This is a genomic window from Microbaculum marinisediminis, from assembly GCF_025397915.1.
GTDB lineage: Bacteria > Pseudomonadota > Alphaproteobacteria > Rhizobiales > Tepidamorphaceae > Microbaculum > Microbaculum marinisediminis.
In genome coordinates, this window is record NZ_JALIDZ010000001.1 from 55,864 (window position 1) to 111,018 (window position 55,155).

Below are 55,155 nucleotides of genomic sequence, written 5' to 3' on the forward strand. Positions count from 1 at the left end.
AGATCGTCGGGCGGCGCACACGCGGCGACGCGTTTCCCGGGGTCACCGAGGCGATCGCCGACTTCGCTCTCAATGTCGCCTTCGTGCACGGACCGGCGATCATGGACTGGCAGGACGTCGATCTCGGCGCGGCCGAGGTCCGCGGGCTCGTCGACGGCCAGCAGACCAACGCCGGACACGGGCGCAACGTCCTCGGCCATCCGCTGAACGCGCTCGCCTGGCTGGCCAACGCGCTGGCCCTGCGCGGGAATGGCTTGAGGCCCGGCGACTGGGTGTCCACGGGCACCTGCCTGGGCGTCGTGCCGGCGGCGGCCGGGACGACGGTCTCGGGCGACTACGGACCGCTCGGACGGGTCGCGGTCACGTTCGAGGGGTAAGCGCGGGGCCGAGGCATAAGCGCGGGGCAAACGCCGGCGCGCCATCGTCAGGCCTGCGCGCCACCGCCGGGCGACAACAACCAGGGCGTGGATATCGCGCCCTTTCGCCCTTGGGTCGTGCTGCGAAACACGTTTATAGTCAAACTCATGCAAGAAAATCTCTCGAAATCAATGCCTTCACCATCCATGCCGTCCCTCGCCTACACGCCTGAGATCGCCCGCGAGACCGCCGCGCTCTACGAGCGTGTCGCCACCGTGATCCCGCCGATCGAGTGGCCCTTCCACGCGCCCTATATCAAGGCGATCAACGACCTGAAGCGCGAGCGCGGGGCGGTGATCCTGGCGCACAACTACATGACGCCGGAGATCTTCCATTGCGTCGCCGATGTCGCCGGCGACTCGCTGCAGCTCGCCATCGAGGCGACGAAGGCCGACGCCGACATCATCGTCCAGTGCGGCGTGCACTTCATGGCCGAGACGTCGAAGCTGCTCAATCCCGAGAAGACGGTGCTGATCCCCGACCTGCGCGCCGGCTGCTCACTCGCCTCATCGATCACCGGCGCGGACGTGCGCGCCCTGCGCGAGACCTATCCGGGCGTGCCGATCGTCGCCTATGTCAACACGTCGGCGGACGTGAAGGCGGAGATCGACATCTGCTGCACCTCCTCGAACGCGGTCGCGGTGGTGGAGTCGCTGGGCGCGGACCGCGTGATCTTCCTGCCCGACGAATATCTGGCGGCCTATGTACGCTCGCAGACGGACGTCGAGATCATCACCTGGAAGGGCCATTGCGAGGTGCACGAGCGCTTCACCGGCGCCGAGCTGAAGGCCTATCGCGACGCCGATCCGGCGATCCGCATCATCGCCCATCCCGAATGCCCGCCGGACGTGCTGGCCGAGGCCGATTTCACCGGATCGACGGCGAAACTGATCGACTGGGTGAAGTCCGAACGGCCGGACAAGGTGATGATGGTCACCGAATGCTCGATGGCCGACAACGTCGCCGCGGAGACGCCGGACGTCACCTTCGTGCGCCCCTGCAACCTCTGTCCACACATGAAGCGGATCACGCTGCCGAAGATCCTCGACTCGCTGGTCAACATGCGCGAGGAAGTGACGATCGATCCGGAGATCGCGACGCGGGCGCGGGCGTCGGTTCAGCGGATGATCGATCTGAAGACATGACGGCCAGACGTTGAAGGACGGCCTGACGTTGAAGACTGCGGATGGGCATTCCTCCGGAATAGAAGGTCGCGCGGTGTGGGGCGGATCACGATGCCAGCCGACATGAGCGACAGCGGCATTGCCGTCACCGACGATGTCGTCATCGTCGGCGGGGGGCTCGCCGGGCTGTTCTGCGCGCTGAAGATGGCGCCGAGGCCCGTGACGCTGATCACCGGCGCGCGGCTCGGCGAAGGCGCGGCGTCGGCCTGGGCGCAGGGCGGTATCGCCGCCGCCGTCGGCCCTGGAGACACGCCCGACAAACACGCCCAGGACACCATCGTCGCCGGCGACGGCATCGTCGACGCACGCATCGCCAGGCTGATGACCGGTGCCGGGCCGGAGCGGATCCGCGACCTCATCGACTACGGCGTGCCCTTCGACCGCGACAACGCGGGCAATCCGATCCTGTCGCGGGAGGCCGCCCACGGCGAGCGGCGCATCGTGCGCGTGCGCGGCGACCTCGCCGGCCAGGAAATGATGGCCGCCCTCATCCGGGCCGTGCGCGAGACGCCGTCGATCCGGGTGATCGAGAACTATTCGGTAGAGGACCTGACCAGGGACGGCGGCCGCGTCGCCGGCCTGATCGCGATCGCCACCGACGCGGACGCGGGACCGCCGGAAATCCGGCTCGCCGCCCGCGCCGTGGTGCTGGCGACCGGCGGCGTCGGGGCGCTTTACGCGGTGACGACCAACCCGCTGCAGGCGCGCGGCCAGGGCGTTGCGATCGCCGCGCGCGCGGGCGCGCTGATCGCCGATACCGAGTTCGTGCAGTTCCATCCCACCGCGATGGATGTCGGCCAGGATCCGGCACCGCTGGCGACCGAGGCGCTGCGCGGGGAAGGCGCGAGCCTGATCAACGCGGCCGGCGCGCGGTTCCTGGCCGGCGTCCACCCCGACGCGGAACTCGCCCCGCGCGACATCGTCGCCCGCGCCGTGTTCGCGGAAGTACAGGCGGGGCGCGGCGCCTTCCTCGATTGCCGCAGCGCCATCGGCGAGCGGTTCGAAGACGCGTTTCCGAACGTCTACAAGGCCTGTACGGCGGCGGGCATCGATCCGGCGCGCGCACCGATCCCGATCGCCGCGGCGGCGCACTACCACATGGGTGGGGTCCTGACCGACGCCAACGGGCGGACCAGCATCGACGGGCTGTGGGCCTGCGGCGAGGCCGCCTCGACCGGGGCGCACGGAGCCAACCGGCTCGCCTCGAACTCGCTGCTGGAGGCCGTCGTCTTCGCGGCACGGGTGGCCGAGGACATCCGCGCCATCTATCCCGCGCCGCAGCCGATGCCGCCGCCCGAGGTCGTCTCCGACGCGGAGGGACCGGGCCTGTTCCTGGAGAGCGCCGCGATCGCGCGGCTGCGCCGGAGGATGAGCGACGATGTCGGCGTCGTGCGCGATCACGACGGCCTGGTGGCGGCGCTCGGCGACATCGCCGACCTGGAGCGGCAGGGCGGCCCGTCCTACGGCTTCCGCAACATGATCACCACGGCGCGGCTGATCGCCGGGGCCGCCTTGTTGCGCACCGAAAGCCGCGGCGCGCATTTCCGCTCCGATTTCCCCGACGCCGATCCGGCCCAGGCGAAACGCAGCATCTTCACCCTGCGTTCCGTCGAGACGGTCGCGCGCACCGCGGTTCCAGCCAGCGAGAGCACCTATGCCTGAAGACATTTCCCCGCGAAGCGAGGCTGGCCCCGACGCGCCGCCGCGCGGCCTCGTCGTCGAGGCGGTTGCCCGCGCGCTCGCCGAGGATTTCGGCCTTGCGGGCGACATCACCTCCGCGGCGACGATCGCCGCCGACGCAACTGCGCGGGGCACGATCGGCGCGCGCAAGCCGGGCACCATCGCCGGCCTCGACATCGCCCGCGAAGCCTTCGCCCAGGCGGACCCGCGGATCGCCTTCACCGCGCTTGTCGCCGACGGCGAGCGGGTGGAGGCCGGGACGCCGGTCGCGGCGGTCGACGGGCCGGCGCGCGCCGTCCTGTCTGGCGAGCGGGTGGCGCTCAACTTCCTGTGCCATCTCAGCGGCATCGCGACCCTGACCCGCCGCTTCGTCGATGCGGTCGACGGCACCAACGCGCAGATCGTCTGCACACGCAAGACCATGCCGGGCCTGCGTGCGCTGCAGAAATACGCGGTCAGATGCGGCGGCGGGCGCAATCACCGGTTCGGCCTGTTCGATGCGGTGCTGATCAAGGACAACCACGTCGTCGCCGCCGGCGGCATCGGCAAGGCGGTGGCGGCGGCGCGCGCCCATGCCGGCCACATGGTCCGCATCGAGGTGGAGGTGACGAGCCTGGCCGAACTGGACGAAGCCCTGTCGGCCGGCGCCGATATCATCATGCTCGACAATATGGACGCCGCGACCATGCGCGAGGCCGTCACGCTATCGGCCGGCAAGGCGATCACCGAGGCGTCCGGCAGGGTCGACCTCGACAGCGTGCGCGCCATCGCAGAGACCGGCGTAGACCTCATATCCGTCGGCGCCCTGACCCACTCCGCTCCCGTCCTCGACCTGGGCCTCGATTTCGAATAAATGCAGATCCACTGACGGCAACGACAGATCCTGAGAGGCGCCCATGACCGCTCCCACGACGCTGCTCGCCCTCGCCGGCGCCAATCTCGCTCCCGCGTCCCTGTCGCAGGCCGCCCTTGTCATCGTCGATGCGCAGAACGAATATCTCGACGGCACGCTGGCCCTGCCCGGCATCCAGCCCGCGCTCGACGAGATCGGCACGCTGCTGGAGCGGACGCGCGCGGCGGGACGGCCGGTTATCCACGTGCGCCATCTCGGACAGCCCGGCGGCCTGTTCGACGCGGAGGGCCGTGCCGGCCAGATCGTCGACCTGCTGACGCCGCTTGCCGGCGAGACGGTGATCGGCAAGCGCCTGCCGAATTCCTTCGCCGGGACGGACCTCAAGCAGACGATCGACGCGCTCGGCGTCAAGCAGCTCGTGGTCACCGGGTTCATGACGCATATGTGCATCAGCGCCACGGTGCGCTCGGCGGTCGATCAGGGCCTGTTCTCGACGGTGGTCGCATCGACCTGCGCCACCCGCGACCTGCCCTCGGCGACGGGCGGCGCGCCGGTCCCGGCGAAGGCGGTGCATGATGCGACGCTCGCCGCGCTCGCCGACCGGTTCGCGGTGGTGGCGGAGAAGGCGGGCGACGTACCGGACTAGGCACCGCGATACCATCTGCCTGAGCGCCTGGGATAACAGCAAGTGTCAGGTCTTAATCGGCGGCAAGGAATGACCGTACGACCTGCCCGCCCGGCTCGCAGGATACCGGTCCTGGCCGTCCTTCGAGACGCGCCGTTGGCGCTCCTCAGGATGAGGCTTCCGATCCCGGCTGGCTCACCATATCCCGGCTGGCTCACCATATCCCCGGTCCTCATGGTGAGGAAGGCGCGACAGCGCCCGTCTCGAACCATGGCCGCGGTGCGAGCCTCAGCGCTGGCCGGGGCGGAGCTGATAGAAGATGTGGGTGCCGACCCGCTCGACCTTCTTGAGGTAGCGGCTCCAGCGCGGACGCACATAGGTGGCGTGATAGTGCGTCGCCTCGCCGATCCCCTCGTCGAAATAGTCGCCGACGAGCGCGTCCTCGGCGACCTTGACGGCCTTTGCCCACGACCCCTTGTCGTTGATGCTCTCGGGCCGGCCGTCGCAGGCGAAGGAGAACTGACAGCGGTTGCGCCAGGACTGGTTCTGGAACACGACGCCGCAGACGGTGCTGGGATAGCGGCTGTCGAGCACGCGGTTCAGAACCACCTGGGCGACGGCGCGCTGGCCGTCCTCGGATTCGCCGCGGGCCTCGAAGTAGACGGCGGTCGCCAGGCAATGGCGGTCGCGTTCGAAATCGTCGATCTCGATGCGGCCGCGCCAGACCTCCTCGAGCGGAGAGGCGAGCAGCGGCTGGAAGGCGATGACGTGCTTCAGGCCGATCTGCGGATCGAGCGAAGCGACCATGACCGGCTTGCCGTTCTTCGGCGGATCGACCTTCAGGAACGACTGGATCATCGGCTTGTCGGCCGGTTCCGGCGGGTCGATGACATAGCGGGGAATGCGGACCATGCCGCCGGCATCGGGATTGACCTTGAAGCGCTCGCCGAAGCCGGCGCGGCTCATCATCAGGTCGCCCTTGGTCTCGCGCACCACTTCCGGATAGCTCGGGGTTTCCGGCCCGGCCTCACCGATGGAGCCGGTGACGACCGGGTCGCCATCCCTCGATTGTCGCGCCACGACGATCGTCTCGGAGGGAACGCCGAGGCTCGAAAGGCTGATACCGATCGGCTTGTCGAAATCCGCGTCCTGGTCGCGCAATGGCAGGGCGACCTTGGCGGCATGGACGGAGCCGTAGGGCTGCGCGACGAGCGTCGCCATCCAGCGTGGTGACGAGGCGGCCTCGATGTCGACGACGGCCGTGGCGTCCTGATAGGCCGCCTGCACCGTCGACGCCAGAAATCCGCCCAATGCCAGGAGGTAAGGAGCAAAGCTCCGAACGCGGTATCCCCCCGAAAGCGCTGCGATACGCCGCACTACGCCTGCTCCGTCGCTAGTCAAACACGTCCCGCATCCGAAAATGCGGACGAGCCGCAATCTTCAGATCCTGCTGACCAATACGGAGACCCCTCCGTCCCCGACGAAGGAGGAATTTGACCCGAAAGTCTTTAAGTTCGCTTAACCTTGATATCGGGCGGGAAACGGGGCTTTCACCGGCCCCACCCGATCACCGGTGTGGCGCGGACTACTTGTCCCTTTCGATGGCCGTGCCGAGCGCGGCCTGCGCGGCGGCGAGCCGGGCGATCGGCACCCGATAGGGCGAACACGACACGTAATCGAGGCCGACCGTCTCGCAGAAGCCGATCGAGGCGGGATCGCCGCCATGCTCGCCGCAGATGCCGAGCTTGATGCCGGCCCGGGTGGAACGGCCGCGGTCGGCGGCGATCCGGACCAGTTCGCCGACACCGTCCTGATCGAGCGTCACGAAGGGATCGGCGGGCAATATGCCCTTCTCCACGTATTCGGCCAGGAAACGGGCCGAATCGTCGCGGCTGATGCCGAAGGTCGTCTGCGTCAGGTCGTTGGTGCCGAACGAGAAGAACTCCGCCGTCTCGGCGATCTCGGCGGCGTGCAGCGCGGCGCGCGGCAGCTCGATCATGGTGCCGATCTGGTATTCGACCGCCACGCCCTTCTCGCGGTTCACCGCCTCGGCGACGGCGACGATCCGGTCCTTCAGCATGTCGAGCTCGGCGCGGGTGGCGATCAGCGGGATCATCACCTCGGGCGTCACCGGGCTGCCGGTCTTCGTGGCCGCTTCGGCGGCGGCCTCGAAAATGGCGCGCGCCTGCATCTCGTAGATCTCGGGATAGGTGATGCCGAGCCGGCAACCGCGATGGCCGAGCATCGGGTTGAACTCGTGCAGCTCCTGCACCCGGCGGCGCAGCTTCTCGATATCGGCGCCCATGGTCCCGGCGACCTCGGCGAGCTCGGCATCCTCGTGCGGCAGGAACTCGTGCAGCGGCGGATCGAGCAGCCGGATCGTGACCGGCAGGCCGGCCATGATCTCGAACAGGTCGGCGAAATCCTGCCGCTGCATCGGCAGGATCTTGGCGAGCGCGGCGCGGCGGCCGGCCTCATCGTCGGCGAGTATCATCTCGCGCACGGCGATGATGCGGCCTTCCTCGAAGAACATGTGCTCGGTGCGGCACAGCCCGATGCCCTCGGCGCCGAACTCGCGCGCGGTGCGGGCGTCGGCCGGCGTCTCGGCATTGGTGCGTACCTTCATGCGCCGCGCCGCGTCGGCCCAGGCCATCAGGCTCGCGAACTCGCCGGACAGCTCGGGCTGCAGCATGGCCACCTTGCCCAGCAGCACCTCGCCCTTGGTGCCGTCGATGGTGATGACGTCGCCGCGCTTCAGCGTCGTGCCGCCGACCGTCATGGTGCCGGCGGCGTAATCGACACGCAGCGTGCCGGCGCCGGAGACGCAGGGCTTGCCCATGCCGCGGGCGACCACGGCGGCGTGGCTGGTCATGCCGCCGCGCGTCGTGAGGATGCCCTCGGCGGCGTGCATGCCGTGAATGTCCTCCGGGCTGGTCTCGACGCGCACCAGGATGACGGCCCGGCCCTCGTTCTTGAGCGCCTCGGCCTCGTCGGCATCGAACACGATCTCGCCCTGGGCGGCGCCCGGCGAGGCGGGCAGACCGCGGGCGATCGCCTGGCGCTCGGCCTTCGGATCGATGGTGGGATGCAGCAGCTGGTCGAGGGAAACGGGGTCGACGCGCTGGACGGCCTCTTCCTTGGTCAGCAGGCCTTCCTCTGCCAGTTCGACGGCGATGCGCAGCGCCGCCTTGGCGGTCCGCTTGCCGGCGCGGGTCTGCAGCATCCACAGCTTGTCCTGCTCGACCGTGAACTCGACGTCCTGCATGTCGCGGTAGTGCTTCTCCAGGACGTCGCAAATGCCCACGAACTCGGAAAAGGCGTTGGGCATCACGCTTTCGAGCGAGGGCTTGTCGGAGCCCGAGCCGATCCGCGCCTTCTCGGTCAGATCCTGCGGCGTGCGGATGCCGGCGACCACGTCCTCGCCCTGGGCGTTGACCAGGAACTCGCCGTAGAGCTCGTTCTCGCCGGTCGAGGGATTGCGGGTGAAGGCAACGCCGGTGGCGGAGCGCTCGCCCATGTTGCCGAACACCATCGCCTGGATGTTGACGGCGGTGCCCCAGCTCTCGGGGATCGAATGCAGGCGGCGATAGGTGATGGCGCGCTGGTTCATCCAGGAGGAGAACACCGCGCCGATGGCGCCCCACAGCTGCAACTCCGGGCTCTGCGGGAACGGATTGCCGGTCTGTTCCTCGACGAGGGCCTTGAAGCGGGTGACGATCTCCTGCCAGTCGTCGGCGGACAGGTCGGTATCGAGGTCGTGGCCGTTGCCTTCCTTGTAGACCTCGAGGATGTCCTCAAAATTGTGGTGATCGACGCCGAGCACGACGTCGGAATACATCTGGATGAAGCGGCGGTACGAATCGTAGGCGAAGCGCCGGTCGCCGGCGCGCGTGGCAACCGCTTCGACGGTCTCGTCGTTGAGGCCGAGATTGAGGACGGTGTCCATCATGCCGGGCATCGAGGCGCGCGCACCGGAGCGCACGGACACGAGCAGCGGATCCCCGGCGTCACCGAACTGGCGACCGACGATGCCGCCGATATGCTGCAGCGCGGCAGCGACCTGATCGGCCAGGTCTTCGGGAAACGCCTGCCCGTTGGCGTAGTACCAGGTGCAGACTTCGGTGGTGATCGTGAAGCCAGGCGGAACGGGCAGTCCGAGACTCGACATCTCGGCCAGGTTCGCACCCTTGCCGCCGAGCAGCTCCCGCATGTCCGCCGCCCCTTCGGCCTTGCCGTCGCCGAAGGTGTAGACCCATTTCGTCATTCTACAGCATCCCCGCATTCCGACCGGTTGCTTCCGGCGCCCTTCCCATCGCGCAATTCCGCTCATGTTTCAATGTTGCGACAGAAGTTTGATTCTCTCGCGCGCGAAATTCCCAATGATTCCGGTGCGATTCCGCGTAAACCGCTTGTTAACCATAGGAGCGCAGAGTGTCATTTGGCGCACAGAATGCGCTTCTAGAATCGGCCCGTCGCGATCGGCAAGCCGGGAATCCCGACCGGACGGGCGGGAGATGACCCATGAAAACGCTCTTGGCGACGCTGGCGCTCTCGACGGCGCTCTCGACAGGGCTCGCCGCCGGCGCGCAGGCATCGGACGTGTTCGACGCCTCGCCGGCCCTGCGCTTCTGCGCGGCGGGGATGATCGGCGGATTCGGCAACGGTCTCGACGAACGCGCCTGCGCGAAATATTTCGACCTGCCGTCCAACTACCACTTCGCCTGCGCGCGCGGCGTCGTGCGCGGGTTCAAGACGGCGGTCGACCGGGCGGCCTGCGTGTCGTTCTTCGAAGGCCAGGTCGCGGCCGCCAGGACGGCCTACGTCAAGCCGGCAGGCCGGTAGACCACCGGCCCTCCGCCGCCTCGCCTCAGGGCACGAGCCCGAGGATGCCGATCGCGATCAGATAGATCGCCACGACGTAGTTCAGAAGGCGTGGCATGACCAGAACCAGGACGCCCGCGATCAGGGCGATGAGCGGTTCCGGATTGGCGATACTGATTTCCATGGGAATGGTCTCCGGCGGGTAGGCGACGAATCACGTCTGGCACCGCGATCGTATACGCCGCCCGGCGACGCCCGGTCATCCGTGGCGGGCGGGTCTGTGGACAGAAAACCTGCGGCCCGACGGCCCGTCGATCAGGCGTTCCGTCCCTCTGAGAATCAGCTGTAATGCGCCGCCCGCCGGGCACCGGCGCGTGCGGGGACAATCAAAATAAAACTCACGAGGGGGGAAATCCCATGTCCATCACACCCGCCTGGTTTTTCCGGGCATCCGTAATCTATGCGCTGATCGCAATGGCGCTCGGCATCCACATGGCGGCTTCGGGCAACCACGGCCAGCTTACGACGCACGCGCACATCAATCTCGTCGGCTGGGTGACGATCTTCCTTTACGGCGCGTTCCTCAAGATGCATCCGGCCAGCAACGGGCGGCTGTCTTCGCTTCTTTGGCTCCTGGCCAATGCCGGCGTCATCCTCATGGCGATCGGCATCTACATCGTCTACGCCGGCAATCCGGAAACCGGCGATCCCTTCGCCATCGTCGGCTCGCTCCTCACCATCCTGGCGATGGCAGTCTTCGCGGTGATCGTCTACCGGGCGCGGGACTGAACGCACCGGGAAACGACGGCCTTTGCCTCTCCCGCTCGCTCCCGCGAACGCGGGACTGAGCGGAGGGGGTATCAGCCGGCGATCCTGGAGAAGTCCGCCACGCGGTCCATCGCGGCGCGGATCTGCGACAGCAGGCGCAGACGGTTTCCGCGCAATGCCGGATCGTCGGCGTTGACCGTCACCTCGTCGAAGAAGACGTCGACGGGGCCGCGCAGCTTCGCCAAGGCACTCATCGCGCCGGCGAAATCCTCGCGACGCAGCGCCTTCTCCGCCTCGCTAGCGACCTCGTCGATGCGCTGGAACAGCGTCCGCTCCTCGTCCTGGGTGAAGGCCTTGGCATCGGCGTAGCCGGCGTGCGAGCGGCCGTCCTTCTTTTCCTCGATGCGCAGGATGTTGGAAGCGCGACGATAGGCCGTGAGCAGGCTCGCGCCGTCCTCGGCGTCGAGGAAGGAGCCGAGCGCCTCGACGCGGCGCACGACCATCAGCAGGTCGTCCTGGACGAGATGGCCGCCCGTCGCACCGGAGCCGGTCTCCGACGCGCCCCCGGAAGCGCCCCTCGCCTGCTGTCCCAACGCGAACACGGCATCGACCAGATCGTGGCGGGCGCCGTCCTCGCGCAACTGCACCTTCAGGCGGTCGGCGAAGAAGGCGAGGAGATCGTCGGCGATGCCGGGCAGCTTTTCCAGATCCGGCTGGTGGACGCGATAGATCTCCGCGGCGATCCCGTCGTGCACGTCCGGGCTCAGATTGAGCCCGCGCATCGCGATCACCTCGTCGATGGCCTGGGCCAGCGCGTTGTCGGCCGAGCGTTCGGATTCGATGCGGAAGGCCAGCATCGCGGCGATGGAGCGCAGATGCAGGCGCAGCTCGTTGGTCAGGACGATGCGGATCACGCCGAGCGCGGCGCGCCGCAGCGCATAGGGGTCCTTGGAGCCGGTGGGCTTCTCGTCGATCGCCCAGAACCCGGTCAGGATGTCGAGCCGGTCGGCCAGCGCCACCGCGACCGAGACGGGAGCGGTCGGCACGGCATCGCCGGCGCCGGCGGGCTTGTAGTGGTCGCGGATCGCGTCGGCGACGGCCTCGTCCTCGCCCTGGTCGAGGGCGTAGTAGCGGCCCATGACGCCCTGCAGTTCCGGGAACTCCCCGACCATCTCGGTGACGAGATCGGCCTTGGCGAGCCGGGCGGCCCGCTCGGCCTCGTCCTCGTTGGCGCCGACCAGTGGCGCGAGTTCCTTGGCCAGCCGGGCGATCCGCTCGACGCGCTCGGCCTGGGTGCCGAGCTTCTCGTGGAAGACGATGTCGCGCAGCTTCTCGGCGTGGACGTCCAGCTTGGTGTTGCGGTCGGTGTCGAAGAAGAAGCGGGCGTCGGACAGGCGCGCGGCGATGACGCGGCCGTTGCCGGCGACGATCTTCTCGCCGCCATCCTCGGCCGCCAGGTTGGAGACCAGCAGGTAGTTCGGCGCCAGCGCCCCGGTCTTCGGGTCGCGCACGACGAAGCACTTCTGATTGGCGCGGATCGTCAGGCGCACCACTTCCGGCGGGATCTTCAGGAAGTCCGGATCGAAGGCGCCCATCAGCACGACCGGCCACTCGACGAGGCCGGCGACCTCCTCGACCAGTCCTTCGTCCTCGACCACCTCCAGCCCCTGCGCGAAGGCAAGGGTGCGGGCGTCGGTGCGGATGATCTCGCGGCGGCGCTCGGGGTCGAGGACGACGAAGGCCTTCTCCAGCTTCTCGACATAATCGTCGAAGCGGCGCACCTCGAAGGTATCCGGCGCCATGAAGCGATGCCCGCGCGTCACGCGGCCGGAACGCAGACCGTCGACCTCGAAATCGACGACCTCGGTATCCTCGGTCTCCGGCCCGAACACGCAGAGGATCGACTGCAACGGCCGCACCCAGCGCAACGATCCCGATCCCCAGCGCATCGACTTCGGCCAGGGAAAACGCCGGATGACGTCGGGCACGATATCGGCGATCACCGCGGTCGCCTCGCGGCCGGGCTTCTCGATCACGGCGACGTAGAACTCGCCCTTCTTCGGATCGCTTTCGACCTTCGCCTCGTCGATGGAGGCGAGGCCGGCGGCCTTCAGGAAGCCTTCGAGGGCCTTGTCGGGCGCGCCGACGCGGGGGCCCTTTCGCTCTTCCCGCGTATCGGGGCTTCGCGCGGGAACGCCGGTGACGTTCAGGGTGAGCCGGCGCGGCGTCGCGAAGGCGGACGCCGATTCATAAGTAAGCCCGGCATCGACCAGCGCGTCGGTGACGAGCTTGCGCAGATCCTCGCCGGCGCGGCCCTGCATGCGCGCGGGGATTTCCTCGGAGAACAGTTCCAGCAAAAGGTCGGGCATGATCGTCGCCTATCCCTGCCCGCCGCCGGCGGTCGCCAGCCAGGCCTCGCCGCAGCCCTTGGCTAGCTCGCGTACGCGCAGGATGTAGCTCTGGCGCTCGGTCACCGAAATAACGCCGCGCGCGTCCAGCAGATTGAATACGTGGCTCGCCTTGATGCACTGATCGTAGGCGGGAAGCGCCATGCCATGATGCTTGCGGTCTTCTCCGTCCCAACCCTCGTCCAGGTAGGTCTGGCAGGCCGTCTCGGCGTCGCGGAAATGGCGGAACAGCATCTCGGTGTCGGCGTGCTCGAAGTTGTGCTTCGAGTATTCCTTCTCGGCCTGCAGGAAGACGTCGCCATAGGTCACCTTGTCGGCGCCCTCGCGGCCGTTGAAGTTCAGGTCATAGACGTTGTCGACGCCCTGCACGTACATGGCCAGACGCTCCAGCCCGTAGGTCAGCTCGCCCGAGACCGGCGCGCAGTCGTATCCGGCGACCTGCTGGAAATAGGTGAACTGCGAGACCTCCATGCCGTCGCACCACACCTCCCAGCCCAGGCCCCAGGCGCCCAGCGTCGGGCTCTCCCAGTCGTCCTCGACGAAGCGGATATCGTGGTTCTTCGGATCGATGCCGATCTCGTACAGCGAGCCCAGATAGAGCTCCTGCAGATCCGGCGGCGACGGCTTGAGGATCACCTGGAACTGGTAATAGTGCTGCAGCCGGTTCGGGTTCTCGCCGTAGCGGCCGTCCTTGGGCCGGCGTGAGGGCTGGACGTAGGCAGCGTTCCAGTGGCCGGGCCCGAGCGAGCGCAGCGTGGTGGCGGGATGGAACGTGCCGGCGCCGACCTCCATGTCGTAGGGCTGCAGGATCACGCAGCCATAGGCTGCCCAATAGCGCTGCAACGCCAGGAGGAGGCCCTGGAAGGAACGGGTCGGATCGAGAAAGTCGGCTTTGTCTGTCATAACGGCACTGGGGGTTGGGCGCGCGGACCGTATCGGCGCGCCCCGTAACGGTCAATACGACCGTGCCGCCATGTCAGCGCTTCTTTCGCGGTGTGTAGACGCCGGTCTCGGGATCACGTTCGAGGTGGACGACCTCGCCGGGCTGCCGTTCGGCAGGGTCCCGCAGGAGCTTGGCGAACATCGACCGCCCGCGGCCGTGCTCGCGCATCAGCCGCCAGGCGGCGACGGCGCCGCCCATGACGAGACCACCGATGAGCAAGGGGTTTGCCATTCGCGCCAATCCTCTAGAGGCCGAAACGCGACCACAGGGCGCGCGCCTCGATCGCCGAAACGATATCGTCGGCGAAGGCCACCGCGCCGGCTTCGGGCGATGCAGACAGCCGCAGCCGGCCAAGCAGGCCGCCGCGTTGCGTCGAAATCGGCACGAGGCGCACCTTATCGCCGTAGCGCTCCTTCATGACGCCCTTGAGATCGCCCAGGCGGTCGGCCAGTCCGAGCTCGACGGCCTTCGTGCCGGACCAGAATTCGCCGGAAAACAGCAGCTTGTCGGAGCCCTTCAGCGCCGCGCCGCGGCGTGATTTCACCAGGTCTATGAACATCGCGTGGACATCCTTCTGCAGCGTCTTAAGCCGCTTGATGTCCTCGGGCTTCTCCGGCTGGAACGGGTCGAGCGCCACCTTGCGGTCGCCGGCGGTATAGACGCGCCGCTCCACGCCGATCTTCTCCATCGCCTTGTCGAAGCCGAAGGTGGCGGCGACGACGCCGATCGAACCGACGATGGAACTGGGATCGACGACGATCTCGTCGCCGGCGGCCGCGATCATGTATCCGCCCGACGCGCCGACATCCTCGATGAAGACGAAGACCGGCTTGCCGTGCTCCTCGGCGAGCGCGCGGATGCGCCGGAAGATCAGATGGCTCTGCACCGGCGAGCCGCCCGGCGAGTTGACGACCACGGCGACGGCGACGGCACGCGAGATCTTGAAGGCGGCCTCGAGCGGGCCGGCGAGAGCGGACAGCGACAGGCCCGGCCGCAGCGGCGTCGCCATGCCGATCGGGCCGGTCAGGCGCAGCACCGGCACCAGCGGATGGCTTTCGTGCCATTTTGCCGGCAACAGCCCGCGAAGTCGTTCAAACAGCATCATACGGCGTTCTCCGAGACCCAACACATGTATCGCGCCGGCGCCGGGCGCAAGATCAAGACGACAAATCGAACGCCGCGCCCCGGCGCAGCACCGCCTCGACCTCGGCGCGAAAGCCGTGGCCGCGCGCCCCGTGCAGGACGAGACCCGGCCGGATCGCCAGCGGCGCGCGGCTGCCCTTGCGGCCTTGCACGACGATGCGAGTGGCCGCTTCGCCGGGCCGCGGATGAACGGGCAGCACGACGGCCCCACCGAAGCGCTTGCCGAAGGCCTCGAGAACCATCGCCAGCGCCGCGGCGCGATGAACCAGGGTCAGGCTGCCGCCCGGCTTCACCGCGGCGGCGGCGAACCGCAGCCAGGCGTCGAGATCCGCATCGGGCGCGGCGTGGGCGGCGGCCTTGGCCGGCGACGTGCGGCTCGACGCCGGATCGTAGAAGGGCGGGTTGGCCACGGCATGGTCGGCCACGGCCGTCAATCCCGCGCGGCGGACAGCGCCGCGCACCGTCACGTCGGCGACGACGACGCCGGCGCGGTCACCGAAACCGTTGCGTTTCAAATTGTCGCGGGCGAGGCCGCCCGTCGCCGGGTCGGCCTCCACCAGCACCGCGCGCGTATCGGGCACGCGGCACAGCGCGCACAATCCGGCGACGCCGACCCCGGACCCGATGTCGATCAGCGTCTCGCCGGGCATCAGCGGCGCCATGGCCGCGATCAGCACCGCCTCGATGCCCGAGCGGTGGCCCTTGCGCGGCTGCACGACCGAAAGGCGACCGCCAAGGAAATCGTCGGCGGTAAAATCGGGAGAGTCGGCTGTTTCGCCGGTCATTTCAGGTCTTTTTCGAGTCCGGCGTCGATCAGCAGACGGCGCGCCTCGTCGACCGCATCGCTGTCGACCAGCAAGCGGCGCGGCAACACGCCCAGGGAGCCCTCGACCACGCTCATGTTCTGGTCGAAGACGGCGCAGACGATGCCGGCATCCTTCAAGAGCGCCTCGACGAAGGACAAAAGCACCATATCGTTGGTTCTGAGCAACTCTGTCATGGCGAATTAGTCGCATGGCCGGCCCGGACTAGCAATTCGTCGCGTCCTGTGGCTATTGCCCCGCGGGATGGGGGAACCTAATGTCCTTCAGGATCGTTGCGGCAACGAGGTAACGCGTGGGGAACGTCGTATCACTCCAGAAACCGCCGGAATCCGAAGCCGGCATCGAACGGCTCGTCGGCCTGGTGTCCGGCGACATGGCCCGGGTCAACGAGATGATCCTGTCCCGGACGGGATCGGACGTGCAGCTGATTCCAGAGGTCGCCGCGCATCTGATCGAGTCCGGCGGCAAGCGGCTGCGGCCGATGCTGACGCTCGCCGGGGCCCAGATGTTCGGCTACGACGGCAGTAGGCACATCAAGCTCGCGGCCAGCGTCGAGTTCATGCACACCGCCACGCTGCTGCACGACGACGTGGTGGACGAGAGCGACATGCGGCGCGGCAAGGCCGCGGCACGCATGGTGTGGGGCAACGAGGCGAGCGTCCTCGTCGGCGACTTCCTGCTTGGCCAGGCCTTCAAGATGATGGTCGAGGTCGGATCACTTCCCGCCCTCGACGTCCTGTCGGACGCGGCCGCAGTGATCGCCGAGGGCGAAGTGATGCAGCTTGTCACCGCCCAGAACACGACGACCAACGAGGACGAGTATCTCGCCGTCATCCGCGCGAAGACCGCCGCCCTGTTCGCGGCGGCCTGCGAGGTCGGTGCGATCGTGGCCGACCGCAGCGCCGACGAGCGCGGGGCTTTGCGCTCCTACGGCACCAATCTCGGCCTTGCCTTCCAGCTCGTCGATGACGCGCTCGACTATTCGGGCGCGCAGGCGAATCTGGGCAAACGGGTCGGCGACGACTTCCGCGACGGCAAGATCACCCTGCCCGTGCTGCTCGCCTACCGGCGCGGCGACGACGACGAGCGGGCGTTCTGGAAGCGCTGCCTGAACGACCGGCAGTCCAGCGAGGCCGATCTCGATCGGGCCATCGCGCTGATGGCGACCCACCGGGCGCTCGACGACACGATCGCCCGGGCCCGGCACTACGGCGCCATGGCCCGCGACGCGCTGGAGATCTTCCCGAAGAGCGACTATCGGCAGGCGCTGACCGACGTCGTCGATTTCTGCGTCAGCCGGACGTACTAGAGCCGCCACCCGTTTTCGTGGCGACCGCCCACCAGTGCGGTCGCGCGGCGCGAATCGATTCTGCCGCGGCGCGCGCGGCGCCGTCGTCGCGATAGATACCGAAACAGGTGGCGCCGGAGCCCGACATCCGCGCCAGCAGGCAGCCCTCGCCGGCACGGAGCGCGTTCAGCACCGCATCAACAACCGGGGCAATCCGGATCGCCGGGCCTTCGAGATCGTTGGCCGTATCCCCGAGCCAAACCAGCGCCGAGTCCAGATCGGAAATACCGGACGGGTCGGGCAGATCGCCCGAAAATCGACCGGTACAGCCGGCGAACACCTCGGCCGTCGAGACGGCGACACCGGGGTTGACCAGAACGAGATGGAGCGCCGGAAAGTCACGCAACGGCGCAATATCCTCGCCAATGCCGGTTGCCCGCAGCGGCCGGCCGGTCAGACACATGGGGATATCGGCGCCAAGCCGCACGCCGAGACCGGCGAGGTCCTCTTCGGTCCAGTCGAGGCGCCACAGGCTGTTCAGCCCGCGCAACGCGGCCGCGGCGTCGGCAGATCCCCCGCCGATACCGGAGGCGACCGGCAGATGCTTTTCGAGGCGCACCTGAGCGCCGGGCGCGGTCTCCGGTTCGAACGCGGCGTCGCGCAGCATCGTCGCCGCACGCAGAACGAGATTGTCCCCAGGGTCCGACAGGTCTCCGGAAAAGGGGCCGGTCACGTCGAGCGACAGCCCGGCGGCGGGCGCGAGCGACAGCCGGTCGCCGATGTCGGCGAACACCGCCAGCGTGTCGATGAGGTGATAGCCGTCACGCCTTCGGCCGGTCACCGCCAGCGCGAGGTTGACCTTGGCGGGCGCCTGCTCGGCAATCGCGTTCGCCACCGTACCGGAACGCCCGGCCTCAGCCGTCGTTGCGGCGAAGCTCGATCGCTGCCCGATCGGGCTTCTCGACAAGGCCGCTTTCCAGCTTCTCGAGGATCTTGGCCAGATCGTCCGGCTCGGGATCGAGATCCCGGGCGTGGCTCCACTGGAACGTGGCCTCGCGCTTGCGGCCGACCTTCCAGTAAGCGTCACCGAGATGATCGTTGATGATCGGGTCCTCGGACTTCAGCTCGACGGCCCGCTCCAGCTCGCGCACGGCATCCTCGTACCGGCCGAGCCGGTAGTAGGCCCAGCCGAGGCTGTCGACGATGTAACCGTCGTTGGGGCGCAGCTCGACGGCGCGGGAAATCATGTCGAGTGCATCGTCGAGATGCAGGCCCTGGTCGACCCAGGAATAGCCGAGATAGTTCAGGACATGCGGCTGCTCGGGATTAAGCTCCAGCGCCTTCTGCAGGTCCAGTTCGGCCAGCGGCCAGCGCTGGGCGCGCTCGTAGCACATGCCGCGGAAGTAGAAGAGCGCCCAGTCGCGCGGCTCGGCCGCGCCGATGCGATCGATGGCCCGCGTGTAGACATCGGCAGCCTCGGAGAACCGCTCACGCCCGCGCAGGATATTGCCGAGCGCGATGATCGCCTCGACGTCCTCGGGATGGGCGACGATGACCTCGTCGAGAACGGCGATCGCCTCGTCGGTGCGATCCAGATCGTCGAGATTGAGGGCGCGATGGATGTTGGCGTTGGCGCGCAGCGGCGACCCCTCGGGGATCGACGCATAGACATCGATCGCCTTCGGCGAATCGCCGACCTTCTCGTAATAGTCGGCCAGCGACAGGGTCGCCAGTGGCTTCAGCGGCGCCAGATAGAGGCCGAGCCGCAGATAGACGGCCGCATATTCCTCGCCATTCTCGCTGCCCAGCGCCGAGCCGATGCCGTACAGCACCTCGGCGGCGCCTTCCTGCGCCGTCTTGACGATCGGCGCCGGCACCCGGCCCGCCTCGATGTCCGCGCGGGCGGCATTGATCAGCGGATGATTGGGAACCACGCTCTCGAACTTCGCCAGGACCTCGAGCGCCTCCTCGGTCCGGCCCACCTTGGCAAGATGGCGGGACCAGGCCTGGGTGATGCGGATCGCATCGGTATCGGCGGAATAGGCTTCCTCGAAATAGGCGCCGGAGGCATTTTCGTCACCGCCGACCGAGGCCACCAGACCGGAGTGGTATGGCTTGAACACCTCGTACCATTCGGGCCCCGACAGCGAGGCGATGGTGTCGAGCGCCTGCTCGATATCGCCCAGGCCCGCCTCGCTCCAGGCCCGCAGGAGCGCCACGGTCAGTTCGGCAAGCGGACCGTTGCCGGCCTGATCGAGATGGCGCTGGGCCACCGCGTACTGGCGGCCGCGCAGCGCGTCGACGGCCAGCGCCAGCTGCGCCACCCGGTGGGTCGGGTCGAGCTTGACGATATGGGCCGCGGTCGCCATCGCGTGCTCGAAGTCGCCGTCCACCAGCGACAGGGCGAAACTGCGGTCGAGCAGCGCCAGGTTGTCGGGATCGGCTTCCAGGGCGAGGCTGAAGAAACGGGCGGCGGAGGCGGAATCGCGCATGCCGCCGGCTATCCGGCCGGCCAGATAGCTGCCGGCCAGCGAATGCACCTCGATATCGTCGACCTTCGACTCGGCGCGCGATGGCGTCGAAGCAAGTGCCGGCACGAGAAAGGCGAGCGCGGCGAAAACCGCACCAACCCGCGAACGCCGGACATTCCTCGTCCGGCGCGGTACGTGGAAGCCGTTGACAATCAAATCGGTCAGCCCCTTAGGCGTTAGCGGCCGTGCGCTTTTCGGTCGCCTTTTCGTCTTTCACAAAATGATGGACGAATTGGGGCGTCCCGGCAACCATACTTAACGACGGGCATACCAAAAAACGGGGTCGCACCGCCTGATTGCCGGGCAGACCCGCTACATATTCGGATAGTTCGGCCCGCCGCCACCCTCGGGCACGGTCCAGTTGATGTTGGCGTTCGGGTCCTTGATATCGCAGGTCTTGCAGTGGACGCAGTTCTGCGCGTTGATCTGGAAGCGCGGCGCGTCCTCGCCCTCCTCGACCCATTCGTAGACGCCAGCCGGGCAGTAGCGATAGGAGGGCCCGGCATAGACGTCGTGCTCGCTCGCCTTCTGCAGCGCCATGTCGCCGACCTTGAGGTGGATCGGCTGGTCCTCTTCGTGATTGGTGTTCGACAGGAACACCGAGGACAGGCGGTCGAACGAGATTTTTCCGTCCGGCTTGGGATAGTCGATCTTCGGGCACTCGGCGGCGGGCTTGAGCGTCGCCGAATCCGGCTTGCCGTGGCCCAGCGTGCCGAACAGCGAGAAGCCGAACGTGTTGGTCCACATGTCGAGGCCGCCGAGCGCGATACCGCCGTAGAGCCCGAGTTTCGACCACAACGGCTTGACGTTGCGCACCTTTTTGAGGTCCGCGCCGATTTCGGACGCGCGCAGCGCCGCGTCGAAGTCCGTCAGCTCGTCGTTTGCCCGGCCCGCGGCAAGTGCCGTCTGGACGTGCTCGGCCGCCATCATGCCCGACAGGATGGCGTTGTGAGAGCCCTTGATGCGCGGCACGTTGACGAGACCGGCGGCACACCCCATCAGCAGCCCGCCCGGGAAGGCGAGTTTGGGAAGCGACTGGAAACCGCCCTCGGTGATGGCGCGGGCGCCGTAGGAGAGCCGCTTGCCGCCCTCGAAGGTGTCGACCACGGCGGGATGCGTCTTGAAGCGCTGGAACTCCTCGAACGGCGCCAGCCAGGGATTCGCGTAGTTGAGATGGACGACGAAGCCGACGGCGACCTGATTGTCCTCGAGGTGATAGAGGAACGAGCCGCCCCCGGTCTTCGAATCCAGCGGCCAGCCGAAGGAATGCTGGACAAGGCCCGGCTTGTGCTTTTCGGGCGCGACCTCCCAGAGCTCCTTGAGGCCGATGCCGAATTTCGGCGGCTCGGCGTCGCGGTCGAGATCGAACTTGGAAATCAGCATCTTGGCGAGCGATCCGCGCGCGCCCTCGCCGATCAGCACGTATTTGCCCATCAGCGCCATGCCGCGCATGAAGCCGTCCTTGGGCTTGCCGTCGCGGCCGACGCCCATGTCGCCGGTGGCGACGCCGATGACCCTGCCATCGTCGTCGTAGAGCACCTCGGCGGCGGCGAAGCCCGGGTAGATCTCGACACCGAGCTCCTCGGCCTTGGTCGCCAGCCAGCGGCAGACATTGCCGAGCGAGACGATGTAGTTGCCGTGATTGTTCATCAGCGGCGGCATCATGAAATTGGGCAGGCGAATCGAGCCGGAATGGCCGAGGAACAGGAAGCGGTCCTCCGTCACCTCGGTCTTGATCGGTGTATCCTCGTCGCGCCAGCCGGGAAGCAGCCGGTCGATGCCCACGGGATCGATCACCGCGCCGGACAGGATGTGAGCGCCGACTTCCGAGCCCTTCTCGAGCACGACCACGGAAATGTCGCCGCCGGCCTCGGCGGCGAGCTGTTTCAGCCGGATCGCCGCGGCCAGGCCAGCAGGGCCGGCGCCGACGATAACGACATCGAATTCCATGGACTCCCGTTCGGGCAGGGTCTCGTTCTCTTCAGCCATACTTCTCCTCCGCAAACGCGGGACTATGTGCAAACCGGCGGCACTATGGCCTAAAATGCCCCCGCGCACTACCGGAGTGGAAAAACACCGTGAGCGAACGGGAAAAACTGAACGACGAGGCTTCGCGGGCGGCCGCGCGGTCCCTGCTTGCCTGGCAGGCGGAGGCCGGCGCAGACGAGGCGATCGGCAACCATCCGGTCAACCGGATGGCGGCGAAGGAGCCGGGCCCCGGGGAATCGGCGGCAAATCCGTCGGGAGCAGGCGACCCCGGTCCCGACGCCGGCGCGCGCGGCCAGTCCGCCCCTGCCGGGGCGACGGCCGCCCGGACCGAGGTCGCCGCCCCCGATCCGGTGATGGCGGCGCGGACGAAGGCGCGCGAGGCGCGCACGCTGGTTGACCTGCTCCACATCCTCGAGGGCTTCGAGGGCTGCCCGTTGCGCTTCACCGCCAAGAACCTGTGCTTCGCCGACGGCAACCCGGAGGCGCGCGTCATGTTCATCGGCGAGGCACCCGGCGCCGACGAGGACATCCAGGGCAAGCCCTTCGTCGGCCGCGCCGGAAAGCTGCTCGACAAGATGCTGGCGGCGATCGGGCTCGACCGCTCCTCGGCCTACATCACCAACGTCGTCTACTGGCGGCCGCCGGGAAACCGCACGCCAACGCCCCAGGAGACGCAGATCTGCCGGCCGTTCATCGAACGGCAGATCGAGCTCGCCGATCCGGATTTCGTCGTGTTCCTGGGCGGCGCGGCGGCGAAGGAGATGCTGAACCGGTCGGAGGGCATCCTGAAGCTGCGCGGCAAGTGGTTCGACTTCGATACGGGCAAGCGCACGATCAAGGCGATCGCCACGCTGCATCCGGCCTATCTCCTGCGCCAGCCGGCACAGAAGCGGCTCGCCTGGCGCGATTTCCTGGCGATCAAGAAGGCGCTGGACACGTAATCCCGCGCCCTTTCCTCCAGGCGTCGCCGGCCTATCTCCCCTTAGCGGAAGGGGCGCGTCGGGAGATGACCATGGACCGAAGAACCTTTCTGGCCACGATGACCGGTCTGGCCGCCGCGACGGGCGCCGGTCCGGCGCTTTATCCGGATCAGGCCCTGGCCCACCACGGCTGGGGCTGGGCGACCGGCGAGGAATTCGAGCTGACCGGCACCATCACGTCGGTGAAGCTCGGCAATCCGCACGGCGAGATGACGGTCGACGCCAAAGGCGCGTTCGCGGGCGAGGAATGGGTCGTCGAGATCGGCCAGCCCTGGCGCAACGATCGCGCCGGCCTGACCGAGGCGATGCTTGCGCCCGGCACCGAGGTCACCGCTCACGGGCACCGGTCCGCCGATCCCGATGCCAGGCTGATGAAGGCGGAATGGCTGATGATCGCCGGGGTCAGACACGACCTGTATCCGGATCGGGATTCGTAGCGCCGGACGGGCGGCAATCGGCATGTTCGAGGCGCTGGCGGGACTGGAACGGCTGCCGCTGGCAGTAACGCTGAAGAATTCGGTCTGGCTCTATCCGCTGGTCAACACCGCGCATATCGCCGGCATCGCCCTGCTGTTCGGGGCGATCGTCTCCTACGATCTCAGACTGCTGGGACTGTGGCACCGCGTCGATCGGAAGACGCTTGCCGGCGTGTTGCTGCCGATGGCGGCCGTCGGGCTGATCGTCGCGGTCACGGCCGGGGCGCTGCTGTTCATCACCCGCGCGGACGACTATCTCGCGTCCCCCTTCTTCGGCGCCAAGATGGCGGTTCTAGCGCTGGCCCTCAGCGTCGCGGGGATCGCGCTCGGTCTCGACCACCGGGCGCCCGACGGCATGATACCCGGTGCGGTCAGGCTGTGCGCCGCCGCGTCCATTCTGCTGTGGCTGAGCGTCATCACGCTCGGGCGACTGATCGGCTATTTCTGAGGCCCGCGGATCGCTATAGTCCCGCCATGACCGACACGCTCGCCCGCCAGTTCATCCCGCTGTCCATCGCCGTCCTGACGGTTTCCGATACGCGCACGCTCGACGACGACAAGTCCGGCCAGATGCTGGCCGACCGGCTGACCAAGGCGGGCCACAGGCTCGCCGACCGGGCGATCGTCACCGACGACGTCGAGACGATCCGCGCCAAGGTCAAGAGCTGGATCGACGACGACGGCATCGACGTGGTGCTGACGACCGGCGGCACCGGGTTCACCGGGCGCGACGTGACGCCGGAGGCGGTGGAGCCGTTGTTCGAGAAGCGCATGGACGGCTTCGGCCAGGTCTTCCAGATGATCTCGTTCCAGAAAATCGGCACCTCGACGATCCAGAGCCGCGCGACCGGCGGCGTCGCCAACGCGACCTACGTCTTCTGCCTGCCCGGCTCTCCCGGCGCCTGCAAGGACGCCTGGGACGGCATCCTGGAGCAGCAGCTCGACTACCGGCACATGCCGTGCAACTTCGTCGAGATCCTGCCACGCCTCGACGAGCACCAGCAGCGCACGAAGGGCTGACGCGGCCTACTCGCTCTCGTCGCCGATGGTGGCGAGCGAGCTGCGGGTCCAGGGCTGTTTGCGCCTGAGGAAGTCGTGCAGCGTCTTGCCGGGCTCGTTGCCGAAGCGATCGGCGCTGACGGAAAGGTCCTCGATTCGGTCGAGCCGGAAGGTGCGGAAATCGGTGCGCAGCTCGCACCAGGCCGCCAGCAGCCAGATCGGCCCGAAATAGGCGAGCGACAACGGCCGCACGGTCCGTTCCGACGCCTTGCCGACCACATCGGTATAGCGGAAATGCACCTTCAGGCGGTGACGCACGGCGTGCCGCATCTCGGCGAGATCGAAGGTGACCGGCTCCATGAAATGCTGGGACGGCGCAAGCAGCGCCGTGTTGGCCATGTAGTCGCGCAGCCGGTCCGGGATCACCGCCTCGACCTTGGCGATGACGTCGGTGGCGGCCTTGGCGAGCTCGCGATCGCCCCAGGATTCGACGATGCGGGCGCCCAGCACCAGCGCCTCGATCTCCTGCTCCTTGAACATGAGCGGCGGCAGGTCGAAGCCTGCGCGCAGGACGTAGCCGACACCGGCCTCGCCCTCGATCGGCACGCCGCTGGCCATCAGATCGCGGATATCGCGATAGATCGTGCGCTCCGACACCTCCAGCGCCTCGCTCAGATCGCGGGCGCGCGTCGTGCCCGACGCGTTGCGGCGCATGAACTGGATGATTTCGAACAGCCGATCGGCCCGGCGCATGAGCGCCCTCCCCTTCCGCGACACCCCTCCTGACGGGGACACCCCGTCAAATGCCCCCCCATCAGGCAGGCGTCGCGGACCCTACGCTAGCACTCCTGACAACACGGTGTCAGGAGCCTGTCAGTGCTCCTGACAGAATGCTGTCAGGGGGCCTCCCGCATAGTGCTTTCCAACGCGAACACGCGCTGCCCGGCAGACCGGATTTCCGGCCGGACCACCGGGCCGCCCCTCACGGAAAACATAAGGAGAGCCGCCATGTTGAACTATCCCGTCATCCCCCTGTCGCAGCGTCGGGCCGCAATCCCCGTCTCGACCAAGATCGCATCGGCCCTCTCGTGGAGCCTGCGGATGCTGTCGCGCGGATACTGGCGCTGGCGGACCAGCCGAGAGCTGCAGGCCCTGGACGACCGGACCCTGAAGGACATCGGTCTCAGCCGCAGCGAAATCGGGTATGTCGCGACCACGCATGCCGGCGAACGCATGCGGTTCCTGAACGGCGAACCACTCGGTTTGGACCGGTAGGACACCGCCCGGCAGGACACTGCACCGACGAAACGAGAGGGGCCCGTTTCGCAACGGGCCCCTCTGCACGTTACTGCTGCTACCTGCCGTCAGCCGGCAGCGCGCTTGCGAAAGGGCGAGACGTTGTTGTGCACCAGCATCACCGGCGGCGCCTCGGCCTCGCGCTCGTCAGCCAGATCAGCAAGTGTCGCCCGATTGCGCCCGTTGTTCTTGGATTGATAGAGCGCCTTGTCGGCGGAGAGCAGCAGGGACTCAAGGTCCGCCGCGTGGTGGGGATAGACGCAGATGCCCGCCGAGACCGTGACCGGCTCGAGCGGTCGGCCACGGTAGGTGATCCCGCGCGTTTCCACCTCGTGCAGGATCGACTGCACGCGGGTGACCGCGACCTCGGTCGGCATCCCCGGGTAGACGAGCGCGAATTCCTCGCCACCGAGCCGACAGGCGATGTCCTCGCCGCGGGTGCGGTTCTTGAGTATCTCGGCAACGGTCTTGAGCACCGCGTCGCCGGCATCGTGGCCGTGCGTGTCGTTGTATCTTTTGAAGTGGTCGATATCGATCGCCACGTAGGTCAGCGGCTCCTTGGAGCGGATCACCCGCTTGATCTCGCGGGTTAGGGTTTCCTGCAGATAGCGCCGGTTGAACAGGCCGGTCAGCGGATCGCGGATCGCCTGATGCTGCAGCGATTCGCGCAGCCGGATATTCGCCAGCGCCATCGCCAGCGTCTCCGAGAAGTTCATGTAGAACAGCATCCTGGCGTGCGAGGACAAGTTCTTGTTGATCCTCGCCATATCGCCGCCCGGCTGGGCCCGGAAATAGAGGATGCCCAGCGCCTCGCCCTGGGCCATCAGCGGCAGGCACAGATGCCACGCGCCGTCCTCGACGTGGGTGTGGGAGCAGGCGACGAGATTGTCCTTGTGATCGACCAGATGTGGGCGACCGCACCGCAGTGCCCAGCAATCGTCGGGGGCGAACACCTGATCGCTCGCCTCCATCGCGCCCCACGTCATGACGTTTTCCAGGTAATCGCCCGCAGCGTTGGCCAGGTAGAGGCCGCCGGAGAGGTTCGGCGAGATCGCCTGCAACCGGCTGCGGGCGACCCTGCAAACCTCCTCGAGAGACTTGCAGGCCTGAAAAAGCTTCGTCACCTCGCCCAGTACAACGTCGTCGCTGCGGCTCTTTCCGAGCTGCGACAGCCACGACTGCGGCAGGACCGATCGGGACCTGCGGGACCCGTTCGCGCCAAAGGCGCCCAGCAGCTTCGTGTACGAACCCTTCATGGCAGTATGACCCGTAACGCCCTTGCCAAAGTGACCTGCGCTCGAGGTCGGCGAAGACGCCACCAATCCCTGCGCGGTTCCCAAATTGACCCGCGATTCGTCTAGGAAACACCAATGGAGACACATAAAATTTACTCCATTTTTCGCGGCATTTATCCCGGATTTAGGAGAAATCCGGCGCTTATGCCGGGATTTCCTTGCATAGCCTCGATTCTGCACCGCACGGGGCACGCCCAACCGCGCCACGGGACGATCGTTTGCCGCCTATAAATTTCACGATGCCGTGAAATCACCGCCTATCGGGAAGAAGCCGGCGCCTCGCGCGTTATGTAGATCGAGGGCCTCATGACGCGGGGCGCCAACAGGGGAGGACTTCTTTTCATGACACGTCGCTTCAGCATGACCCGACGCAACGCCTTGCTCGCCACCGCGGGCGCGGCGATCGCACCCGCATTCGCCGGCGGCCTGGCAGCGCCGGCACGCGCGGACGCGCCGATGATCGGATCGTCGCGGCCCGAGGTGTACCGCTTCAAGCTCGGGGATTTCGAGATCACCACCATCGCCGACGGCGCGGTCCAGCTCGACGGCCCGCACCCGATCTTCGGCAACGATCAGGCGCCGGAAGCCGTGCAGGCCTATGCCGAGGACAATTTCCTCCCGCCGAACCGGATGGAGATCTCGTTCACGCCGGTCGTCGTCAATACCGGCGACGAACTGGTGATGTTCGATTCCGGCAACGGCGCCGGCCGACGGCCGAACGCGGGCAAGCTCGCCTCGATGCTGTCGGCGGCCGGCTATTCGCCCGACCAGATCGACGTGGTGGTCCTGACCCATTTCCATCCCGACCACATCGGCGGGCTGATGGAAGAGGGAAAGCCGCTGTTCGCCAACGCGCGCTACGTGATCCCGGAGACGGAATACGCCTTCTGGACATCGTCGGACCGGATGGGAACGCCAGCCGAAGGCGTGGCGAAACTGACGGCGGCGAACGTGGTGCCGCATGTGGAGAAGGCGACCTTCATCAAGGATGGTGCGGATGTCGCCACCGGCATCCGCGCGGTTGGCACACCGGGCCATACGCCGGGCCATACCGCCTACATGATCGAGAGCGCCGGCAGACCGTTCCTGTTGTGGGGCGACGTCACCAACCACTACATCGTGTCGCTCCAGAGGCCGGACTGGCACGTCTCCTTCGATATCGACAAGGACCAGGCCGTGAAGACGCGCAAGGCGGTGCTCGACATGGCGGCGACCGACAGGATTCCGGTTACCGGCTATCACATGCCGTTTCCCGCCGTCGGCTATGTCGAAAAGGTCGGCGACGGCTACCGCTGGGTGCCGGTGAGCTATCAGCTGCGCCTGTAGGCGCGACGATATACAGACGGGGCGGCCTATCGCGGGTCGCCCCGTCGCCATCGCCGCCAGTCCCCGACATCGTCGACATCCGACAGCGTCGCGGCGAAGCCGACCGACAGGGCGCCGCAGTTTCGCAACGTGTCCTTAAGCGCGTGCTTTGTCGACCAGCGTACGGCGTCAAAAAGGCGCGGCACGCGGGGGCGGCGCCTGAGCCCTGCGAGCCAGTATCCACCGTCCGTCGCCGGCCCGAACACCACGTCGTGTCGCCCCAGTTTATGGAACGCGTCGGCGACATGACCCGGCTCGATGCCGGGAATGTCGCTGCCGACGATGGTCGCCGGGCCCGGCGGCAGACGGTCCATGACGGCCTGCATGCGGTCTCCGATGTCGCCCTCGCCCTGGCCGATCACCGGCACGCCGCGCGGCCACACGGGATCGCCCGCCGCGCTGTCGGGGGAAACGGCGAGCACGGTCGTCCAGCGCCGATCGCGACCGAGCCGGCGGATCAGGCGTTGCAGCGTGACGCGATAGAACCGGGTCGCCTCGACCGCGCCGACATCCCGCGCCAGGCGCGACTTCACGCGGCCGGCACGCGGCTGTTTCGCCATCACCACCAGCCAGCGGTTCACCGGGATCAGCCGTAGACGCGCGCGATGAGGCGCGGCGGCACGCGCAGGAAGAACAAGGTGAGGCAGCCGGCGTTGCGGGCCATGCGGCGCAGATAGCCCTCGCGACGGTAGCGCGCGGCGCTGGTGACGGCGCGGGCGCGCAGATAGACGAGGCCGCGCCTGCCGATGCGGCGCACCAGATCGACATCCTCCATAAGCGGAATCGGCTTGAAGCCGCCGAGCCGGTCGTAATGACGGCGCGAGATCAGCAGGCCCTGGTCGCCATAGGGCAACGCGAACAGGGCGCAGCGGACCCGCACGATCACCTCCAGCAGACGCGCCGAAAAACCGTAGTCGTCCAGCGCGAACCCGAATACGGCGGCGCGACGGTCGGCCTCGTTCCTGGATTCGACCCGTTCGATGAAGCTTGCCGCCTCCCGGTGCCAGCCCTCGTCGAGCCTGGTGTCGGAATGCAGGAACAGAATCCAGGGCTGGCGGGCGGCCCTCGCCCCCTCGGCGAGCTGGGTGCCGCGACCGCGCGGCGCGGAGACGATGTCGCAGCCCAGCTCGTCGGCGATCGCGAGCGTATCGTCGCGCGATCCGCCGTCCACGATCACCACCTGCGAGACGACACCGGCCACCGTCGCAGGGATCAGCGTCGCCAGCGTGCCGACGAGGGTGCGCTCGGACTCCAGGGTGGGGATCACGACCGTAAGCATTACAGCGGTTTATATCGCGGGGGCGCGGCCGCGCCATCCGGTATAACGGAAAATTGGGCGAAAGCCGCACGATGTTCTTGTTATGTTCCTGATCCTGATTTATTGTCCAGGTCATGGCAGATCGATTCCCACTTGCTGAACGGATCGAGGCCGGACCGGCGGAACCCGGGCCTGGCCGTCTCGGCGACGGCATCGCCGAGACGCGGCGGCGGGGGCGCGGCGCCGGCTCGAACCTGTCCGGCCGCTACGAGACGCTGGCGCGGTCGATCTTCGACGACGGCTGGGGCTCGCTCGACGAGCTGCCGCCCTTCGCGACGACGGTGACGATCGAAAAGCCGAAGCGCATCATCACCCGCAACGACTCGCCGGACGTGAATTTCGACCGCTCGATCAATCCCTATCGCGGCTGCGAACACGGCTGCGCCTACTGCTACGCGCGGCCGACGCACGCCTATATGGGGCTGTCGCCGGGGCTCGACTTCGAATCGAAGCTGTTCGCCAAGCCGAACGCTGCCGAGCTGCTGGAAAAGGAACTCGCCAATCCGAACTACACGCCGGCCATGATCGCGCTGGGGACGAATACCGACCCCTATCAGCCGATCGAGCGGCAGCAGCGCATCACCCGGCGGGTCCTCGAGGTGCTAGACCGCTACAATCATCCGGTCGGCATCGTCACCAAGTCCGCGCTGGTGACCCGCGACATCGACATCCTGTCGCGCATGGCCGAGCGCGGCCTCGCCAAGGTGGCGCTCTCGGTGACCAGCCTCGACCGCAAGCTGTCGCGGGCTCTGGAGCCGCGCGCCTCGACGCCGTCGCGCCGGCTGGAGGCGCTGATGCGGCTTGCCGAGGCCGGCATCCCGACCGCCGTTCTGGTCGCCCCCGTCATTCCCGCCCTCAACGATTCGGAGATCGAGTCGATCCTGGGGGCCGCGGCAGCGGCCGGCGTCACGGAAGCGGGCTACATTCTGCTGCGGCTGCCGCTGGAAGTGCGCGACCTGTTCGTCGAATGGCTTGAAAACAACGCGCCGGACCGGGCCGCCCGCGTCATGTCGCTCGTTTCCCAGACGCGCGACGGCAAGCACAACCAGTCTGAGTTCGGCAAGCGGATGACCGGTTCGGGCCCGCTCGCCTGGACCATCGGGCGACGCTTCGAACTTGCCGCGGACCGCAACAAGCTCAATCGCGCCAAGTTCAAGCTGCGCACCGATCTGTTCGAGCGCCCGCTCGCGGCCGGCGACCAGATGAGCCTGTTCTAGAAAACCAGACATTGAGGAGAAGCCACTTGGACCAGCGCATCAGCGTGATCACTCTCGGCGTCGCGGACGTACAGGCGTCGGCGGAATTCTATGAACGGCTCGGCTGGACGCGGTCCTCGGAGAGCCTGGACGCGGTCGCCTTTTTCGATGTCGGCGGCATGGTGTTCGCCCTCTACGGCACCGCGGCGCTTGCCGAGGATGCCGGGCTGTCGGCGGAAGGACACGGGTTTCGCCGCGTAACCCTGGCGCAGAACCTCGCCTCCACGGACGCGGTCGATGCCCTGCTGAAAGAGGCGGAAGCGGCCGGCGCGCGGCTGATCATGCAGGCCGCCGAAACCTTCTGGGGCGGCTACTCCGGCTATTTCGCCGATCCCGACGGCCATCTCTGGGAGATCTCCCACAACCCGTTCTGGTCGCTCGACCAGGACGGACGGGTGCAGCTTCCCGGCTGAGACCCGCCTTTACCGGTTTCCTTGCAGGTCGTGGCCGCCCTTTCACTCAAGCGACCTGTGCCCGCCGGCCGGCGAAGCCCCCTCGCCGGCCGGCCCCTTCCCCTCTGGCTGCCCCCCTGGCGCCATTGCTTTTTTCGCGCGAGTCGCGGAACGATCGCGGCCATGGGAACAGCAGCGGATTTCAGCCGTGAGCAACGGGCGCTCGAAACGGGCGCGGGTTTTGTCGCGGGCATCGACGAGGCCGGCCGCGGGCCGCTGGCGGGCCCCGTCGTCGCCGCTGCCGTGATCCTCGATCCGGAGCGCATCCCGGACGGCCTTGCCGATTCAAAGGCGTTGAGCGCGGCGCGGCGCGAGGCCCTGTTCGACGAAATCCTGAAGACGGCGACCGTCTGCGCCGCCGGAACCTCGGCGTCGGTCATCGACAAGATCAACATCCGCCAGGCGACACTTCTGGCCATGCGCCGGGCAATCGCCGGGCTTGCCAGGCCAGCCGACTACATCCTCGTCGACGGGCGCGACCTGCCCGGTTCCCCCTGCCCCGGCGAGGCGGTGGTCGACGGCGACGCGCTTTGCCTGTCCATCGCGGCGGCCTCGATCGTGGCGAAAGTCACCCGCGACCGCATGATGGACCGGCTCGCCAGCGCCCATCCCGATTACGGATTCGAGAGAAACCGGGGCTACGGAACGGCCCAGCATCTCGACGCGCTCAAGCGGGTCGGCCCCTGCCCGATCCACCGGATGACCTTCCGGCCGCTGTCGCAATCAGATTTATTTACCAGTTAAGTCAACCTTTACCCTGTTGGGACATCCTCCCTTCATCAGTTGCGTAAGGGTTGAGTGAGTAATGCCTTCATGCGTACGGAGCCGGGCGTCCCAGACGCCCGGCCCGGCTTCCGCCGGATATATCGACGAGATCCTGATCGGTGATTGCATCGCAACGCTGGAAGCGTTGCCGGCCAAGTCGGTCGATGCGATCTTCGCGGATCCACCCTACAACCTGCAGCTCGAGGGCGCGCTGCATCGGCCGGACAATTCCAAGGTCGACGCGGTCGACGACGACTGGGACAAGTTCGACAGTTTCCAGGCCTACGACGCCTTTACCCGTGCCTGGCTGCTCGCCTGCCGGCGGGTGCTGAAGAAGGACGGGACGATCTGGGTGATCGGCTCGTACCACAATATCTTCCGCGTCGGCACGATCCTCCAGGATCTGGGCTACTGGATGCTGAACGACGTCGTTTGGCGGAAGACCAACCCGATGCCGAATTTCCGCGGCCGCCGCTTCACGAACGCCCACGAGACGATGATCTGGGCGGCGCGCGACGCGAACTCGAAGGGCTATACCTTCAACTACGAGGCCATGAAGGCCTTCAACGACGACGTTCAGATGCGCTCCGACTGGCTCCTGCCGATCTGCACCGGCGGGGAACGGCTGAAGGACGAGACCGGGCGCAAGATGCATCCGACCCAGAAACCGGAAAGCCTGCTCGCGCGCGTCATCCTGTCCTCGACCAAGCCCGGCGACCTCATCCTCGACCCGTTCTTCGGCTCGGGCACCACCGGCGCGGTCGCCAAGCGGCTCGGCCGCCATTTCGTCGGCATCGAACGCGACAGGACCTATGCAAGGGCGGCCCGCGACCGCATCGATGCGATCGAGCCGCTCGATGACGAGGCCCTCGTCGTCACCAAGGCGAAGCGCGACGCGCCGCGCATTCCGTTCGGCAGCTTGCTGGAACGCGGCCTGATCCAGCCCGGCGACACGCTGACCGATTCGCGCCGCCGGCATGCCGCCACGGTGCGGGTCGACGGAACGCTTGCGGCGGGCGAGAAGGCCGGGTCGATCCACAAGGTCGGCGCACTCGTCCAGGGGCTGGAGGCCTGCAACGGCTGGACCTTCTGGCATTTCGAGCGTGACGGCAGCCTGGAGCCGATCGACGCGCTGCGTGAGGTCGTCAGGTCCGAGATCAGTTCGGGGCTTTCGACCGCCGCCTGAGCGCCACCAGCTTTTCCGCCTTCGGCCCGTGCAGGGCGCGCAGCGCATGCGCCGCGGCCTTGCGCATCACCGTCGGCAGGCCGACGTCCGGCAGGTCCGTCTTGGTGACCCAGCGCGTATCCGGCAGCGCGAAGCTGGTGACGTCGGTCGCGGTGAAGACGGTCAATTGCAGCCGGAAATGCGTGAAAACGTGCTCGACTTCGCCGGCGATGCGGTTCCATCGCGCCTTGAACGGGGCGTGCTCGCGCGCATCCGAAGGGTCGATGTCCTGCTTCAGCGGCGTCAGCCAGACGCCGTCCATGCCGCCGAGCAGGCCCTTCGGCGGCCGCTTCACGATCAACACCGATCCGTTGCCCCGTTCCGCCCAGAACGCCGCCCCGCGCCGCAAGGGGCGATCCTTCTTCGGCGCCTTGACCGGCAGGGACTCCGCGATGCCGCCAGCATGGGCGAGACATTCCTCGTTCCACGGGCAGAGCGCGCAGACCGGCCGTTTCGGCGTGCAGATCGTCGCGCCCAGGTCCATCACGGCCTGGGCGAAGTCGCCCGGACGGTCGGCGGGGACGAGATCGGCGGTGCGGGCACGGATTTCCGTCTTGGCCGCGGGCATGGGCGTGTCGATGGCGAACAGCCGGGCGACGACCCGCTCGACATTGCCGTCGACGGCGGCGGCCTGTTGGTCGAAGGCAATCGCGGCGATGGCGCCGGCGGTGTAGGCGCCGATCCCCGGCAGAGCCCGCAACCCCTCCTCGGTGTCCGGGAAGCGGCCGCCGAGGTCCTCCGCGACGGTCTTGGCGCAGGCGTGCAGGTTGCGGGCGCGGGCATAGTAGCCCAGCCCGGCCCAGTCTCGCAGAACGTCGTCCTGCGGTGCGGCCGCCAGAGCCTCGACCGTCGGCCACTGCTCGACGAAACGCAGAAAATACGGACCGACAGCCGCAACCGTCGTCTGCTGCAGCATGATCTCGCTGAGCCAGACCCTATAGGGATTGGGCTTCTGTCCGGGACCGGCGCGCCAGGGCAGCCGCCGGCGATGCCGGTCGTACCAGTCCAGCAATGTGCCGGCGTCGGGAGAGCGGACTTTCGAACGGGTTGCGGACATGATCGGATACGTAGAAGATTCGCGTCTCATGGTCGCGTTTGACGCGATCCCCATGCAAGCACCGGCGCACCATGACGCCACAGGCTGTTGATAGGATGTCGACGGGCAAAAAAATCAAGGCCAAAGGACCGGTCCGTATCGACCGCATCGCCGAGACGCTGCTCGATCCCGTGGTTTCCAGGGCCGGCTTCTCCTCGACCCAGATCCTCGCGGCCTGGCCCGACATCGCCGGGCCGGACCTCGCCGCGCGATCGCGCCCGGAAAAGCTGCGCTGGCCCCCGCGGAGAGAGGGAGAGGTCGGAACGGGCGCTTCCGGCGGCGGCGCGACGCTGGTGGTGCGCGCCGAAGGCGGCGATGCGATGGACCTGCACTACGCCTCCGCCGCCATCGTCGCGCGCGTCAACGCCATCTTCGGCTGGCGCGCCGTCGAACGGCTGTCGATCCGGCAGGCGCCGGTGGACACCGGTCCGCGCTCCGGCCAACCGGACCCGGCCGCGTCGGCCGAGCCCGGGGACAACACTGAGGACGCGGCTCTGGCGGGAATCGACGACCCGGACCTGCGCGCCGCCCTCGGCCGCCTGGGAACGCGGATCGGCCGCGATCGAGACACAAAGCCGTGACCGTCTTCGGCCCAGTCTTGCCATATTTGCCGGAAAAAGCATGATCCGCAGGCTATCGCTCCGATTGCACCGGCTTTGACATCACCGTTCAGCAGGGGTTCATACGCGGTTTCCAAAGATCGGGGCCGTGACAGAAGGAAACGACCATGATCGTGAACCGCAGACACGTTCTTTTCACCGGCGTCGCCGCCGCAGCCACGCTCGGCGCGGGCGTGGCGACCGCTCGCTTGCTGGGGCGCCCGACCGTCCCTGTGGATATGGGGGACAAGCCGACGCTCGTCTCGGCCGACATGGCCGAACTGATGCAGGCCGGCCCGCTCGGCGAGAACGCGCTGGGCGATCCCAACGCGCCGGTCACCATCGTCGAATACGCGTCGATGACCTGCAGCCATTGCGCCACCTTCCACAACGAGACCTATCCGGCACTCAAGGAAAAATACTTCGATACCGGCAAGGTCTATTTCGTCTTCCGCGAGTTCCCGCTCGACCCCGTCGCCACCGCCGCCTTCATGCTGGCGCGGTGCGTCCCGGAGAGCCAGTACTTCACCTTCGTCGAGGCGCTGTTCAAGAACCAGAACCTGTGGGCCTTCACAAACGACCGGATCGGCGGCTTGACCAAAATGGCCAAGCAGGCCGGACTCTCACAGGAAAAATTCGAGCAGTGCTTGACGAATCAGGAACTGCTTGACGGGGTGAACTGGGTTAAGACGCGCGGAGCCGAGACTTTCGACGTAAACTCGACGCCGACGTTTTTCATCAATGGCGAGATCGTACGTGGGGCGCTTCCGCTCGACCAGTTCGAAGAAAAGATCGATCAGCTCCTGCCGAGCTGACCACCCGGCGGGCGCAGCGATGCGTCCTGACGACCGGATGACAAACGCCGATCGCTCGCCGTCGCGGGGTGCGGGCGCATGAAACTCACGCGCCTGCGCATCGTCGGCTTCAAGTCCTTCGTCGATCCCTCCGAAATCCACATCGAGCCGGGGCTGACGGGCATCGTCGGCCCGAACGGCTGCGGCAAGTCCAATCTGGTCGAGGCCGTTCGCTGGGTGATGGGCGAGAGCTCGCACAAGAGCCTGCGCGCCTCCGGCATGGACGATGTCATCTTCTCGGGCAGCGGCAGCCGGCCGAGCCGCAATTCGGCGGAAGTCGCGCTCGTCATCGACAATTCCGCCCGGCGCGCGCCGGCACAGTTCAACGACGCCGACGTTCTGGAAGTCTCGCGCCGCATCGAGCGCGAGGCCGGCTCGGTCTACAAGATCAACGGCAAGGATACACGCGCCCGCGACGTGCAGCTCCTGTTCGCCGACGCCTCGACCGGCGCCCATTCGCCGGCGATGGTGCGGCAGGGCCAGATCGGCGAGCTGATCTCGGCGAAGCCGCGCGACCGCCGCAAGATCCTGGAAGAAGCCGCCGGCATCGCCGGCCTGCACAGCCGCCGCCACGAGGCCGAACTCCGGCTGCGCGCCGCCGAGCAGAACATGGCGCGCCTCGACGACGTCATCGCCCAGCTCGCCCAGCAGCTCGACAGCCTCAAGCGGCAGGCCCGACAGGCATCCCGCTATAAGGCCCTGTCGGCGGATATCCGCAAGACCGAGGCGATCCTGTGGCACCTGCGACGGCAGGCGGCGTTGCAGGCGATCACCGACCGGGAGGCGGCCGTCCGCGAGGCCGCCGCTATCGTCGCGGGGCTGACCCAGGCCGCAGCCGCGGCTGCCACCGCGCGGACCGAGGCGACCTCCATCCTGCCCGCCCTGCGCGAGAAGGAAGCCGAGGTCGCCGCCCGGCTGCGCCATCTGACGGTGACCCGCGACGGTATCGACCGGGAGAAACGGCAGGTCCTGGAGCGCCGCGAAGAGCTCGGCGGGCGGCTTTCCCAGATCAGCGCCGACCTCGAGCGCGAACGCGCGACCATCGCCTCGACCAACGAGACGATCCAGCGACTGGACGAGGAAGAGGCCGAGATCAAGGCCGAGGCCGAGCGCGCCGAGGCGAATGGCGAGGAGCTGAAGCGCCGGCTGTCGGCGACCGAGACGACCCTGCAGGAGGCCGAGGCGCGACTGGCCGAAGCCACCGCCAACGCGGCCGAGCTGACGGCGCGCCGGCGCCAGTTCGAGCGCATCGTTCGCGACGAGTCCGACCGCCTCGCAAAGCTCGAGAAACAACTGGCCGATATCGAGCGGGAAGCCGCCGCGCTCGCCTCCTCCGACACCACCCGCGAGATCGCGGCGCTGAGTGCCGCGGTCGACGCGGCCCAGGCGGAGGTCGAGTCCCGCGAGGCCGCGACGGTCGAAGCCGATCAGGCCCTGACCGCGGCCCGCGACGCCTTGGAAGCGGCGCGTGCGCCGACGGCGGATGCGGAACGCGACCTCAAGGGCCTGGAAACCGAGCATCGGACGCTGGAGCGCGTGCTCGCGGTCGACGATGGCGCGCTGTGGCCGCCGTTGATCGACGCGGTGACCGTACGACGCGGCTTCGAAGCCGCGCTGGGTGCGGCCTTCGGCGAGGACCTCGATCACCCGGCCGAAGATGGCGCCGCTATCCACTGGAGTATGGTCGCGCCCGACGCCGCCGATCCGGCGCTGCCGGCGGGCGCGCGCCCGATGTCGGAGGTGGTCAAGGCGCCGGACGTGCTGGCCCGCGCCCTGTCCCAGGTCGGCCTGGTCGAGCACGCCGACGGCGCGCGACTGCAGACCCAGCTCAAGCCCGGCCAGCGGCTGGTGACCAAGTCCGGCGACCTGTGGCGCTGGGACGGCTTTACCGCCGCCGCGGACGCCCCGACCGCCGCCGCCAAGCGCCTCGAACAACGCAACCGCGTCGCCGAGCTCGCCCGCGAGATCGAAGCCGCGAGAGGCCGGCTCGAGACCGCCCGCACGACCCTCGCCGATAACGAGGCCGCCGCCCGGACGGCAGCCGAGCAGGCGACCGCGGCACGGGACGCCTCGCGGGCGGCGCGCGGCCACCTGAAGGACGCCTCGGAACGACGGTCGGCCGCCGAGCGCAAGGCGACCCAGGACACCGCCCGCAGCAGTGCGCTGGAAGAGGCCAAGGTTCGGATCACCCAATCCATCGAGGAGGCGCGCGCCACGCATCGCGAGGCGTCCGCCGGCCTCAAGGCGCTTGCCGGCCAGGGCGACCCGGATGCGCGGATCGAACTGTTGAAGGCCGAGACGGCGACGGCGCGCGGCCAATATGCCGAAGCCCGCTCGGCCGTCGATTCGCTCGCCAAGGAGGCGGACCTGCGTCGGACCCGCGCCGAGCGCAACAAGGCCGAGCGGCGGCGCTGGTCGGACCGGATCGCCGATGGCGACAAACATCTCAACACCCTGGCGGCCCGCGAAGACCAGATCCGCAGGGAATGGGCCTCCCTGGAGGAGGTGCCGGCGCGGCTCGACGCCAGGCGCGCCGCGCTCGCCAACGAGATCGATGCGGCGGAGGCCGCGCGCAAGGCCGCCGCGGACGCCCTGGCAACCGGCGATACCCGGCTGACCGAGGCCGACCGGGTCGCCAAGGAAGCCGACGAGACCCTCGCCGGTGCCCGCGAGGCCAAGGCGCGCGAGGAGGCAACGCTCGAAGGCCTGCGCCAGCGGCTCGTCGATCTGGAGGAATCGATCGAGGAGGCGCTGGAACGCCCCGCCGATCAGGCCCTCGCGGTCGCCGGTCTCGACGCCGAATCGGAGCTGCCGCCGGCCGACAAGCTTGAAGCCGACCATGAGCGCTACAAGCGCGACCGCGACCGGCTCGGCAGCGTCAACCTGCGCGCCGAGGAGGAAATGCGCGAGGTCGAAACCCGTCACGACGCCCTGACGACCGAACGCGGCGACCTGGAAGGGGCGATCCACCGGCTGCGCGGCGCCATCGGCGGCCTCAACCGGGAAGGCCGGGAGCGCCTGCTCGCCGCCTTCGACACCGTCAACGGGCACTTCCAGAGCCTCTTCACCCGCCTGTTCGGCGGCGGCGCGGCCGAACTGAAGCTGACCGAATCGGACGATCCGCTCGAAGCGGGCCTCGAGATCATCGCCCGTCCGCCCGGAAAGCGCCCCTCCTCGCTCACGCTCCTGTCGGGCGGCGAGCAAGCCCTGACGGCGACGGCCCTGATCTTCGCGGTGTTCCTGACCAATCCGGCGCCGATCTGCGTGCTCGACGAGGTTGACGCGCCACTGGACGACGCCAATGTCGAACGCTTCTGCGACCTCGTCGAGGAAATCGCGCGGTCGACCGAAACGCGCTTCCTGGTGATCACCCACAACCCGATCTCGATGGCGCGGATGGACCGGCTGTTCGGGGTGACGATGGCCGAGCGCGGCGTGAGCCAGCTGGTCTCCGTCGACTTCGGCGGCGCGATGGACCTGCGCGAAGCCGGTTGATCACCGGGCCGGCGCCTGTCCCGGAGCCGATAACGCGCCGCAATAATACAGTCTTTTCACGTTTATTTTCAATAGCTTAACGAACTCTTACCTGTCCTTGACAGCCCACTGCGGCCAAACTATGGTGCGCCCGGCTTTGGGGGGCGGGCCGCCCCGGCCGTCCTTTGGAGCCGAGACGCGCCAATCCTGGTCAGGACACGGCGATGAGCGAAGCACCGGAGAGCGGACCGGGTACCGTTAAACCAGCAGCCAGTCCGGCTGAACTTGATAGCCGCCGCAAGGCACTCAGAGCCTCGCTCGAAGGTGCACGGCGACGTCATGAACCGCCGCCCGAGACGTCCGCGCGCGGAAACGCACTCGGAATGGCCTTCAGGGTCGCGACCGAGTTCGTGGCGGGACTGATGGTCGGTGGTGGTATCGGCTGGTATCTGGATGACTGGATCGGCTCGCGTCCGCTGTTTTTCCTGGTGTTTCTCGCCCTTGGCGCGACAGCAGGGATTATGAACGTTATCCGCTCGGCGTATCGCATGAATGCGGCCGCGGCGGAGGAGACTGAACCGGAGACTTCGGATCGCAGCGATCCGGCCGGCATTGCCGGTAAATCTGAACGTCGGAATTAGGAGCGCAGGCGTGGCGGCAGAAAATGGACATGGCGGCGGGGCCGGGTTCGACCCGATGCACCAGTTCGAGATCCAGCGCATCCTGCCGCTGAACATCGGTGGCCTCGACGTATCCTTCACGAACTCCGCGCTGTTCATGGTGATCACGGTCGTGCTGGTCACGCTGTTCACCGCGGCCTCGATGAGCGGACGGGCCCTCGTGCCGGGCCGCATGCAGTCGATGGCCGAACTGTCCTACGAATTCGTCGCCAACATGATTCGCGAGAACGCCGGGTCCGAGGGGATGAAGTACTTCCCCTTCGTGTTCTCGCTGTTCATGTTCATCCTGTTCGCGAACATGCTCGGCATGGTCCCGTACGCCTTCACCGTCACCAGCCACATCATCGTGACCTTCGTCCTGGCGATGGTCGTGTTCATCGGCGTGACGATCATCGGCTTCGCCAAGCACGGCCTCGGCTTCCTTCGCCTGTTCGCGCCGGCCGGCGCGCCGATGGTGCTGATGCCGCTGCTCATCGTGATCGAGGTGATCTCCTACCTGACGCGTCCGGTGAGCCTGTCGGTCCGACTGTTCGCCAACATGCTGGCCGGCCACACCATGCTCAAGGTGTTCGCCAGCTTCGTCGTCATGCTGGGTTTCGTCGGCGGCTGGCTGCCGCTGGCCGCGATGATCGCCTTCACCGGGCTGGAATTCCTGGTGGCGTTCCTGCAGGCCTATGTCTTCGCGATCCTGACCTGCATCTATCTCAACGACGCCCTCCACATGCACTAGGCATGGCGGGGGCCGTTCTTTAGGCCTTCTTCCTCAAAACCGTCACTCAAGGAGTTAGAGACATGGAAGCGGAAGCTGCAAAGTTCATCGGCGCGGGCATCGCCTGCATCGCCCTCGCCGGCGCCGGCCTCGGTATCGGTAACATCTTCGGCAACTACCTCTCGGCCGCGCTGCGCAACCCGTCCGCCGCCCAGTCGCAGTTCCCGAACCTTCTCCTCGGCTTCGCGCTCGCCGAAGCGACCGGCCTGTTCGGCCTCGTCGTTGCGCTGATCCTCCTGTTCGTCGTCTGACGAGACCTCGTCCAGACGACTCCTTGATCTCAAGGAACTCGCGCGCGCAGCAACACGCGCAAGGAGTGTACAGAGATGAATAGCGACCCCGGCCAGACATTCGTGATCGCTCAGGCGACCGACGGCAAAGAAACGACGGCGGAAGAGCTCATCAAGAGCGAATCCACCGAGATTTCGGAAGCCATCGGCGTCAGTGAGCCCCAGAGCGGCGGCATGCCCCAGTTCGATTTTTCGAACTACGCGCCGCAGATCGTCTGGCTCGCCATTACGTTCGTGGCCCTGTACGTGCTCATGTCGAAGGTGGCGCTGCCGCGCATCGCCACCGTGATCGAGCATCGCCGCGACCGTATCGCAAGCGACCTCGATGCCGCGGCGCGTCTCAAGGAAGAGACCGACGAGGTGATCGCGGCGTACGAAGCCGAACTCGCCGAAGCGCGCGGCCGGGCCCACGAGATCGCCGCGGAGACCCGCGACAAGCTCAATAGCGAGCTTGCCGAGGAGCGCGCGGAGGTCGAGGCGGGCCTCGCCAAGAAGACGGCGCAAGCCGAGAAGCGGATTGCCGACACCAAGGCGAAGGCGATGGCGGAAGTCGATTCGGCGGCAGCCGACGCGGCGGCCGAGATCGTCACCGCGCTGACCGGCCTGAAGCCCACCAAGGCGGAGATCGACAAAGCCGTCGTTTCCGCCCTGCCGACCTGAGGTGCGAGAGATGGAACTTCTAAACGCGCCTGAGACCTGGGTTGCCGTTTCCTTCATCGGCTTCATCGCCCTGGTCCTCTACTACAAGGTGCCGGGCCGGGTGACGACGGCCCTGGACGGCCGCGCCGACCGGATCCGCGCCGAACTCGAGGAAGCGCAGAAGCTGCGCGAGGAGGCCCAGGGCCTGCTTGCCGAGTATCAGCGCAAGCGCCGCGAGGCCGAGAAGGAAGCCGAGGAGATCGTCGCCCTGGCCAAGGAAGAGGCAGAGCGCCTAAAGATCGAGGCCCGCGAACAGATGGACGAGGTGGTCGAGCGTCGTTCCAGGCTCGCGGAGCTGAAGATCGCCCAGGCCGAGGAACAGGCGGTCGCCGACGTGCGCACCGCTGCCGCCGAGGCCGCCGTCGCGGCGGCCGAGACGGTCATCGCCGCCAAGGTGAAGGGCGCCGCGGCCAAGGATCTCGTCAGCGCCAGCATCGCGCAGGTGAAGGCCCGGCTGCAGTAAGCCAGGTCCGATACGGACAAGACAAAAGCCCCGGGCCATGCCCGGGGCTTTTTTTGTTTCGGCATCACCGGAGCTTAAAGGCTGTCGGCGAATTCGTCCGTGGCGGCGATCAGCGCGTCCAGGATGCCCGGCTCGGAAAAAGCGTGGCCGGCGGCGGGCACCACCGTGAAGCGCGCCTCGGGCCAGGCCTTGTGCAGATCCCAGGCGGTGCGCATCGGTGTGCACATGTCGTACCGGCCCTGGATGATCACGCCCGGAATGTCCTTGAGCTTGCCGGCGTCGCGAATCAGCTGGCCCTCCTCGAAGAAGCCCTCGTTGACGAAATAGTGGTTCTCGATGCGGGCGAAGGCGAGCGCGAACGCCTCGTCGCCGTGCTGGGCCTCTATCTGTTCGTCCGGCAGCAGCGTCAGCGTGCGGCCTTCCCAAAGGCTCCAGGCGCGCGCCGCCGAAATCTGGACCGCCTGGTCCGGATCGGTCAGCCGCTTGCGGTAAGCGGCCATCAGGTCGCCGCGCTCCGCCTCCGGGATCGGGGCGAGATAGCCGTCCCAGATCTCCGGGAAGACCCACGAAGCGCCTTCCTGGTAGAACCACTGGAGCTCGTCGCGGCGCAGCGTGAAGATCCCGCGCAGGATGAGCTGCGAGACGCGCCGCGGATGGGTCTGCGCATAAGCGAGCGCGAGACAGCTGCCCCACGAGCCGCCGAAGACCAGCCACCGGTCGACGCCCAGCATCTCGCGGAACCGCTCCATATCGGCGACGAGATGCCAGGTCGTATTGGCCTCCAGCCCCGCGTGCGGCGTCGAGCGCCCACAGCCGCGCTGGTCGAACAACAAGACGCGGTAGCGTTCCGGATCGAAGAGCCGCCGGTGATCGGCCGAACAGCCGGCGCCGGGCCCGCCATGGAGGAAGACCGCCGGTATCCCGTCAGGATTGCCGACGAGTTCCCAATAGACCGAATGCCCGTCGCCGACATCGAGGTGACCGCAGTCGTAGGGCTCGATCGGCGGATAGAGGGGGCGAAGCGCTTCTCCGTTGCCGGCCATGGCCTATTCAGCCGCGTCGCGTTTCGGTTCCGGCTCGCTTGGTGCCTGGGGCGTCCAGCGCAGCACCGGCTGGCGCGCGGCGCGGGTCTCGTCTAGGCGGCGGCGCGGCGCGTACCAAGGCGCGCCGGCGAAGCGCTCGGTGTCGCCGCGCTTGGCGGCCATGGCGAGGTCGCGCAGCGTGGCGATGAACAGGTCGAGGCTCGCCTTGGATTCCGATTCGGTCGGCTCGATCAGCAGCGCGCCGTGCACGACCAGCGGGAAGTACATGGTCATCGGGTGATAGCCCTCGTCGATCATCGCCTTGGCGAAATCGAGGGTCGTGACGCCGGAGCCGTTGAGGAACTGGTCGTCGAACAGCACCTCGTGCATGCACGGGCGGTCGCCGAACGGCAGGCTCATCACGTCCTTCAGGCAGGCGCGGATATAGTTCGCCGAGAGCACCGCATCCTCTGCGGCCTGGCGCATGCCGTCGGCGCCGTGGCTCAGCATCCAGGCGGCGGCGCGCACGAACATGCCCATCTGGCCGTGGAAGGCAGTCATGCGGCCGAAGGGTTTGGCGGCGCCGGCCTGGCCGGCATGCTCGATCAGGTCGAACCCGTCCTTGCCGGACACCACCCAGGGGAGCGGCGCGAAGGGCGCGAGCGCCTCCGACAGCACCACCGGGCCTGCGCCCGGCCCGCCGCCGCCATGCGGCGTCGAGAACGTCTTGTGCAGGTTGATGTGCATGGCGTCGATGCCGAGGTCGCCCGGCCGCACGCGGCCGAGGATGGCGTTGAGATTCGCGCCGTCGCAGTAGAAATAGGCGCCGGCGGCGTGCACCGCGTCGGCGATCTCGATGATGTCGCGCTCGAACAGGCCGCAGGTGTTCGGGTTGGTCAGCATGATGCCGGCGACTTCCGGCGACAGCCTTTCCTTCACCGCGGCGACATCGACGGTGCCGTCCTCGCGGGCCGGGATCGACGCAACCTCGTAGCCGAGCAGCGCGGCGGTGGCCGGATTGGTGCCGTGGGCGGATTCCGGCACCAGCACCACCGAGCGCGCATCGCCGCGGGCTTCCAGCGCCGCCTTGATCGCCATCATGCCGCAGAGCTCGCCATGGGCGCCGGCCTTGGGCGACATGGCGACCGCCGGCATTCCGGTCAGTTCCTTCAGACCGTTGGCGACGAGATCGATCAGCTCGAGCGCCCCCTGCACGGTCGAGACCGGCTGCAGCGGATGCACGTCGCCGAATCCCGGCAGCCGCGCCACCTTCTCGTTGAGGCGCGGGTTGTGCTTCATCGTACACGAGCCGAGCGGATAGAGCCCGGTGTCGATCGCGTAGTTCTTCTGCGACAGCCGGACATAGTGGCGGACGGCCTCGGGCTCGCTCATCCCCGGCAGGTTGGGCGCATCGGACCGTTCCAGCCCGCCGAGATGGAGCTCCGTATCGTCCACGTCGGCGAGGTCGACGCCGGTCACGTCGGGCCGGCCGGTCTCGTAGATCAGCGCCTCCTCGATCATCAGGGCGCGGTTTCCGGTGAAGGTCGTGTGCCCGCCCTCGCCGGCCTCGCCGGGGCTCGTCGGGCGGCCTTGCGTGTTCATGCTCATGCCAGCACCTCCTGCAGGGCGGCGGCATAGGCCGCGCGGTCGTCGTCGGTATTGATCTCGGTGGCCGCGACGATCACCAGGTCGTCGTGGCCGTTCTGGCGGAACAGGCGCGTCACCGGCACCCCGCCCAGCACGCCCTTCTCCGCCAGCGCCTCGACGACGTTAGCGGCGGCCTTCGAAACCCGTATGGTGAACTCGTTGAAGTAGGCATGGTTCAGCAGCTCCACACCGGGTACCGCCGCCAGGGCCTTGGCGAGTTTCACCGCATTGGCGTGGTTGATCCGCGCGAGCCGCTTCAGGCCTTCGGCACCAAGCAGCGTCATGTGGATCGAAAACGCCAGGGCGCAGAGGCCGGAATTGGTGCAGATGTTGGAGGTCGCCTTCTCGCGGCGGATGTGCTGCTCGCGGGTCGACAGCGTCAGCACGAAGCCGCGACGGCCCTCCGCGTCGACCGTCTGGCCGGCGAGACGGCCCGGCATCTGGCGCACGAACTTGGAGCGCGTGGCGAACAGGCCGACATAGGGACCGCCGAAATTTAGCCCATTGCCGATCGACTGGCCCTCGCCGACGACGATGTCGGCGCCCATGGCGCCCGGCGATTCGACCAGGCCGAGCGAGACGGCCTCGGTGAAGACGGCAATCAACAGCGCGCCGTGCGCATGGGCCTTCTCGGCGATGGGCCGCAGGTCGACCAGGTGACCGAACACGTCCGGCGTCTGCACGACGACGCAGGAGGTGTCGTCGTCGATCAGCGCCATGACGTCATCCTCGCCGACCGGTACCGGCGGCAGGGTCACGACCTCGTGGCCGCCCATATGGGCCAGGTTCTCGACGACGGCGCGATATTGCGGATGCAGGTTGCCGGCAAGGACCGCCTTTTCCCGCCGCGTCAGCCGGTGCGCCATCAGCACCGCCTCGCCGGTGCCGGTCGAGCCGTCGTACATCGAGGCGTTGGCCACCTCCATGCCGGTGAGTTCGGCGACCTGGGTCTGGAACTCGAACAGCATCTGCAGCGTGCCCTGGGTGATCTCCGGCTGGTAGGGCGTGTAGGAGGTCAGGAACTCGGACCGCTGGATCAGATGATCGACACTGGCCGGGACGTGATGGCGATAGGCGCCGGCGCCGACGAAGAACGGCACCGACCCGGCGGCGACGTTCTTGCCGGCCATGCGCGACAAAAGGCGCTCCACCTCGAGTTCGCTCTTGGCGCGCGGCAGATCGACCAGCGCGTCACGCCAGGCGGCGCGCGGCACGTCGGCGAACAGATCGTCGATGCCATCGACGCCGATGCGGGCGAACATCGCCTCGCGGTCGGCATCGCTCAGCGGCAGGTAACGCATGATACTTCTCCTCAGGTGTCCGCCGTCACCGGTTCGACGGTGACCTCGGAGCGGACGGAATTTGCGATGAAGCACAGGTGATGGGCGTCGTCGTGCAGCGCCTTCTCGGCAGCCGCATCGGGCGCGCGCCCATCGGCGTAGCGGATCCGGGGACGCAGCGTCACCTTGTCGATCCAGTAGCGGCTTGCCTCGATACGGACCATCGATCCCACGGCATCGTCCTCGTAGGACCGAACGACGAAGCCGCGCTGACGGGCGAGGTCGAGGAACCACAGCATGTGGCACGACGACAGCGAGGCGACGAAGGCCTCCTCGGGATCGACCGCGTCCTCCTTCGAATAGGGCAGCTTGACGATGCTCGGCGCGGACGATGCCGGCACGGTGAGCCCGTCGAAGCGCCATTCGTGGCCCCGACTGTAGGTGTTGGCGGCAAAGTCGCCCTCGCAGGTCCAGGCAACGGTGACGCGATAGAGGTGCGCCATGGGTATCCCCTTCCGCGTGACCTCAGCTCACCGAGGCGACATAGGCCTTGTAGGCGTCGGCATCCATCAGCGCATCGAGCTGGGACGTGTCCGACAGCTTGATCTTTACGAACCAGCCCGCGCCCTCCGGCGCTTCGTTGACCTTGGCGGGCTCGTCGGCGAGCGCCTGGTTGACCTCGACCACCTCACCGGACACCGGCGCATAGATCTCGCTGGCCGCCTTGACGGATTCGACGACACCGGCCTCCTCACCGATGGCCACCGTCTTGCCGACCTCCGGAAGCTCGACGAAGACGACATCGCCAAGCTGCTCCTGCGCGTAGTCGGTGATCCCAATGGTGCCGACGTCGCCTTCCACGCTGATCCACTCGTGGTCCTTGGTGAAATGCATGCTCATCTGGTGTGTTCCCTCTTTCAGATCATGGTGCCGGCCGCGTTGCTCGCGGCCGCAATGGCTATCGCTTGTAACGGTGTGGCACGAAGGGCATCGCGGCGACCCTGGCGGCTTCCGCCCGGCCGCGCACGGTCAGGACCACCTCCGTGTCGACGGCGGCATGGGCCGTCTCGATGTAGCCCATCGCCACGGGGCCACCGACCGAGGGGCCGAAGCCGCCACTGGTGATCTTTCCGACCGTCGCGTCGCCGACGGCGATCTCGGTTCCCTCGCGGGCAGGCGCACGACCGTCCGGGCGGACGCCGACGCGGCGCCGCGACGGACCGTCGGCCAGTTCGCGGCGGATGCGTTCGTAGCCCGGGAAACCGCCCTCCGCGCGCCGGCGCTTGCCGATCGACCAGGTGAGCGCGGCCTCGACCGGCGAGGTGGTCTCGTCGATATCGTGACCGTAGAGACACAGGCCCGCCTCGAGCCGCAGCGTGTCGCGCGCACCGAGACCGATCGGCTCGACCTCGGAGGCCGCCAGGAACGTGTCCCACATGGCGCCGGCCTTGTCGGCGGGAACCGAAATCTCGAAACCGTCCTCGCCGGTATAGCCGGAGCGCGAGATATGACAGGGAATGCCGTCCAACGTGGCATCGCAGGCCGCCATGAAGGCCAGATCGACCGCCGCGCCGCAGTGGCGCGCCATGACGCCCTCGGCCTTCGGCCCCTGCAACGCCATCAGCGCCCGATCCTCGATCGGCTCAAGCGTCACCGTACCGGGAAGCCGGGCGCGCATGTGCGCGTAGTCGACGTCCTTGCGCGAGGCGTTGACAATCAGGAACAGGCGCCCGTCGAGGGCGGGATCGGCGGGCCGCGTGACCATGAGGTCGTCGATGATGCCGCCCTCGTCGGTGAGAAACTGGGTGTAGCGGATCGCGCCGGGCTTCAATCCGGCGATATCGCCGGGAACCAGCGTCTCCAGCGCCGCCGCCGTGGCGGCGAAATCAGAGCCGACGAGCCAGGCCTGGCCCATGTGCGAAACGTCGAACAGGCCCGCGTTCTCGCGCGTCCACTTGTGCTCGGCGATGATGCCGCGGGCATACTGGACGGGCATGGCGTAGCCGGCGAACGGCACCATGCGCCCGTCAAGCGCCACATGGCGGTCGTGGAGCGGCGTCTTCAAAAGGTCGGAACTGGATGTGTCGTCTGTCATAACCGGTCCTGCATAGGCGTAGAGTCGGAGACCCGGCCGGGTCCGCTCGCGCCCCTCTCTGTCGCAGGACCTGAGAGATTTCGCCCCGGAACGCCCGTGGCTTACCCCTTCGGTGAGCCGCCGGCGATTAGGTGCCGACGACTGCTTTCCAGAGTCTCATCCTCCCGCGGTCCCTTGTGCCTGAGAGTTTCCGGGGCCGGTTGCTCCTTCGGCGCCGGCCGCAAATTCGGCCGGTCTCTCCCGCGGGATTCGACGAATGTGAGGGCGATCTTACGGTGCGCCCCTAACCTGTCAACCTCGGTCGACGTCAGCCGCGCTTCGGCTTGCCTCCCAACTCGTCGAAGCCGATGTAAATCACGTAATTGTTGATGTGGTCGCCTTCCGGCACCTCGTAGTAAAGCGAATCGTCCACCTGGGTGAACTGCTGAACCGTCTCGCCGGGCAGGATGTTCGGCTGGACCGGGTAAAGCTGGGTCCACACCCCCTCGCCGCCCGTGCGCACCAATGCGGCGCGGAGCGGCAGTTGCACGGGCTGGTTGTTCCAGGCCGGACCAACGACGACCTTGCCGGCGATGCCGAGCTTGATCCGGATCGCGTTCGTGCCGATGAACTCGCACTCGCGCGCCGTCTTCACGATGCCGCCCTGAAAGACGACGTAGTCGGGATCGCCCTCGTGTCCCCGCACGTAGACACGATGGGTTTCCGTGCCTTCACGAATGACGACCGGCGGGCACTTGGCTTCGGCCTGGGGCGGCGGCGCACCAGCGTCGACCGGCAGCTCGTCCGGATCCTCGCCCGCGCCGACCAACATCTTAAACGCGCCGATCGTGGAATCGCTGGCGTCGCGCCCGGCCTGCGTGTCGCAGCCCGCGGCAGCGCCAGCCAGCGCCAGAACAAAAGCCAGTTTGATCGCCCGGCGGCGATCGGTAGCATCGCGAAGAAGCCGCATACGCTCATATACCTTCGTCAGAACCCCCCACGGGCGGCCCTTATAGCAGGCCAATCGCGGAAATCCCAAGGGGCCGTGCGACACGGGCCAACGCCTTGACAGAACGGGCCTGAAACCCTGTATAGCCTCATGGCAACCGGTTGCCGCCCAAGCTGGCGATCCCCAGGCTGGCGATCCCCAAGCTGGAGATCCCCAAGCTGGAGATCCACTGCGCCTCTCAAGACGGCCCTTACGATATGAAGCCACGTCTCAAGATCCTGCTTTGCTCGCCGCGCGGCTTCTGCGCGGGCGTAGACCGCGCGATCCAGATCGTCGAGCTGGCGCTGAAACGCTATGGAGCGCCCGTCTACGTGCGCCACGAAATCGTCCACAATCGCTATGTGGTCGACAGCCTGAAGGCGAAAGGTGCGGTTTTCGTCGAGGAACTCGACCAGATTCCCGATACCGACGCACCGGTGGTGTTTTCCGCGCACGGCGTGGCCAAGTCGGTGCCGGAGACAGCCGCCGCGCGCAACCTGTTTCACGTCGACGCCACCTGCCCGCTGGTGACCAAGGTGCACCGGGAGGCGGAGATCCATTTCCGCAAGGGGCGCGAGATCGTGCTGATCGGCCATGCCGGCCATCCGGAAGTCATCGGCACCATGGGCCAGCTTCCCGATGGCGCCGTCTCCCTGATCGAGACCGTCGAGGACGCCCGCGCTTTCGCGCCCGGCTCCCCCGAGGCGCTCGCCTTCATCACGCAGACGACGCTTTCGGTCGACGATACCGCCGAGATCGTCTCGGTGCTGCGCGCGCGGTTTCCGGAGATCATCGGGCCGCACAAGGAAGATATCTGCTACGCCACCACCAACCGGCAGGACGCGGTCAAGGCGGTCGCGCCGCGCGCCGACGCGACGATCGTGGTCGGCGCGCCCAACAGCTCCAACTCGCAGCGCCTAGTTGAGGTCGCCCGCAGGGCCGGCTGCCCGAAGGCGGTGCTGCTGCAGCGCGCCTCGGACATCGACTGGGACGCGTTCGGCGACATCGCGACGCTAGCGATCACCGCGGGCGCCTCGGCACCGGAAGTGCTGGTCGAGGAAATGATCGGCGCCTTCGCGGATCGCTACGACATCGACGTCGAGACGGTATCGACCGCCGACGAGACCATCGCCTTCAACCTGCCGCGGGCCCTCCGCGAAACCGCGGCCGAGTAAGCTAATGGCCGTCTACACCGAAGTTCCCGACGAGGAGCTCACCGACTTCCTCGCCGGCTACGACGTCGGCGCGCTGCTCTCCTTCAAGGGGATCGCCGAGGGCGTCGAGAACACCAACTATCTCGTCCATGCCGAGCGCGGCAGCTACATCCTGACGCTGTACGAGAAGCGCGTCGATCCGACCGACCTGCCGTTCTTCCTCGAGTTGATGGAGCACCTGTCGGAGAAGGGCGTCACCTGCCCGCTGCCGCTGCACGACCGGGACGGCAACAGCCTGGGCACGCTCTGCGGCCGGCCGGCCGCCCTGATGACCTTTCTCGAGGGGCTTTGGGTGCGCAAACCCAGGGTCCACCATTGCCGCGCGCTGGGCGATACGCTGGCGGCCATGCACAAGGCCGCGCTCGATTTCGACGGCCGGCGCCGCAACGCGCTGTCGGCAACCGACTGGCGCCCGATCTTCGCCGCCGTCGCCGACCGGGCCGACACGTTGCAGTGGGGCCTGGCCGAGGAGATGGAGGCGGAGCTCACCTACCTGGAGGCGAACTGGCCGACCGACCTGCCCGAGGGCGTGATCCATGCCGACCTGTTTCCCGACAACGTGTTCTTCCTGAAGGACCGGGTCTCCGGGCTGATCGACTTCTATTTCGCCTGCCGCGATTCGCTTGCCTACGATATCGCGGTCTGCCTCAACGCCTGGTGCTTCGAGCCGGACCTGTCGTTCAACGTCACCAAGGCGCGCGCGTTGCTGAACGCCTATGCCGGACGGCGGCGGCTGACGGAGGCGGAGTACGCCTCGCTGCCGCTGCTTGCCCGCGGTGCCGCCATGCGCTTCTTCGTGACCCGGCTCTACGACTGGCTGAACCATCCGCCCGGCGCGTTCGTGCGGCCCAAGGATCCGCTCGAGTACGCCAAGCGCATCCGCTTCCACCGCTCGGTTTCGAGCACAAGCGAGTACGGGCTCGACTGATGACGGAAAAACGTATCCAGATCTGGACGGACGGTGCCTGTTCGGGCAATCCCGGCCCCGGCGGCTGGGGCGCGCTGCTCGTCTGGAACGGGCACGAAAAGGAACTGTGCGGCGGCGAGGCGGAGACGACCAACAACCGCATGGAAATGCTCGCCGCCATCCGCGCCCTCGAAGCGCTGAAGCGGCCGTCCGCCATCGACCTGCATACCGACTCCTCCTACCTGCGCAACGGCATCACCACCTGGCTGAAGAACTGGAAGGCGCGCGGCTGGAAGACGGCCGACAGGAAGCCGGTAAAGAATGTCGAACTCTGGCAAGCGCTAGAAGAGGCCATGGCCCGCCACGAGGTGCACTGGCACTGGGTGAAGGGCCACGCCGGCAACGACGGCAACGAACGCGCCGACGCCCTGGCGAACCAGGGCATGGCTCCGTTCAAGCAGAACAGGCGCAAAAGGCGCGTCGCGGGGATCTGACTCCCCGCGCACGGCCGGTCACATCGCGGCGACCCCGGTCACATCGCTGCGAGCAACGCCTCGGCGCCGGTGATATCGGTCTTCCCCGGCTCGTCCCCGATATTGAGGATCGTCACGACCCCGTCGTCGACCAGCATGGCGTAGCGCTGCGAGCGGATGCCCATGCCGCGCTCGGTAATGTCGAGCTCCAGCCCGGTGGCCTTGCTGAACAACGCGCTGCCGTCGGCCAGGAACTCGATCGTCTCCCCGGCCCCCGTCGCCTTGGCCCAGGCATCCATGACGAAGACATCGTTCACCGCGAGACAGGCGATGGCGTCGACGCCCTTCTCCTTGAACTTGTCGGCGTTGGCAAGGAACCCGGGCAGATGGTTGTTGTGGCAGGTCGGGGTGAACGCGCCCGGCACCGCGAACAGCGCCACCTTGCGTCCGGAAAACACCTCGCTCGTCGTTTTGGTCGCTGGTCCCGACGGCGTCACCACACCGAACGTCGCCTCGGGCAGCTTGTCTCCGACCTTGATCATTCCCGCTTCTCTCCTCATCGGACATGGAAGACCGGGGCGCCCTGCCCCGGCCCAGCCATCCACTAGATTACGTGGCACTACATAACGTGCGCGACGATCTAGTCGAGTGTCAGCGCCTGCTCAAAGGAAAAATCGGGCGAAACGCCGGTGACGCGGATCGTGGTTCCCGCAATCCCGGCTTGATCGGCGACGCTCTCGAGCGGCACCTCGAAGACCGCGTTGCCCGCCGCATCGGTGCCGGCGCGCTCCGGGACCGGCAGATACCAGTCCTCCGGCCCCTCGACGAGAGCGAAGCCGTCCTCCGCGTCCGAGGGAAACCGGACAACGAGCTGGAGCACCGGCTTGTCGTCCTGGCGCACGACGGCACCGGAAACGACGCCGCCGGTCTCCGTCGGCGTCTCGATCGGCGCGGGCACGCGGCGGCGGAAGAAGTCGATCTCCGCGGTGCGCGGCTTCGCGCCATCGAGCACGACGGCGACCTCGGCCTGGGCGGGAATGCAGATATCCTTGCAGACGGCGTAGTCGAGCTTGAGGTTCAGGTTAGACGGCGCTCCCGGTTCGTCCGGCTCGATGAGCAAGGGAAAGATCACCGCCTCGGTATAGCCGATAACCCAGCCGTAGCCGTCGAAGGACAGTTGCGGCGCCGGCCACTCGGCCGTCACCGCGGCGACGTTGTCGGAGCCGGAAAAATCCATCTTGGGCGGAATGCCGGAGTCGCCGGGATTGCGCCAATAGGTCTTCCAGTCCGGATCGAGCAGGATTTCCAAGCCGGCGAGGCGCGTCACGCCGTCGGCCAGCATCCCGCCGTCGATCAGGCGCACCTTGGCCTTGTCCTGCCATTCCTCGGCGGCGCCTGGGCCGGGGAGCAGCATGGCGGCGACCACCACCACGCAAAGAGAGGAAATTCGTGACACGGACCGTCCTTCTCTTCACAAGAGCCTGTCACAAGGGCCTGGATCGACGCCGACACTATGCCGCAGCCCCCCTGTGACCGCCATATCAAGACGGTTCAAGCCTGCGTGACGGCGTCCGATCTCGACCATTTCCAAACACGCATCGGGAAGTTACCATTCAGATATGGCATTCAAGGAATTCCAAGGGTTTGGCGGTGGCGGCGGTCGCGGTTTCCTCGACGGCCAGATGCTGATCGCCATGCCGACGATGAACGACCCGCGTTTCGAGCGCAGCGTCGTCTACATGTGCGCCCATTCCGACGACGGCGCCATGGGAATCATCGTCAATCAACTGGCCCGGAACATCAATTTCACCGAACTCCTGCGCCAGCTCGACATCATCGGCGCCGGCGAGGAAATCCGCCTTCCGCCGGAGGTCGGGCAAATGCGGGTCCATATCGGCGGGCCGGTGGAGACCGGACGCGGCTTCGTGCTGCATTCGCCCGACTGGTTCGTGGACACGTCCACCCTGCCCATCGACGACAGCATCTGCCTGACGGCGACGCTCGACATTCTCAAGGCGATCGCGCACGGCGACGGGCCGGAGAACTCGATGCTGGCGCTCGGCTATGCCGGCTGGGCGCCCGGCCAGCTCGAAAGCGAGATCCAGGCCAACGGCTGGCTGCACTGCAATGCCGATCCTGATCTGGTGTTCGGCGCCGACCAGGCCTCGAAATACGACCTGGCCCTGAAGAAACTGGGCATCGATCCCGGCCATCTCGCCCCGGATTCGGGTCGCGCCTGACGGCGGCGAGCCGGTAACGGCGCTCCCGGGCGCAGACGCGGGACGGCCTAGTGCCGCATCATCGCCGACTGGCGGGCAAGCAGATGGCGGCACTCGTCCGCCGACATCGGCTCGCCGAACAGGTACCCTTGGGCGTATTCGCAGCCGAGCGCGTAGAGCTCGATGGCATCCTCGTCGGTCTCCGCGCCTTCCGCGACCACTTCCATGCCGAGATCGTGCGCCAGCGACACGATGGAGCGCAGGATCACCGGGCGCGTGCCGCTGCCGTTCTGACGAACGAAGGAGCGGTCGACCTTGATCGTGTCGAAGGGGAAGCGCTGCAGGTAGCTCAGCGACGAATAGCCGGTGCCGAAATCGTCGAGCGACAGGCCGGCGCCGAGTTCGCGAACCCGTTCCAGAACCTGGGCGGCGTATTCCGGGTTCTCCATCACCAGCGACTCGGTGACCTCCAGCTTCAGGGTGCCCGGGACGACCTCGTTGCGGGCGAGGACCGCACGGATATCGTTGATCAGGTCGTGGCGCAGGATCTGGCGGCTCGACACGTTGACGGAGGCGAAGATCGGCAGGGTCGTGCCCATGGCCCGCTGCCATGCGCCGAGCTGGCGCGCGGTCCGCTCCATGACGAACAGGCCGATCTCGACGATCAGGCCGCTCTCCTCGGCGATCTCGATGAACTCCTGCGGGTTGAGGCGGCCGTGGCGGGGGTGATCCCAGCGCACCAGCGCCTCGAAGCCGGCGATGCGCTTGTCCTCGAGCCGCATGATCGGCTGGAACACCAGCTTGATCTCCTCGCGTTCGAGCGCCCTGCGCAGATCGGACTCGAGCGCGAGCCGGTCGCCGCCCATGGTGCGCATCACCGGCTTGAACGCCTCGACCCGGTCGGGGCCGAAGCGCTTGGCGTGGTACATGGCGATCTCGGCGTCCTCGAGCAGGTCCTCGTTGCGCTTTTCGGAGCCGTCATAGACGGAGATGCCGACGCAGGCGGTGAGGAACACCTCACGGTCGCCGAAGGTGATCGGGGTGCGGATCGTGCGGCGCACCGCCTCGGCGAAAGCGGCGATGCGCTTGGGATCGCGTTCGGAGACGAGAATGATGCCGAACTGGTCGCCGGCGAGCCTGGCGAGCGTATCGGACGGCTTCAGGTGGCGCTGCAGCCGCCGCGCCATCGTCAGCAGGATCGAATCGCCGACGGCGATGCCGAAGCCGTCATTGACCTGCCGGAACCGGTCGATATCGACGACGAAGACGGTCGGGCGCGGGTCGTCGCCGACGCGCGAGCGCAGGATCCCGGCTTCCAGGCGGTCGAGGAACAGTTCGCGATTGGGCAGGCCGGTGAGATTGTCGTGGACGGCATCGTGCAGAAGCCGCTCCTCGGCATTCTTGATCTCGGTGACGTCGACCAGCGTGCCGACGAGGCGGACGGCCTCGCCGTCGTCGCCGAGAATCGGCCGGGCGCGCATGCGGTACCAGTAGTAGTGGCCGTCG

At 67.4% G+C, this 55,155-nt stretch carries 56 protein-coding genes, 1 pseudogene and 2 riboswitches (2 of these 59 cut by a window edge); of the genes and pseudogenes, 30 read left to right on the forward strand and 27 right to left on the reverse strand.

Annotated features, from left to right (window positions below):
• From MUB46_RS00285 to MUB46_RS00305, 5 genes and pseudogenes are all read left to right on the forward strand, one after another.
• A protein-coding gene (locus MUB46_RS00285; protein WP_261613858.1) for a 2-keto-4-pentenoate hydratase crosses the window boundary here: on the forward strand, positions 1-377 show its 3' portion. Its footprint begins 418 nt before the window's first position; 377 of the gene's 795 nt are visible here — the last part of the coding sequence; its start codon lies beyond the left edge, outside the window; its stop codon occupies positions 375-377.
• 186 nt (positions 378-563) lie between these two features.
• A pseudogene (gene nadA, locus MUB46_RS00290) lies at positions 564-1,562 on the forward strand (quinolinate synthase NadA); the annotation flags it as partial.
• Between the two features lie 102 nt (positions 1,563-1,664).
• Complete coding sequence (locus MUB46_RS00295; RefSeq protein WP_261613860.1) at positions 1,665-3,263, forward strand: L-aspartate oxidase; 1,599 nt, start codon at positions 1,665-1,667, stop codon at positions 3,261-3,263.
• Positions 3,256-4,134, forward strand: a complete 879-nt coding sequence (gene nadC / locus MUB46_RS00300; RefSeq protein ID WP_261613861.1) for a carboxylating nicotinate-nucleotide diphosphorylase — start codon at positions 3,256-3,258, stop codon at positions 4,132-4,134. The genes MUB46_RS00295 and nadC overlap by 8 nt, the downstream gene beginning before the upstream one ends.
• A gap of 43 nt (positions 4,135-4,177) precedes the next feature.
• Entirely contained in the window at positions 4,178-4,780 is a 603-nt protein-coding gene (locus tag MUB46_RS00305) for a cysteine hydrolase family protein (protein WP_261613862.1), read from the forward strand.
• A gap of 267 nt (positions 4,781-5,047) precedes the next feature.
• Here MUB46_RS00305 and MUB46_RS00310 read toward each other — a convergent pair whose 3' ends face one another.
• Together MUB46_RS00310 and ppdK are read right to left on the reverse strand one after the other, a co-directional pair.
• On the reverse strand, positions 5,048-6,136 hold the full coding sequence (locus MUB46_RS00310; protein ID WP_261613863.1) for a cell wall hydrolase: 1,089 nt from the start codon (positions 6,134-6,136) through the stop codon (positions 5,048-5,050).
• 208 nt (positions 6,137-6,344) lie between these two features.
• Positions 6,345-9,023, reverse strand: a complete 2,679-nt coding sequence (ppdK, locus tag MUB46_RS00315; RefSeq protein ID WP_261613864.1) for a pyruvate, phosphate dikinase — start codon at positions 9,021-9,023, stop codon at positions 6,345-6,347.
• Between the two features lie 257 nt (positions 9,024-9,280).
• Between ppdK and MUB46_RS00320 the strand changes: the two genes are divergently transcribed.
• A complete protein-coding gene (locus MUB46_RS00320) occupies positions 9,281-9,601 on the forward strand; it encodes a hypothetical protein (RefSeq protein WP_261613865.1) in 321 nt (106 codons plus the stop codon).
• Between the two features lie 25 nt (positions 9,602-9,626).
• On the opposite strand, the gene MUB46_RS00325 is transcribed toward MUB46_RS00320, so the two are convergent.
• The gene (locus tag MUB46_RS00325) at positions 9,627-9,764 is read right to left on the reverse strand and encodes a DUF3096 domain-containing protein (RefSeq protein ID WP_261613866.1); all 138 of its coding nucleotides are present in this window, start codon (positions 9,762-9,764) and stop codon (positions 9,627-9,629) included.
• Between the two features lie 233 nt (positions 9,765-9,997).
• Here MUB46_RS00325 and MUB46_RS00330 point away from each other — a divergent pair, with 233 nt between their 5' ends.
• The gene (locus MUB46_RS00330) at positions 9,998-10,369 is read left to right on the forward strand and encodes a hypothetical protein (RefSeq protein ID WP_261613867.1); all 372 of its coding nucleotides are present in this window, start codon (positions 9,998-10,000) and stop codon (positions 10,367-10,369) included.
• A gap of 71 nt (positions 10,370-10,440) precedes the next feature.
• Here the strand turns inward: MUB46_RS00330 and glyS are convergent, their stop codons facing one another.
• The 6 genes from glyS to MUB46_RS00360 form a co-directional block, all read right to left on the reverse strand.
• Complete coding sequence (gene glyS, locus MUB46_RS00335) at positions 10,441-12,717, reverse strand: glycine--tRNA ligase subunit beta (protein ID WP_261613868.1); 2,277 nt, start codon at positions 12,715-12,717, stop codon at positions 10,441-10,443.
• Between the two features lie 9 nt (positions 12,718-12,726).
• Entirely contained in the window at positions 12,727-13,659 is a 933-nt protein-coding gene (locus MUB46_RS00340; protein WP_261613869.1) for a glycine--tRNA ligase subunit alpha, read from the reverse strand.
• 73 nt (positions 13,660-13,732) lie between these two features.
• Positions 13,733-13,930 (reverse strand): hypothetical protein, encoded by a 198-nt coding sequence (locus MUB46_RS00345; RefSeq protein ID WP_261613870.1) that lies wholly within the window; start codon positions 13,928-13,930, stop codon positions 13,733-13,735.
• 13 nt (positions 13,931-13,943) lie between these two features.
• Complete coding sequence (locus tag MUB46_RS00350; protein WP_261613871.1) at positions 13,944-14,804, reverse strand: S49 family peptidase; 861 nt, start codon at positions 14,802-14,804, stop codon at positions 13,944-13,946.
• A 52-nt stretch (positions 14,805-14,856) separates the two neighbouring features.
• The gene (locus MUB46_RS00355) at positions 14,857-15,627 is read right to left on the reverse strand and encodes a tRNA1(Val) (adenine(37)-N6)-methyltransferase (RefSeq protein ID WP_261613872.1); all 771 of its coding nucleotides are present in this window, start codon (positions 15,625-15,627) and stop codon (positions 14,857-14,859) included.
• Positions 15,624-15,842 carry a putative signal transducing protein gene (locus MUB46_RS00360; protein ID WP_261613873.1) on the reverse strand — a complete coding sequence of 73 codons (219 nt, stop codon included), beginning with the start codon at positions 15,840-15,842 and terminating at the stop codon, positions 15,624-15,626. The genes MUB46_RS00355 and MUB46_RS00360 overlap by 4 nt, the downstream gene beginning before the upstream one ends.
• Before the next feature lie 116 nt (positions 15,843-15,958).
• Here MUB46_RS00360 and MUB46_RS00365 point away from each other — a divergent pair, with 116 nt between their 5' ends.
• Positions 15,959-16,975: a polyprenyl synthetase family protein gene (locus MUB46_RS00365; protein ID WP_261613874.1), complete on the forward strand. Its 1,017-nt coding sequence runs from the start codon at positions 15,959-15,961 to the stop codon at positions 16,973-16,975.
• On the opposite strand, the gene MUB46_RS00370 is transcribed toward MUB46_RS00365, so the two are convergent.
• The 3 genes from MUB46_RS00370 to MUB46_RS00380 form a co-directional block, all read right to left on the reverse strand.
• Positions 16,959-17,921, reverse strand: coding sequence for a 4-(cytidine 5'-diphospho)-2-C-methyl-D-erythritol kinase (locus MUB46_RS00370; protein ID WP_261613875.1), 963 nt, complete (start codon positions 17,919-17,921; stop codon positions 16,959-16,961). The genes MUB46_RS00365 and MUB46_RS00370 overlap by 17 nt on opposite strands.
• Positions 17,869-19,641, reverse strand: coding sequence for a tetratricopeptide repeat protein (locus MUB46_RS00375; RefSeq protein ID WP_261613876.1), 1,773 nt, complete (start codon positions 19,639-19,641; stop codon positions 17,869-17,871). The genes MUB46_RS00370 and MUB46_RS00375 overlap by 53 nt, the downstream gene beginning before the upstream one ends.
• Positions 19,642-19,797: 156 nt before the next feature.
• Positions 19,798-21,474 carry an electron transfer flavoprotein-ubiquinone oxidoreductase gene (locus tag MUB46_RS00380; protein WP_261613877.1) on the reverse strand — a complete coding sequence of 559 codons (1,677 nt, stop codon included), beginning with the start codon at positions 21,472-21,474 and terminating at the stop codon, positions 19,798-19,800.
• Between the two features lie 89 nt (positions 21,475-21,563).
• Here MUB46_RS00380 and MUB46_RS00385 point away from each other — a divergent pair, with 89 nt between their 5' ends.
• The 4 genes from MUB46_RS00385 to moaB all read left to right on the forward strand — a co-directional run bounded on the left by MUB46_RS00385 (position 21,564) and on the right by moaB (position 23,950).
• Positions 21,564-22,415, forward strand: coding sequence for a uracil-DNA glycosylase (locus tag MUB46_RS00385; protein WP_261613878.1), 852 nt, complete (start codon positions 21,564-21,566; stop codon positions 22,413-22,415).
• Between the two features lie 71 nt (positions 22,416-22,486).
• Positions 22,487-22,891 (forward strand): DUF6152 family protein, encoded by a 405-nt coding sequence (locus MUB46_RS00390; RefSeq protein WP_261613879.1) that lies wholly within the window; start codon positions 22,487-22,489, stop codon positions 22,889-22,891.
• Positions 22,892-22,913: 22 nt separating this feature from the next.
• Positions 22,914-23,378, forward strand: coding sequence for a DUF6644 family protein (locus MUB46_RS00395; protein ID WP_261613880.1), 465 nt, complete (start codon positions 22,914-22,916; stop codon positions 23,376-23,378).
• Between the two features lie 26 nt (positions 23,379-23,404).
• The gene (moaB, locus tag MUB46_RS00400; RefSeq protein WP_261613881.1) at positions 23,405-23,950 is read left to right on the forward strand and encodes a molybdenum cofactor biosynthesis protein B; all 546 of its coding nucleotides are present in this window, start codon (positions 23,405-23,407) and stop codon (positions 23,948-23,950) included.
• A 6-nt stretch (positions 23,951-23,956) separates the two neighbouring features.
• Here the strand turns inward: moaB and MUB46_RS00405 are convergent, their stop codons facing one another.
• On the reverse strand, positions 23,957-24,682 hold the full coding sequence (locus MUB46_RS00405) for a helix-turn-helix transcriptional regulator (protein WP_261613882.1): 726 nt from the start codon (positions 24,680-24,682) through the stop codon (positions 23,957-23,959).
• A 255-nt stretch (positions 24,683-24,937) separates the two neighbouring features.
• On the opposite strand from MUB46_RS00405, the gene MUB46_RS00410 reads away from it, so the two are divergent.
• On the forward strand, positions 24,938-25,204 hold the full coding sequence (locus tag MUB46_RS00410) for a DUF1127 domain-containing protein (RefSeq protein WP_261613883.1): 267 nt from the start codon (positions 24,938-24,940) through the stop codon (positions 25,202-25,204).
• An 89-nt stretch (positions 25,205-25,293) separates the two neighbouring features.
• Here the strand turns inward: MUB46_RS00410 and MUB46_RS00415 are convergent, their stop codons facing one another.
• Positions 25,294-26,481 carry a sensor domain-containing diguanylate cyclase gene (locus tag MUB46_RS00415; RefSeq protein ID WP_261613884.1) on the reverse strand — a complete coding sequence of 396 codons (1,188 nt, stop codon included), beginning with the start codon at positions 26,479-26,481 and terminating at the stop codon, positions 25,294-25,296.
• Between the two features lie 381 nt (positions 26,482-26,862).
• Between MUB46_RS00415 and MUB46_RS00420 the strand changes: the two genes are divergently transcribed.
• Entirely contained in the window at positions 26,863-27,846 is a 984-nt protein-coding gene (locus MUB46_RS00420; RefSeq protein ID WP_261613885.1) for an MBL fold metallo-hydrolase, read from the forward strand.
• Positions 27,847-27,872: 26 nt separating this feature from the next.
• Here MUB46_RS00420 and MUB46_RS00425 read toward each other — a convergent pair whose 3' ends face one another.
• Both MUB46_RS00425 and MUB46_RS00430 read right to left on the reverse strand, forming a co-directional pair.
• Complete coding sequence (locus MUB46_RS00425; protein WP_261613886.1) at positions 27,873-28,466, reverse strand: TIGR04282 family arsenosugar biosynthesis glycosyltransferase; 594 nt, start codon at positions 28,464-28,466, stop codon at positions 27,873-27,875.
• Between the two features lie 5 nt (positions 28,467-28,471).
• Positions 28,472-29,164, reverse strand: coding sequence for a TIGR04283 family arsenosugar biosynthesis glycosyltransferase (locus MUB46_RS00430; RefSeq protein WP_261613887.1), 693 nt, complete (start codon positions 29,162-29,164; stop codon positions 28,472-28,474).
• Between the two features lie 113 nt (positions 29,165-29,277).
• On the opposite strand from MUB46_RS00430, the gene MUB46_RS00435 reads away from it, so the two are divergent.
• The 4 genes from MUB46_RS00435 to MUB46_RS00450 all read left to right on the forward strand — a co-directional run bounded on the left by MUB46_RS00435 (position 29,278) and on the right by MUB46_RS00450 (position 32,862).
• Positions 29,278-30,420 carry a PA0069 family radical SAM protein gene (locus MUB46_RS00435; RefSeq protein ID WP_261613888.1) on the forward strand — a complete coding sequence of 381 codons (1,143 nt, stop codon included), beginning with the start codon at positions 29,278-29,280 and terminating at the stop codon, positions 30,418-30,420.
• A 26-nt stretch (positions 30,421-30,446) separates the two neighbouring features.
• A complete protein-coding gene (locus MUB46_RS00440) occupies positions 30,447-30,872 on the forward strand; it encodes a VOC family protein (RefSeq protein WP_261613889.1) in 426 nt (141 codons plus the stop codon).
• 162 nt (positions 30,873-31,034) lie between these two features.
• The gene (locus tag MUB46_RS00445; protein WP_315902696.1) at positions 31,035-31,655 is read left to right on the forward strand and encodes a ribonuclease HII; all 621 of its coding nucleotides are present in this window, start codon (positions 31,035-31,037) and stop codon (positions 31,653-31,655) included.
• A 61-nt stretch (positions 31,656-31,716) separates the two neighbouring features.
• Entirely contained in the window at positions 31,717-32,862 is a 1,146-nt protein-coding gene (locus tag MUB46_RS00450; protein ID WP_261613890.1) for a site-specific DNA-methyltransferase, read from the forward strand.
• Here MUB46_RS00450 and mutY read toward each other — a convergent pair.
• On the reverse strand, positions 32,834-33,958 hold the full coding sequence (mutY, locus tag MUB46_RS00455) for an A/G-specific adenine glycosylase (RefSeq protein ID WP_261613891.1): 1,125 nt from the start codon (positions 33,956-33,958) through the stop codon (positions 32,834-32,836). The genes MUB46_RS00450 and mutY overlap by 29 nt on opposite strands.
• Positions 33,959-34,053: 95 nt before the next feature.
• On the opposite strand from mutY, the gene MUB46_RS00460 reads away from it, so the two are divergent.
• The 8 genes from MUB46_RS00460 (at position 34,054) to MUB46_RS00495 (ending at position 41,825) form a co-directional block, all read left to right on the forward strand.
• Positions 34,054-34,578 (forward strand): DUF721 domain-containing protein, encoded by a 525-nt coding sequence (locus MUB46_RS00460; protein ID WP_261613892.1) that lies wholly within the window; start codon positions 34,054-34,056, stop codon positions 34,576-34,578.
• A gap of 146 nt (positions 34,579-34,724) precedes the next feature.
• On the forward strand, positions 34,725-35,411 hold the full coding sequence (locus MUB46_RS00465) for a DsbA family protein (protein WP_261613893.1): 687 nt from the start codon (positions 34,725-34,727) through the stop codon (positions 35,409-35,411).
• A 78-nt stretch (positions 35,412-35,489) separates the two neighbouring features.
• Complete coding sequence (smc, locus tag MUB46_RS00470; protein ID WP_261613894.1) at positions 35,490-38,945, forward strand: chromosome segregation protein SMC; 3,456 nt, start codon at positions 35,490-35,492, stop codon at positions 38,943-38,945.
• A 203-nt stretch (positions 38,946-39,148) separates the two neighbouring features.
• A complete protein-coding gene (locus MUB46_RS00475; RefSeq protein ID WP_261613895.1) occupies positions 39,149-39,565 on the forward strand; it encodes an AtpZ/AtpI family protein in 417 nt (138 codons plus the stop codon).
• A 55-nt stretch (positions 39,566-39,620) separates the two neighbouring features.
• Entirely contained in the window at positions 39,621-40,334 is a 714-nt protein-coding gene (locus MUB46_RS00480) for a F0F1 ATP synthase subunit A (RefSeq protein WP_261614423.1), read from the forward strand.
• A gap of 62 nt (positions 40,335-40,396) precedes the next feature.
• Positions 40,397-40,624 (forward strand): F0F1 ATP synthase subunit C, encoded by a 228-nt coding sequence (locus MUB46_RS00485; protein WP_261613896.1) that lies wholly within the window; start codon positions 40,397-40,399, stop codon positions 40,622-40,624.
• A 75-nt stretch (positions 40,625-40,699) separates the two neighbouring features.
• Positions 40,700-41,323, forward strand: coding sequence for a F0F1 ATP synthase subunit B (locus MUB46_RS00490; RefSeq protein WP_261613897.1), 624 nt, complete (start codon positions 40,700-40,702; stop codon positions 41,321-41,323).
• A 10-nt stretch (positions 41,324-41,333) separates the two neighbouring features.
• Positions 41,334-41,825 carry a F0F1 ATP synthase subunit B family protein gene (locus tag MUB46_RS00495; protein WP_261613898.1) on the forward strand — a complete coding sequence of 164 codons (492 nt, stop codon included), beginning with the start codon at positions 41,334-41,336 and terminating at the stop codon, positions 41,823-41,825.
• Between the two features lie 74 nt (positions 41,826-41,899).
• On the opposite strand, the gene pip is transcribed toward MUB46_RS00495, so the two are convergent.
• The 7 genes from pip to MUB46_RS00530 form a co-directional block, all read right to left on the reverse strand.
• Entirely contained in the window at positions 41,900-42,868 is a 969-nt protein-coding gene (gene pip / locus MUB46_RS00500) for a prolyl aminopeptidase (protein WP_261613899.1), read from the reverse strand.
• Positions 42,869-42,871: 3 nt separating this feature from the next.
• Positions 42,872-44,455, reverse strand: a complete 1,584-nt coding sequence (gcvPB, locus tag MUB46_RS00505; protein WP_261613900.1) for an aminomethyl-transferring glycine dehydrogenase subunit GcvPB — start codon at positions 44,453-44,455, stop codon at positions 42,872-42,874.
• Complete coding sequence (gene gcvPA / locus MUB46_RS00510; protein WP_261613901.1) at positions 44,452-45,795, reverse strand: aminomethyl-transferring glycine dehydrogenase subunit GcvPA; 1,344 nt, start codon at positions 45,793-45,795, stop codon at positions 44,452-44,454. The genes gcvPB and gcvPA overlap by 4 nt, the downstream gene beginning before the upstream one ends.
• Before the next feature lie 11 nt (positions 45,796-45,806).
• Positions 45,807-46,277, reverse strand: a complete 471-nt coding sequence (locus MUB46_RS00515; protein WP_261613902.1) for an OsmC family protein — start codon at positions 46,275-46,277, stop codon at positions 45,807-45,809.
• Positions 46,278-46,299: 22 nt separating this feature from the next.
• Complete coding sequence (gcvH, locus tag MUB46_RS00520; RefSeq protein ID WP_261613903.1) at positions 46,300-46,674, reverse strand: glycine cleavage system protein GcvH; 375 nt, start codon at positions 46,672-46,674, stop codon at positions 46,300-46,302.
• 58 nt (positions 46,675-46,732) lie between these two features.
• The gene (gene gcvT / locus MUB46_RS00525; RefSeq protein WP_261613904.1) at positions 46,733-47,869 is read right to left on the reverse strand and encodes a glycine cleavage system aminomethyltransferase GcvT; all 1,137 of its coding nucleotides are present in this window, start codon (positions 47,867-47,869) and stop codon (positions 46,733-46,735) included.
• Positions 47,870-47,925: 56 nt separating this feature from the next.
• Positions 47,926-48,023: riboswitch (glycine riboswitch) on the reverse strand.
• A 3-nt stretch (positions 48,024-48,026) separates the two neighbouring features.
• Positions 48,027-48,122, reverse strand: a riboswitch (glycine riboswitch).
• 54 nt (positions 48,123-48,176) lie between these two features.
• Positions 48,177-48,818, reverse strand: a complete 642-nt coding sequence (locus tag MUB46_RS00530) for a hypothetical protein (RefSeq protein ID WP_261613905.1) — start codon at positions 48,816-48,818, stop codon at positions 48,177-48,179.
• Between the two features lie 236 nt (positions 48,819-49,054).
• On the opposite strand from MUB46_RS00530, the gene ispH reads away from it, so the two are divergent.
• From ispH to rnhA, 3 genes are read left to right on the forward strand one after another with little or no spacing between them, the layout of a single operon-like run.
• Positions 49,055-50,011, forward strand: coding sequence for a 4-hydroxy-3-methylbut-2-enyl diphosphate reductase (ispH, locus tag MUB46_RS00535; RefSeq protein WP_261614424.1), 957 nt, complete (start codon positions 49,055-49,057; stop codon positions 50,009-50,011).
• A 4-nt stretch (positions 50,012-50,015) separates the two neighbouring features.
• A complete protein-coding gene (thrB, locus tag MUB46_RS00540; protein ID WP_261613906.1) occupies positions 50,016-50,978 on the forward strand; it encodes a homoserine kinase in 963 nt (320 codons plus the stop codon).
• Positions 50,978-51,451 carry a ribonuclease HI gene (gene rnhA / locus MUB46_RS00545; protein WP_261613907.1) on the forward strand — a complete coding sequence of 158 codons (474 nt, stop codon included), beginning with the start codon at positions 50,978-50,980 and terminating at the stop codon, positions 51,449-51,451. The genes thrB and rnhA overlap by 1 nt, the downstream gene beginning before the upstream one ends.
• 38 nt (positions 51,452-51,489) lie before the next feature.
• On the opposite strand, the gene MUB46_RS00550 is transcribed toward rnhA, so the two are convergent.
• Positions 51,490-51,972: a peroxiredoxin gene (locus MUB46_RS00550; protein WP_261613908.1), complete on the reverse strand. Its 483-nt coding sequence runs from the start codon at positions 51,970-51,972 to the stop codon at positions 51,490-51,492.
• A 98-nt stretch (positions 51,973-52,070) separates the two neighbouring features.
• Entirely contained in the window at positions 52,071-52,886 is an 816-nt protein-coding gene (locus MUB46_RS00555) for a protein-disulfide reductase DsbD domain-containing protein (RefSeq protein ID WP_261613909.1), read from the reverse strand.
• A gap of 163 nt (positions 52,887-53,049) precedes the next feature.
• On the opposite strand from MUB46_RS00555, the gene MUB46_RS00560 reads away from it, so the two are divergent.
• Positions 53,050-53,670: a YqgE/AlgH family protein gene (locus MUB46_RS00560; RefSeq protein ID WP_261613910.1), complete on the forward strand. Its 621-nt coding sequence runs from the start codon at positions 53,050-53,052 to the stop codon at positions 53,668-53,670.
• Between the two features lie 47 nt (positions 53,671-53,717).
• Here the strand turns inward: MUB46_RS00560 and MUB46_RS00565 are convergent, their stop codons facing one another.
• A protein-coding gene (locus MUB46_RS00565) for a sensor domain-containing phosphodiesterase (protein ID WP_261613911.1) crosses the window boundary here: on the reverse strand, positions 53,718-55,155 show its final stretch. The gene runs 1,463 nt beyond the window's last position; only the last 1,438 of its 2,901 coding nucleotides appear in the window; its start codon lies beyond the right edge, outside the window; the stop codon is at positions 53,718-53,720.

Excerpts from the sequence above, each read along its gene's own strand:
- MUB46_RS00295 (WP_261613860.1), top strand. The coding sequence starts at position 1,665 with ATGAGCGACAGCGGCATTGCCGTCACCGACGATGTCGTCATCGTCGGC.
- nadC (WP_261613861.1), top strand. The coding sequence starts at position 3,256 with ATGCCTGAAGACATTTCCCCGCGAAGCGAGGCTGGCCCCGACGCGCCG.
- MUB46_RS00305 (WP_261613862.1), top strand. The coding sequence starts at position 4,178 with ATGACCGCTCCCACGACGCTGCTCGCCCTCGCCGGCGCCAATCTCGCT.
- ppdK (WP_261613864.1), bottom strand. The coding sequence starts at position 9,023 with ATGACGAAATGGGTCTACACCTTCGGCGACGGCAAGGCCGAAGGGGCG.
- MUB46_RS00320 (WP_261613865.1), top strand. The coding sequence starts at position 9,281 with ATGAAAACGCTCTTGGCGACGCTGGCGCTCTCGACGGCGCTCTCGACA.
- MUB46_RS00325 (WP_261613866.1), bottom strand. The coding sequence starts at position 9,764 with ATGGAAATCAGTATCGCCAATCCGGAACCGCTCATCGCCCTGATCGCG.
- MUB46_RS00330 (WP_261613867.1), top strand. The coding sequence starts at position 9,998 with ATGTCCATCACACCCGCCTGGTTTTTCCGGGCATCCGTAATCTATGCG.
- glyS (WP_261613868.1), bottom strand. The coding sequence starts at position 12,717 with ATGCCCGACCTTTTGCTGGAACTGTTCTCCGAGGAAATCCCCGCGCGC.
- MUB46_RS00340 (WP_261613869.1), bottom strand. The coding sequence starts at position 13,659 with ATGACAGACAAAGCCGACTTTCTCGATCCGACCCGTTCCTTCCAGGGC.
- MUB46_RS00345 (WP_261613870.1), bottom strand. The coding sequence starts at position 13,930 with ATGGCAAACCCCTTGCTCATCGGTGGTCTCGTCATGGGCGGCGCCGTC.
- MUB46_RS00350 (WP_261613871.1), bottom strand. The coding sequence starts at position 14,804 with ATGATGCTGTTTGAACGACTTCGCGGGCTGTTGCCGGCAAAATGGCAC.
- MUB46_RS00355 (WP_261613872.1), bottom strand. The coding sequence starts at position 15,627 with ATGACCGGCGAAACAGCCGACTCTCCCGATTTTACCGCCGACGATTTC.
- MUB46_RS00360 (WP_261613873.1), bottom strand. The coding sequence starts at position 15,842 with ATGACAGAGTTGCTCAGAACCAACGATATGGTGCTTTTGTCCTTCGTC.
- MUB46_RS00380 (WP_261613877.1), bottom strand. The coding sequence starts at position 21,474 with ATGGCTGAAGAGAACGAGACCCTGCCCGAACGGGAGTCCATGGAATTC.
- MUB46_RS00390 (WP_261613879.1), top strand. The coding sequence starts at position 22,487 with ATGGACCGAAGAACCTTTCTGGCCACGATGACCGGTCTGGCCGCCGCG.
- MUB46_RS00395 (WP_261613880.1), top strand. The coding sequence starts at position 22,914 with ATGTTCGAGGCGCTGGCGGGACTGGAACGGCTGCCGCTGGCAGTAACG.
- moaB (WP_261613881.1), top strand. The coding sequence starts at position 23,405 with ATGACCGACACGCTCGCCCGCCAGTTCATCCCGCTGTCCATCGCCGTC.
- MUB46_RS00405 (WP_261613882.1), bottom strand. The coding sequence starts at position 24,682 with ATGCGCCGGGCCGATCGGCTGTTCGAAATCATCCAGTTCATGCGCCGC.
- MUB46_RS00410 (WP_261613883.1), top strand. The coding sequence starts at position 24,938 with ATGTTGAACTATCCCGTCATCCCCCTGTCGCAGCGTCGGGCCGCAATC.
- MUB46_RS00415 (WP_261613884.1), bottom strand. The coding sequence starts at position 26,481 with ATGAAGGGTTCGTACACGAAGCTGCTGGGCGCCTTTGGCGCGAACGGG.
- MUB46_RS00420 (WP_261613885.1), top strand. The coding sequence starts at position 26,863 with ATGACACGTCGCTTCAGCATGACCCGACGCAACGCCTTGCTCGCCACC.
- MUB46_RS00430 (WP_261613887.1), bottom strand. The coding sequence starts at position 29,164 with ATGCTTACGGTCGTGATCCCCACCCTGGAGTCCGAGCGCACCCTCGTC.
- MUB46_RS00435 (WP_261613888.1), top strand. The coding sequence starts at position 29,278 with ATGGCAGATCGATTCCCACTTGCTGAACGGATCGAGGCCGGACCGGCG.
- MUB46_RS00445 (WP_315902696.1), top strand. The coding sequence starts at position 31,035 with ATGGGAACAGCAGCGGATTTCAGCCGTGAGCAACGGGCGCTCGAAACG.
- MUB46_RS00450 (WP_261613890.1), top strand. The coding sequence starts at position 31,717 with ATGCCTTCATGCGTACGGAGCCGGGCGTCCCAGACGCCCGGCCCGGCT.
- mutY (WP_261613891.1), bottom strand. The coding sequence starts at position 33,958 with ATGTCCGCAACCCGTTCGAAAGTCCGCTCTCCCGACGCCGGCACATTG.
- MUB46_RS00460 (WP_261613892.1), top strand. The coding sequence starts at position 34,054 with ATGTCGACGGGCAAAAAAATCAAGGCCAAAGGACCGGTCCGTATCGAC.
- MUB46_RS00465 (WP_261613893.1), top strand. The coding sequence starts at position 34,725 with ATGATCGTGAACCGCAGACACGTTCTTTTCACCGGCGTCGCCGCCGCA.
- smc (WP_261613894.1), top strand. The coding sequence starts at position 35,490 with ATGAAACTCACGCGCCTGCGCATCGTCGGCTTCAAGTCCTTCGTCGAT.
- MUB46_RS00475 (WP_261613895.1), top strand. The coding sequence starts at position 39,149 with ATGAGCGAAGCACCGGAGAGCGGACCGGGTACCGTTAAACCAGCAGCC.
- MUB46_RS00480 (WP_261614423.1), top strand. The coding sequence starts at position 39,621 with ATGCACCAGTTCGAGATCCAGCGCATCCTGCCGCTGAACATCGGTGGC.
- MUB46_RS00485 (WP_261613896.1), top strand. The coding sequence starts at position 40,397 with ATGGAAGCGGAAGCTGCAAAGTTCATCGGCGCGGGCATCGCCTGCATC.
- MUB46_RS00490 (WP_261613897.1), top strand. The coding sequence starts at position 40,700 with ATGAATAGCGACCCCGGCCAGACATTCGTGATCGCTCAGGCGACCGAC.
- MUB46_RS00495 (WP_261613898.1), top strand. The coding sequence starts at position 41,334 with ATGGAACTTCTAAACGCGCCTGAGACCTGGGTTGCCGTTTCCTTCATC.
- pip (WP_261613899.1), bottom strand. The coding sequence starts at position 42,868 with ATGGCCGGCAACGGAGAAGCGCTTCGCCCCCTCTATCCGCCGATCGAG.
- gcvPB (WP_261613900.1), bottom strand. The coding sequence starts at position 44,455 with ATGAGCATGAACACGCAAGGCCGCCCGACGAGCCCCGGCGAGGCCGGC.
- gcvPA (WP_261613901.1), bottom strand. The coding sequence starts at position 45,795 with ATGCGTTACCTGCCGCTGAGCGATGCCGACCGCGAGGCGATGTTCGCC.
- MUB46_RS00515 (WP_261613902.1), bottom strand. The coding sequence starts at position 46,277 with ATGGCGCACCTCTATCGCGTCACCGTTGCCTGGACCTGCGAGGGCGAC.
- gcvH (WP_261613903.1), bottom strand. The coding sequence starts at position 46,674 with ATGAGCATGCATTTCACCAAGGACCACGAGTGGATCAGCGTGGAAGGC.
- gcvT (WP_261613904.1), bottom strand. The coding sequence starts at position 47,869 with ATGACAGACGACACATCCAGTTCCGACCTTTTGAAGACGCCGCTCCAC.
- MUB46_RS00530 (WP_261613905.1), bottom strand. The coding sequence starts at position 48,818 with ATGCGGCTTCTTCGCGATGCTACCGATCGCCGCCGGGCGATCAAACTG.
- ispH (WP_261614424.1), top strand. The coding sequence starts at position 49,055 with ATGAAGCCACGTCTCAAGATCCTGCTTTGCTCGCCGCGCGGCTTCTGC.
- thrB (WP_261613906.1), top strand. The coding sequence starts at position 50,016 with ATGGCCGTCTACACCGAAGTTCCCGACGAGGAGCTCACCGACTTCCTC.
- rnhA (WP_261613907.1), top strand. The coding sequence starts at position 50,978 with ATGACGGAAAAACGTATCCAGATCTGGACGGACGGTGCCTGTTCGGGC.
- MUB46_RS00550 (WP_261613908.1), bottom strand. The coding sequence starts at position 51,972 with ATGATCAAGGTCGGAGACAAGCTGCCCGAGGCGACGTTCGGTGTGGTG.
- MUB46_RS00560 (WP_261613910.1), top strand. The coding sequence starts at position 53,050 with ATGGCATTCAAGGAATTCCAAGGGTTTGGCGGTGGCGGCGGTCGCGGT.